At 61.9% G+C, this 55,633-nt stretch carries 56 protein-coding genes (2 of these 56 only partly in view); 27 read left to right on the top strand and 29 right to left on the bottom strand.

The genetic code is table 11. The annotated features are described in order from the left end of the window. The 5 genes from gcl to ACJJVH_RS28255 all read left to right on the top strand — a co-directional run. Positions 1 to 1,504, top strand: partial view of a glyoxylate carboligase gene (gene gcl, locus ACJJVH_RS28275; protein ID WP_412066760.1) — the 3' portion only. Its footprint begins 281 nt before the window's first position; 1,504 of the gene's 1,785 nt are visible here — the last part of the coding sequence; its start codon lies off the left edge, out of view; the stop codon is at positions 1,502 to 1,504. 12 nt (positions 1,505 to 1,516) lie between these two features. Next, complete coding sequence (gene hyi, locus ACJJVH_RS28270) at positions 1,517 to 2,332, top strand: hydroxypyruvate isomerase (protein ID WP_412066759.1); 816 nt, start codon at positions 1,517 to 1,519, stop codon at positions 2,330 to 2,332. 5 nt (positions 2,333 to 2,337) lie between these two features. Further along, entirely contained in the window at positions 2,338 to 3,222 is an 885-nt protein-coding gene (locus tag ACJJVH_RS28265; protein ID WP_112795170.1) for a 2-hydroxy-3-oxopropionate reductase, read from the top strand. Between the two features lie 33 nt (positions 3,223 to 3,255). After that, the gene (locus tag ACJJVH_RS28260; RefSeq protein WP_412066758.1) at positions 3,256 to 4,524 is read left to right on the top strand and encodes a glycerate kinase; all 1,269 of its coding nucleotides are present in this window, start codon (positions 3,256 to 3,258) and stop codon (positions 4,522 to 4,524) included. A 341-nt stretch (positions 4,525 to 4,865) separates the two neighbouring features. Beyond that, a complete protein-coding gene (locus ACJJVH_RS28255; RefSeq protein ID WP_113358520.1) occupies positions 4,866 to 6,494 on the top strand; it encodes an MFS transporter in 1,629 nt (542 codons plus the stop codon). Positions 6,495 to 6,555: 61 nt separating this feature from the next. Here ACJJVH_RS28255 and ACJJVH_RS28250 read toward each other — a convergent pair whose 3' ends face one another. Beyond that, positions 6,556 to 7,365, bottom strand: a complete 810-nt coding sequence (locus ACJJVH_RS28250) for an AraC family transcriptional regulator (RefSeq protein ID WP_412066757.1) — start codon at positions 7,363 to 7,365, stop codon at positions 6,556 to 6,558. Between the two features lie 94 nt (positions 7,366 to 7,459). Between ACJJVH_RS28250 and ACJJVH_RS28245 the strand changes: the two genes are divergently transcribed. Beyond that, positions 7,460 to 8,656 carry an MFS transporter gene (locus tag ACJJVH_RS28245; protein ID WP_112795166.1) on the top strand — a complete coding sequence of 399 codons (1,197 nt, stop codon included), beginning with the start codon at positions 7,460 to 7,462 and terminating at the stop codon, positions 8,654 to 8,656. Positions 8,657 to 8,876: 220 nt separating this feature from the next. Here the strand turns inward: ACJJVH_RS28245 and ACJJVH_RS28240 are convergent, their stop codons facing one another. After that, positions 8,877 to 9,437: a thioredoxin domain-containing protein gene (locus tag ACJJVH_RS28240; RefSeq protein WP_112795317.1), complete on the bottom strand. Its 561-nt coding sequence runs from the start codon at positions 9,435 to 9,437 to the stop codon at positions 8,877 to 8,879. Between the two features lie 429 nt (positions 9,438 to 9,866). Here ACJJVH_RS28240 and ACJJVH_RS28235 point away from each other — a divergent pair, with 429 nt between their 5' ends. Next, complete coding sequence (locus ACJJVH_RS28235) at positions 9,867 to 10,922, top strand: hypothetical protein (RefSeq protein ID WP_412066756.1); 1,056 nt, start codon at positions 9,867 to 9,869, stop codon at positions 10,920 to 10,922. A gap of 96 nt (positions 10,923 to 11,018) precedes the next feature. On the opposite strand, the gene ACJJVH_RS28230 is transcribed toward ACJJVH_RS28235, so the two are convergent. After that, positions 11,019 to 11,939 carry a DMT family transporter gene (locus tag ACJJVH_RS28230; protein WP_412066755.1) on the bottom strand — a complete coding sequence of 307 codons (921 nt, stop codon included), beginning with the start codon at positions 11,937 to 11,939 and terminating at the stop codon, positions 11,019 to 11,021. Between the two features lie 95 nt (positions 11,940 to 12,034). On the opposite strand from ACJJVH_RS28230, the gene ACJJVH_RS28225 reads away from it, so the two are divergent. From ACJJVH_RS28225 to ACJJVH_RS28215, 3 genes are all read left to right on the top strand, one after another. Continuing rightward, complete coding sequence (locus ACJJVH_RS28225) at positions 12,035 to 12,808, top strand: AraC family transcriptional regulator (RefSeq protein ID WP_412066754.1); 774 nt, start codon at positions 12,035 to 12,037, stop codon at positions 12,806 to 12,808. Between the two features lie 250 nt (positions 12,809 to 13,058). Next, positions 13,059 to 13,328, top strand: a complete 270-nt coding sequence (locus tag ACJJVH_RS28220; RefSeq protein ID WP_112795163.1) for a ribbon-helix-helix domain-containing protein — start codon at positions 13,059 to 13,061, stop codon at positions 13,326 to 13,328. Then, the gene (locus ACJJVH_RS28215; protein WP_412066753.1) at positions 13,328 to 13,603 is read left to right on the top strand and encodes a type II toxin-antitoxin system RelE/ParE family toxin; all 276 of its coding nucleotides are present in this window, start codon (positions 13,328 to 13,330) and stop codon (positions 13,601 to 13,603) included. Before ACJJVH_RS28220 ends, ACJJVH_RS28215 begins: the two co-directional genes overlap by 1 nt. 82 nt (positions 13,604 to 13,685) lie before the next feature. On the opposite strand, the gene ACJJVH_RS28210 is transcribed toward ACJJVH_RS28215, so the two are convergent. From ACJJVH_RS28210 to ACJJVH_RS28160, 11 genes are all read right to left on the bottom strand, one after another. Further along, a complete protein-coding gene (locus ACJJVH_RS28210) occupies positions 13,686 to 15,143 on the bottom strand; it encodes an APC family permease (RefSeq protein WP_412066752.1) in 1,458 nt (485 codons plus the stop codon). Positions 15,144 to 15,230: 87 nt separating this feature from the next. Beyond that, positions 15,231 to 16,382: a LysR substrate-binding domain-containing protein gene (locus ACJJVH_RS28205; protein WP_113503738.1), complete on the bottom strand. Its 1,152-nt coding sequence runs from the start codon at positions 16,380 to 16,382 to the stop codon at positions 15,231 to 15,233. Between the two features lie 6 nt (positions 16,383 to 16,388). Then, positions 16,389 to 17,729, bottom strand: coding sequence for a glutamine synthetase family protein (locus tag ACJJVH_RS28200; protein WP_412066751.1), 1,341 nt, complete (start codon positions 17,727 to 17,729; stop codon positions 16,389 to 16,391). Further along, a complete protein-coding gene (locus tag ACJJVH_RS28195; protein WP_113405371.1) occupies positions 17,719 to 18,408 on the bottom strand; it encodes a TetR/AcrR family transcriptional regulator in 690 nt (229 codons plus the stop codon). Before ACJJVH_RS28195 ends, ACJJVH_RS28200 begins: the two co-directional genes overlap by 11 nt. Further along, positions 18,405 to 19,700: an alpha/beta fold hydrolase gene (locus tag ACJJVH_RS28190; RefSeq protein WP_412066750.1), complete on the bottom strand. Its 1,296-nt coding sequence runs from the start codon at positions 19,698 to 19,700 to the stop codon at positions 18,405 to 18,407. The genes ACJJVH_RS28195 and ACJJVH_RS28190 overlap by 4 nt, the downstream gene beginning before the upstream one ends. 5 nt (positions 19,701 to 19,705) lie before the next feature. Further along, complete coding sequence (locus ACJJVH_RS28185) at positions 19,706 to 21,016, bottom strand: acyl-CoA dehydrogenase family protein (RefSeq protein ID WP_112795157.1); 1,311 nt, start codon at positions 21,014 to 21,016, stop codon at positions 19,706 to 19,708. A 22-nt stretch (positions 21,017 to 21,038) separates the two neighbouring features. Then, on the bottom strand, positions 21,039 to 22,091 hold the full coding sequence (locus ACJJVH_RS28180; RefSeq protein WP_112795156.1) for a peptidase M29: 1,053 nt from the start codon (positions 22,089 to 22,091) through the stop codon (positions 21,039 to 21,041). A 219-nt stretch (positions 22,092 to 22,310) separates the two neighbouring features. Then, positions 22,311 to 22,946, bottom strand: coding sequence for a flavin reductase family protein (locus ACJJVH_RS28175; RefSeq protein WP_412066749.1), 636 nt, complete (start codon positions 22,944 to 22,946; stop codon positions 22,311 to 22,313). After that, positions 22,946 to 23,875 carry a carbon-nitrogen hydrolase family protein gene (locus ACJJVH_RS28170; protein WP_412066748.1) on the bottom strand — a complete coding sequence of 310 codons (930 nt, stop codon included), beginning with the start codon at positions 23,873 to 23,875 and terminating at the stop codon, positions 22,946 to 22,948. Before ACJJVH_RS28170 ends, ACJJVH_RS28175 begins: the two co-directional genes overlap by 1 nt. A 2-nt stretch (positions 23,876 to 23,877) precedes the next feature. Next, positions 23,878 to 24,798, bottom strand: coding sequence for a fumarylacetoacetate hydrolase family protein (locus ACJJVH_RS28165; RefSeq protein WP_412066747.1), 921 nt, complete (start codon positions 24,796 to 24,798; stop codon positions 23,878 to 23,880). Between the two features lie 10 nt (positions 24,799 to 24,808). Then, positions 24,809 to 25,930, bottom strand: coding sequence for a cupin domain-containing protein (locus tag ACJJVH_RS28160; protein ID WP_113435780.1), 1,122 nt, complete (start codon positions 25,928 to 25,930; stop codon positions 24,809 to 24,811). 141 nt (positions 25,931 to 26,071) lie between these two features. Here ACJJVH_RS28160 and ACJJVH_RS28155 point away from each other — a divergent pair, with 141 nt between their 5' ends. The 3 genes from ACJJVH_RS28155 (at position 26,072) to ligD (ending at position 30,354) form a co-directional block, all read left to right on the top strand. After that, positions 26,072 to 26,752 (top strand): GntR family transcriptional regulator, encoded by a 681-nt coding sequence (locus ACJJVH_RS28155; RefSeq protein ID WP_412066746.1) that lies wholly within the window; start codon positions 26,072 to 26,074, stop codon positions 26,750 to 26,752. A 135-nt stretch (positions 26,753 to 26,887) separates the two neighbouring features. Next, complete coding sequence (locus ACJJVH_RS28150; RefSeq protein ID WP_412066745.1) at positions 26,888 to 27,775, top strand: Ku protein; 888 nt, start codon at positions 26,888 to 26,890, stop codon at positions 27,773 to 27,775. A 2-nt stretch (positions 27,776 to 27,777) separates the two neighbouring features. Beyond that, complete coding sequence (gene ligD / locus ACJJVH_RS28145; RefSeq protein ID WP_412066744.1) at positions 27,778 to 30,354, top strand: DNA ligase D; 2,577 nt, start codon at positions 27,778 to 27,780, stop codon at positions 30,352 to 30,354. Positions 30,355 to 30,393: 39 nt separating this feature from the next. Here the strand turns inward: ligD and ACJJVH_RS28140 are convergent, their stop codons facing one another. The 4 genes from ACJJVH_RS28140 to ACJJVH_RS28125 form a co-directional block, all read right to left on the bottom strand. Further along, positions 30,394 to 31,200, bottom strand: a complete 807-nt coding sequence (locus ACJJVH_RS28140; RefSeq protein WP_112795150.1) for a Ku protein — start codon at positions 31,198 to 31,200, stop codon at positions 30,394 to 30,396. Positions 31,201 to 31,397: 197 nt separating this feature from the next. Further along, positions 31,398 to 33,008 carry a DHA2 family efflux MFS transporter permease subunit gene (locus tag ACJJVH_RS28135; protein WP_412066743.1) on the bottom strand — a complete coding sequence of 537 codons (1,611 nt, stop codon included), beginning with the start codon at positions 33,006 to 33,008 and terminating at the stop codon, positions 31,398 to 31,400. Between the two features lies 1 nt (position 33,009). Further along, a complete protein-coding gene (locus ACJJVH_RS28130) occupies positions 33,010 to 34,155 on the bottom strand; it encodes an HlyD family secretion protein (protein ID WP_113405361.1) in 1,146 nt (381 codons plus the stop codon). An 81-nt stretch (positions 34,156 to 34,236) separates the two neighbouring features. After that, entirely contained in the window at positions 34,237 to 34,887 is a 651-nt protein-coding gene (locus tag ACJJVH_RS28125) for a UdgX family uracil-DNA binding protein (protein ID WP_412066742.1), read from the bottom strand. Between the two features lie 148 nt (positions 34,888 to 35,035). On the opposite strand from ACJJVH_RS28125, the gene ACJJVH_RS28120 reads away from it, so the two are divergent. Then, complete coding sequence (locus ACJJVH_RS28120; RefSeq protein ID WP_113358538.1) at positions 35,036 to 35,383, top strand: hypothetical protein; 348 nt, start codon at positions 35,036 to 35,038, stop codon at positions 35,381 to 35,383. Positions 35,384 to 35,532: 149 nt separating this feature from the next. Here ACJJVH_RS28120 and ACJJVH_RS28115 read toward each other — a convergent pair whose 3' ends face one another. Further along, on the bottom strand, positions 35,533 to 35,727 hold the full coding sequence (locus ACJJVH_RS28115) for a hypothetical protein (protein ID WP_112795145.1): 195 nt from the start codon (positions 35,725 to 35,727) through the stop codon (positions 35,533 to 35,535). Continuing rightward, a complete protein-coding gene (locus ACJJVH_RS28110) occupies positions 35,724 to 36,002 on the bottom strand; it encodes a DUF982 domain-containing protein (RefSeq protein ID WP_112795144.1) in 279 nt (92 codons plus the stop codon). Before ACJJVH_RS28110 ends, ACJJVH_RS28115 begins: the two co-directional genes overlap by 4 nt. 287 nt (positions 36,003 to 36,289) lie before the next feature. Between ACJJVH_RS28110 and ACJJVH_RS28105 the strand changes: the two genes are divergently transcribed. Beyond that, positions 36,290 to 36,682 carry a response regulator gene (locus ACJJVH_RS28105; protein WP_412066741.1) on the top strand — a complete coding sequence of 131 codons (393 nt, stop codon included), beginning with the start codon at positions 36,290 to 36,292 and terminating at the stop codon, positions 36,680 to 36,682. 25 nt (positions 36,683 to 36,707) lie between these two features. Here ACJJVH_RS28105 and ACJJVH_RS28100 read toward each other — a convergent pair whose 3' ends face one another. Then, the gene (locus tag ACJJVH_RS28100) at positions 36,708 to 37,211 is read right to left on the bottom strand and encodes a sigma-70 family RNA polymerase sigma factor (RefSeq protein WP_112795142.1); all 504 of its coding nucleotides are present in this window, start codon (positions 37,209 to 37,211) and stop codon (positions 36,708 to 36,710) included. Positions 37,212 to 37,615: 404 nt separating this feature from the next. Here ACJJVH_RS28100 and ACJJVH_RS28095 point away from each other — a divergent pair, with 404 nt between their 5' ends. From ACJJVH_RS28095 to ACJJVH_RS28085, 3 genes are all read left to right on the top strand, one after another. Next, entirely contained in the window at positions 37,616 to 37,942 is a 327-nt protein-coding gene (locus tag ACJJVH_RS28095; protein ID WP_412066740.1) for a hypothetical protein, read from the top strand. Between the two features lie 141 nt (positions 37,943 to 38,083). Then, positions 38,084 to 38,293 carry a hypothetical protein gene (locus ACJJVH_RS28090; RefSeq protein ID WP_112795312.1) on the top strand — a complete coding sequence of 70 codons (210 nt, stop codon included), beginning with the start codon at positions 38,084 to 38,086 and terminating at the stop codon, positions 38,291 to 38,293. Positions 38,294 to 38,364: 71 nt separating this feature from the next. Beyond that, positions 38,365 to 39,330 carry a DUF72 domain-containing protein gene (locus tag ACJJVH_RS28085; protein ID WP_412066739.1) on the top strand — a complete coding sequence of 322 codons (966 nt, stop codon included), beginning with the start codon at positions 38,365 to 38,367 and terminating at the stop codon, positions 39,328 to 39,330. 102 nt (positions 39,331 to 39,432) lie between these two features. Here ACJJVH_RS28085 and ACJJVH_RS28080 read toward each other — a convergent pair whose 3' ends face one another. Next, positions 39,433 to 39,702 (bottom strand): hypothetical protein, encoded by a 270-nt coding sequence (locus tag ACJJVH_RS28080; RefSeq protein WP_412066738.1) that lies wholly within the window; start codon positions 39,700 to 39,702, stop codon positions 39,433 to 39,435. A gap of 306 nt (positions 39,703 to 40,008) precedes the next feature. Here ACJJVH_RS28080 and ACJJVH_RS28075 point away from each other — a divergent pair, with 306 nt between their 5' ends. The 3 genes from ACJJVH_RS28075 to ACJJVH_RS28065 all read left to right on the top strand — a co-directional run bounded on the left by ACJJVH_RS28075 (position 40,009) and on the right by ACJJVH_RS28065 (position 43,844). Then, positions 40,009 to 41,181 carry an acetate/propionate family kinase gene (locus tag ACJJVH_RS28075; protein WP_112795137.1) on the top strand — a complete coding sequence of 391 codons (1,173 nt, stop codon included), beginning with the start codon at positions 40,009 to 40,011 and terminating at the stop codon, positions 41,179 to 41,181. A 19-nt stretch (positions 41,182 to 41,200) separates the two neighbouring features. Further along, positions 41,201 to 43,576, top strand: a complete 2,376-nt coding sequence (locus tag ACJJVH_RS28070) for a phosphoketolase (RefSeq protein WP_412066737.1) — start codon at positions 41,201 to 41,203, stop codon at positions 43,574 to 43,576. A gap of 97 nt (positions 43,577 to 43,673) precedes the next feature. Then, positions 43,674 to 43,844 (top strand): hypothetical protein, encoded by a 171-nt coding sequence (locus tag ACJJVH_RS28065; RefSeq protein WP_412066736.1) that lies wholly within the window; start codon positions 43,674 to 43,676, stop codon positions 43,842 to 43,844. A 98-nt stretch (positions 43,845 to 43,942) separates the two neighbouring features. Here ACJJVH_RS28065 and ACJJVH_RS28060 read toward each other — a convergent pair whose 3' ends face one another. After that, complete coding sequence (locus ACJJVH_RS28060; protein WP_113435658.1) at positions 43,943 to 44,404, bottom strand: YbhB/YbcL family Raf kinase inhibitor-like protein; 462 nt, start codon at positions 44,402 to 44,404, stop codon at positions 43,943 to 43,945. Between the two features lie 141 nt (positions 44,405 to 44,545). On the opposite strand from ACJJVH_RS28060, the gene ACJJVH_RS28055 reads away from it, so the two are divergent. Then, entirely contained in the window at positions 44,546 to 44,803 is a 258-nt protein-coding gene (locus ACJJVH_RS28055) for a DUF2934 domain-containing protein (protein WP_112795134.1), read from the top strand. A 102-nt stretch (positions 44,804 to 44,905) separates the two neighbouring features. Here ACJJVH_RS28055 and ACJJVH_RS28050 read toward each other — a convergent pair whose 3' ends face one another. After that, complete coding sequence (locus ACJJVH_RS28050; RefSeq protein ID WP_412066735.1) at positions 44,906 to 45,244, bottom strand: hypothetical protein; 339 nt, start codon at positions 45,242 to 45,244, stop codon at positions 44,906 to 44,908. A gap of 270 nt (positions 45,245 to 45,514) precedes the next feature. Between ACJJVH_RS28050 and ACJJVH_RS28045 the strand changes: the two genes are divergently transcribed. Beyond that, positions 45,515 to 45,838, top strand: coding sequence for a hypothetical protein (locus tag ACJJVH_RS28045; RefSeq protein ID WP_112795133.1), 324 nt, complete (start codon positions 45,515 to 45,517; stop codon positions 45,836 to 45,838). A 28-nt stretch (positions 45,839 to 45,866) separates the two neighbouring features. Continuing rightward, positions 45,867 to 46,199, top strand: a complete 333-nt coding sequence (locus ACJJVH_RS28040) for a hypothetical protein (RefSeq protein WP_412066734.1) — start codon at positions 45,867 to 45,869, stop codon at positions 46,197 to 46,199. A gap of 10 nt (positions 46,200 to 46,209) precedes the next feature. Here ACJJVH_RS28040 and ACJJVH_RS28035 read toward each other — a convergent pair whose 3' ends face one another. The 3 genes from ACJJVH_RS28035 to ACJJVH_RS28025 form a co-directional block, all read right to left on the bottom strand. After that, positions 46,210 to 46,356, bottom strand: a complete 147-nt coding sequence (locus ACJJVH_RS28035) for a hypothetical protein (protein ID WP_412066733.1) — start codon at positions 46,354 to 46,356, stop codon at positions 46,210 to 46,212. A gap of 14 nt (positions 46,357 to 46,370) precedes the next feature. Continuing rightward, positions 46,371 to 46,910, bottom strand: a complete 540-nt coding sequence (locus ACJJVH_RS28030) for a BON domain-containing protein (protein ID WP_412066732.1) — start codon at positions 46,908 to 46,910, stop codon at positions 46,371 to 46,373. Positions 46,911 to 46,978: 68 nt separating this feature from the next. Continuing rightward, on the bottom strand, positions 46,979 to 47,710 hold the full coding sequence (locus ACJJVH_RS28025; RefSeq protein ID WP_412066731.1) for an MgtC/SapB family protein: 732 nt from the start codon (positions 47,708 to 47,710) through the stop codon (positions 46,979 to 46,981). 291 nt (positions 47,711 to 48,001) lie between these two features. Here ACJJVH_RS28025 and ACJJVH_RS28020 point away from each other — a divergent pair, with 291 nt between their 5' ends. Together ACJJVH_RS28020 and ACJJVH_RS28015 are read left to right on the top strand one after the other, a co-directional pair. Further along, positions 48,002 to 48,586, top strand: coding sequence for a protein-tyrosine-phosphatase (locus ACJJVH_RS28020; protein WP_113358549.1), 585 nt, complete (start codon positions 48,002 to 48,004; stop codon positions 48,584 to 48,586). 219 nt (positions 48,587 to 48,805) lie between these two features. Beyond that, the gene (locus ACJJVH_RS28015; RefSeq protein WP_113405351.1) at positions 48,806 to 49,957 is read left to right on the top strand and encodes an MFS transporter; all 1,152 of its coding nucleotides are present in this window, start codon (positions 48,806 to 48,808) and stop codon (positions 49,955 to 49,957) included. A 155-nt stretch (positions 49,958 to 50,112) separates the two neighbouring features. On the opposite strand, the gene ACJJVH_RS28010 is transcribed toward ACJJVH_RS28015, so the two are convergent. Both ACJJVH_RS28010 and ACJJVH_RS28005 read right to left on the bottom strand, forming a co-directional pair. Further along, positions 50,113 to 51,402, bottom strand: coding sequence for an epoxide hydrolase (locus tag ACJJVH_RS28010; protein ID WP_162749168.1), 1,290 nt, complete (start codon positions 51,400 to 51,402; stop codon positions 50,113 to 50,115). Between the two features lie 395 nt (positions 51,403 to 51,797). Then, entirely contained in the window at positions 51,798 to 52,307 is a 510-nt protein-coding gene (locus ACJJVH_RS28005) for a cytochrome P460 family protein (RefSeq protein ID WP_112795129.1), read from the bottom strand. A 342-nt stretch (positions 52,308 to 52,649) separates the two neighbouring features. Between ACJJVH_RS28005 and ACJJVH_RS28000 the strand changes: the two genes are divergently transcribed. Further along, a protein-coding gene (locus tag ACJJVH_RS28000) for an autotransporter domain-containing protein (protein ID WP_412066730.1) crosses the window boundary here: on the top strand, positions 52,650 to 55,633 show its 5' portion. The gene runs 718 nt beyond the window's last position; only the first 2,984 of its 3,702 coding nucleotides appear in the window; it begins with the start codon at positions 52,650 to 52,652; the stop codon falls past the right edge of the window.

The raw sequence follows: 55,633 nt of genomic DNA, 5'->3' as shown, positions 1-55,633 counted from the left end.
GATCCCGATCCTCTGCATTACCGGGCAGGCGCCGCGGGCGCGGCTCGACAAGGAGGATTTCCAGGCGGTCGATATTGCAAAGATCGCTGCGCCCGTCACCAAATGGGCCGTGACCGTCATGGAGCCGGCGTTGGTCCCTTACGTCTTCCAGAAGGCGTTCCATACGATGCGCTCCGGCCGTCCCGGCCCGGTGCTGGTCGATCTGCCTGTCGACGTCCAGCTCGCCGAAATAGAGTTCGACATCGAGACTTACGCCTCGCTCGAACCCTATAAGCCGTCGGCAACGAGGGCGCAGGCCGAAAGGGCGCTCGCCATGCTGAACGCGGCCGAGCGGCCGCTCATCGTCGCAGGCGGCGGCATCGTCAACGCCGACGCTTCCGACCTGCTGGTCGAATTCGCCGAGATCACCGGCGTTCCGGTCATTCCGACGCTGATGGGCTGGGGCACGATCCCGGACGATCACCCGCTGATGGCCGGCATGTGCGGCCTGCAGACTTCGCATCGCTACGGCAACGCGACGCTGCTCGCTTCCGACTTCGTCTTTGGCATCGGCAACCGCTGGGCCAATCGCCACACCGGAAATGTCTCCACCTATACCGAGGGCCGGACCTTCGTGCATGTCGATATCGAGCCGACCCAGATCGGCCGGGTCTTCGCACCGGATTTCGGCATCGTTTCGGACGCCGGCGCCGCACTGAAGCTCTTCCTCGATGTTGCAACGGAATGGAAGACCGCCGGTAAGCTGCGCGACTGGTCGGCCTGGGCGGAGGAAAGCCGCGAGCGCAAGCGCACCATGCTGCGCAAGACGCATTTCGACCAGACGCCGCTGAAGCCCCAGCGCGTCTACGAGGAAATGAACAAGGCCTTCGACCGCGACACCTGCTACGTCTCCACCATCGGCCTCAGCCAGATCGCCGGCGCGCAGTTCCTGCATGTCTACAAGCCGCGCAACTGGATCAATTGCGGTCAGGCGGGCCCCCTCGGTTGGACGCTGCCGGCAGCACTCGGCGTGCGTGCCGCCGATCCCGACCGTCCGATCGTTGCGCTGTCCGGCGACTACGACTTCCAGTTCCTCATCGAGGAGCTTGCGGTCGGCGCACAGCACAAGCTGCCTTACCTGCATGTGGTCGTGAACAATTCCTATCTCGGCCTCATTCGCCAGGCGCAGCGCGGCTTCAACATGGATTTCGAGGTCAGCCTCGCCTTCGACAACATCAACGCATCAGGCGACGCGGAACCGGGCTACGGCGTGGACCATGTCGCGGTTGCCGAGGGTCTCGGCTGCAAGGCGATCCGCGTTCGCAGCCCGAACGAATTCCAGGAGGCATTCGCCACGGCCCAGAAGCTGATGAAGGAACATCAGGTTCCCGTCGTCATCGAGTTCATTCTCGAACGCGTCACCAACATCGCCATGGGCGCCGACATCAATGCCGTGGTCGAGTTCGAGGACCTTGCCGAGCGCGGCGAGGATGCCCCGACCGCGATCCTCGCCCTGCTGGATTGAAGGAGAGATATCATGCCGAGATTTGCGGCCAATCTGACCATGCTTTTCAACGAAGCGCCCTTTCCGGAGCGCTTCGCACTCGCCGCCAAGGCGGGCTTCGAGGGCGTCGAGTATCTTTTTCCCTATGACTTCGACAAGGATGCACTTCGTACCGAGCTCGATCGTCACGGCCTGACCCAGGTGCTTCACAATCTGCCGGCCGGCGACTGGGCCGGCGGCGAACGCGGCATCGCGATCCTGCCCGATCGCATCGACGAATTCCGTCGCGGCGTCGCCTCCGCGATCGATTACGCAACGACGCTTGGCTGCAGCCAAGTCAACTGCCTCGCCGGCATCGCGCCATCGGGCATGTCCGACGAGACATTGCGGACCACCTTCGTCGTCAATCTCAGATATGCCGCAGCCGAACTCGGCAAGCACGGCATCCGCCTGCTGATCGAACCGATCAATCGCTTCGACATTCCGGGCTTCTACCTCAATACCCCTGACCAGGCAGCCTCGATCATCGCCGAAGTCGGCGGCGACAACCTGTTCATTCAATACGATCTCTACCACCAGCAGCGTACCGAGGGCGAACTGATCGGCACGTTCAAGAAGCATCAGGCGCAGATCGCCCATGTGCAGCTTGCCGACAATCCGGGCCGCAACGAACCGGGCACCGGCGAAATCGCCTATCCCTTTATCTTCAATGCGCTCGATGCGCTCGGCTACGAGGGCTGGATCGGTTGCGAATACAAGCCGCGAACCACGACGGAAGCGGGGCTCGGCTGGTTTGCCGCAGCCGGCCGCCACGGCGAAAGCGCAGCCATTCTCAATATCAGGAGCTAAGAACCATGGCACATATCGGATTTATCGGCCTCGGCATCATGGGGACACCCATGGCGCGTCACCTGCAGGATGCCGGCCACACCGTCATTACATCCAGGTTTTCCATTTCGCCACGCCAGGAACTGCTCGACAACGGACTCCAGTTCGCCGAGACGCCGAAGGCGCTCGCCGAAACGGTCGATACGATCATCCTGATGCTGCCGGACACGCCGGAGGTCAAGGATGTGCTCTTCGGCGAAAACGGAGTTGCCTATGGCCTGTCGAAAGGCAAGCTCGTCATCGACATGAGCTCGATTTCGCCGATCGAGACCAAGGAATTCGCCAGGAAGATTCGCGAGACCGGCGCCGAGTATATCGACGCGCCCGTCTCCGGCGGAGAGGTCGGCGCCAAAGGCGCCTCGCTCTCCATCATGGCCGGCGGTTCGGAGGCAAGCTTCGAGCGGGCGCTGCCGCTCTTCCAGCTGATGGGCAAGAACATCACGCTCGTCGGCGATTGCGGCGACGGCCAGGTGACAAAGGTCGCCAACCAGATCATCGTCGCACTGACGATCGAGGCCGTGTCCGAGGCGCTCGTCTTTGCCTCCAAGGCCGGAGCCGATCCGGCCCGCGTGCGCTCGGCGCTGATGGGCGGCTTCGCCTCCTCCCGCATCCTCGAAGTCCATGGCGAGCGCATGATCAAGCGCACGTTCGAGCCCGGTTTCCGCATCTCCCTGCATCAGAAGGATTTGAACCTTGCCTTGCAGGGTGCCAGGGCGCTCGGCGTCTCGCTGCCCAACACGGCAGCGACGCAGGAGCTTTTCAATCAATGCGCCGCCAATGGCGACAGCGGGCTCGATCACTCCGGCCTCGTCAAGGCGCTGGAGCGCATGGCGAACCATCCTGTCGCCTGAAGCATTTCCAAATCCTGAAATGTGAGAAACCCGATGCCGAGCATTGCCGATCCCCGCGCCTTTCTGGAAAAGCTCTTCTATGCAGCCGTCGCTGCCGCCGATCCGGACAAGGCGCTCGCCGCCCATCTGCCGGAGAAGCCGAAGGGCCGGACGGTGGTGGTCGGCGCCGGCAAGGGCGCGGCACAGATGGCGCGTGCCTTCGAGCGTCTGTGGGACGCGCCGCTTTCCGGCGTCGTCGTTACACGCTACGGCTATGCCGTGCCATGCGAGCGCATCGAAATCCTGGAGGCGGCCCATCCCGTGCCGGATGAAAGCGGTCTGCGCGCGTCCGACCGGCTGATGGCGGCCGTCAGAGGGCTGACGAAAGACGATCTGGTCGTAGCGCTGATTTGCGGCGGCGGATCGGCATTGCTACCGGCCCCCGCTGGCGATCTCACGCTTGCCGACGAGATTGCCGTCAACCGGGCGCTGCTTGCCTCCGGTGCGCCGATCAGCGCCATGAATGCGGTACGAAAGCAGGTCTCGCGCATCAAGGGCGGACAGTTGGCCGAACTGGCCTATCCGGCCCGTGTCGTCTCTCTCGTCGTTTCCGACATTCCGGGAGACAATCCCGCCCTCGTCGCCTCCGGGCCGACCATTGCCGACGCGGCGACACGCGTCGATGCGCTCGAGATCATCGATCGCTATCGGCTCGACCTGCCGGAAGCCGTCATGTGCCATCTCAAGAATGGCGAAGACGAACCGCCGCTGCCGTCAGACCCCCGTTTCGTCCGCAACGAGGTGAAACTCGTCGCCTCGGCCGCCATTGCGCTGGAGGCGGCGGCCGATGTTGCGCGCCACGCCGGCGTCGAGCCCATGATTCTTTCCGACGCAATCGAAGGCGAAGCATCCGCGGTCGGCCGGGAGCATGCGTCGATCGCGGCAAAGATCGCACATCGCGGCCTCGCATCGAAGAACCCCGTGCTTGTGCTGTCAGGCGGCGAGACGACCGTGACGATCAACGGCAAAGGCAAGGGCGGTCGCAACAGCGAGTTCCTGCTGTCCTTCGCCTGCGCCATATCCGGCCGTGAGGGCATTTTCGCGCTTGCCGCCGATACGGACGGCATCGACGGCTCCGAGGACAATGCCGGCGCCTTTGCCGACGGCACCACCGTGTCGCGCCTTGCCCACCAGAGGAAAAATGCGGCGGAATTCCTTGAGCGTAACGATAGCTGGTCGGCCTTCGCCGCTCTTGGCGACCTCTTCGTGAGCGGCCCGACCGGCACGAACGTCAACGACTTTCGCGCGATTCTCATCGGCTAGAATTTTCCAAATACATGCGGCGGCGACCTGTCGGAAAGGAGGCGCCGTCCGCCGCATGGCCGCTCCCGCAACGAGGATCCCTTCCATCCGGCCATATCGATCGCGTCGTTCACGGCGCGAAACCGGGACCGCCTTCGCAGTTGCCGGCACCGATAAGGATTCCAACAGTCGGCTGTGAAATGGAACGGATGATTTCGCGGTCATTACCGAGAATATTATTCCAAGATCGTTTCGGAAATTAGCAAATCACTATAGGCTTGTCATCGACTCGGCTGCGCATGGGCTTCGAGCGAGTTCGTTGCGCCCGTCGAGCAAGATATTTGCTGTGAAGAAAAGCCGACATGCCCAAAAGAACCTCTCCGCTCGTCGCGTTTCAGTCCAAAACCTTCCGCTCCCTCTGGTCGGCCACGCTCGTCTCCAATCTCGGCGGGCTGGTAGAAGGCGTCGGCGCGGCCTGGCTCATGACCAGCCTTGCCACATCCCACGGCATGGTGGCGCTGGTGCAGTCTTCCACCACCCTGCCTGTCATGATCTTCTCGCTCGCGGCCGGAGCGCTGGCGGACAACTACGATCGCAGGCGGATCATGCTGATCGCGCAGATGCTGATGCTGTGCGTCTCGGCAACGCTCGCGGTATTGTCCTACAGCAATGCCCTGACGCCCTGGCTGCTGCTGAGCCTTACATTCCTGATCGGCTGCGGCGGCGCCTTGCACAATCCGTCATGGCAAGCCTCGATGGGCGATGTCGTGCCGCGCGACCACCTGCCGGGCGCCGTCGCTCTCAACAGCATGAGCTACAATCTGATGCGCAGCATCGGCCCGGCGATCGGCGGCGTCATCGTCGCGGCAGCGGGCGCGGCCTTTGCGTTTCTCTTCAATGTCTTCTGCTATTTCGCACTCATTATCACATTGCTGCGGTGGAAAAAGGCGCCTGCCAGCAACATGCTGCCGCGCGAGCCTTTCGGCAGCGCCATGTCTGCCGGATTCCGCTATGTCCTGATGTCGCCCAACCTGCTCAAGGTCATGTGCCGCGGCTTCGTCTTCGGCCTGACCGCGATCGTCATCCTGGCCCTGCTGCCGCTGGTCGCGCGCGATCATGTGCATGGCACCGCAATTACCTACGGCATCATGCTCGGCTTCTTCGGGTTCGGCGCGATCTGCGGCGCGCTGCTGATCGGGCGCATCCGCGATCTCCTGAGCAACGAATGGGTCATTCGCGGCGCATTCTTCACGCTCGCGGTCAGCTGCTTCTTCCTGGCATTGAGCCATCAGGTATGGCTGAGCTGTCTTCTCCTCATGCCCGCCGGCGTCGCCTGGGTGCAAGCTTTCTCGCTATTCAATGTGACCGTACAGCTTTCCACGCCACGCTGGGTCGTCGGCCGCGCCCTGTCGCTCTATCAGACCGCCACTTTCGGAGGCATGGCGGCCGGAAGCTGGCTCTGGGGCGAACTGGCCGATGCCCATGGCGTGACCGGTGCCCTGTTCATCGCAAGCGCAACCCTGGTGATAGGCGGCCTGCTTGGGGTGCTGCTGCGCCAGCCGGACTTCGAATCCCTCAACCTCGACCCGACGAACACGTTCAGCGAACCGCAGCTGCAGCTTGACCTGCGTTCCAGAAGCGGTCCGATCCTGGTCATGGTGGATTACAACATCGATCAGGAAGACGTGCCCGAATTCCTGGCGGTCATGGCCCAGCGGCGCAGGATGCGAATCCGGGATGGCGCGAAACAATGGTCGTTGTTGCGCGATCTGGAAAAGCCGAACACCTGGACGGAAAGCTACCATCTGCCGACATGGATAGACTATGTTCGCCACAGCCAGCGCCAGACGCATGCGGACGTCGAGGTGGCCGAGCACCTCGATGCGCTTCACCGCGGCGGTCAGGCGCCGGTCATCCACCACATGATCGAACGGCAGACGGTCCCCAGGCACGACGACATGCCACTGAAGCCCTATCTCGACGCGACATGACGGCGCCGCCCGATACCCTCTCGTGTTGGGCTACGCTCGGTTCGACGGCCCCGGCCGATCTTCATGGCTGAAGAACCGCGCCCGCTGAATCATTTCGCGCATGCTGGCGCGCCATTTCCCGCGGCGAACAGCCAAAAACCCGTTTGAACATGGTGGTAAAGGCCGCCGGGTTCTTGTAGCCGAGGTCGATTGCGATCGTCGTCACCGGCGCTCCCGCGACCAGCCTCGGAAGCGCGGCATGCAGGCACGCCAGCTCGCGCCACTTGACGAAGCTGAGGCCCGTCTCGAGGCGAAACATCCGGGTAAATGCGCGCCGGCTCATGCTCATATGGCTGGCCCACACGTCGATCGTATCATGCGTTGTCGGCTGACGCAGGAAATCCTGGCACTTCCGGGCGAGCATGCTGTTGCGCGGGATCGGCAGGGATAACGGCAGCGGCTTAAGCCTTGCCAGCTCGTGCAGAAGCAGCGTCATCAAGGCGCCGGCGCGATCGTTGACGTCATAGTCGACGGGAATATCCACCGCCTCGGCAATCAAAGTTCGCAGCAGCGGCGATATTTCGACGACCTGACAGCGATCCGGCATCGTTTCGATGGCCTGAGGCTGAATATAGACGCTGCGCATGCTGACATTGCCGAGCATCCGCACACTATGGATGACGCCGGGAGGAATCCACATGCCACGCTCCGGCGGCATGACCAGCGTGCCGTCCGGCGTGGTCACGACCACGACACCTGAAAACCCATACAGGAGCTGGGCGCGGCGATGCTGGTGCGGATCGACACGGTGTCCGTCTCTGTATTCGTTGCCGAGCGCGACAAGAGGCCGGTCGACATCGATGAATGGATCTATGCGGCTGTTCCTGACCATTCTGGCCCAGTCTCGTAGTAATTGCGCCTTATCGCGGTAGCGGGCGATTGCGTTTTCTAATATCAGCGCGGCGAATGATTTGAAAGTGAGAGCCATGAGCCAGGCCATGAACGCGCCACGCGCGGCCACAACAATCTACCCGGTCCTTCTGGTGGCCAGTCTCGGTCACTTCATCAACGACGTCACCCAGTCCCTGCTGCCGGCGAGCTATCCGGTGCTCAAGACGGGTTTCGATCTCAGCTTCGCGCAGCTCGGCGTGCTGACCTTCGTCTACCAGATCACGGCCTCGATCCTGCAGCCCTTCGTCGGCTGGTATACGGACGGACGGCCGCAGCCCTATTCGTTGCCGTTCGGCATGGCATGCAGCTGCACCGGCATGATCACGCTCGGAATGGCCTCGAATTATCCGACCCTGCTGATGGGTGCGATGCTGCTCGGCCTCGGTTCTTCCATCTTCCATCCAGAGGCATCCCGCATCGCGCGCCTGGCGTCCGGCGGAAAGCACGGATTTGCCCAGTCGCTGTTCCAGGTCGGCGGCAATTTCGGCACGTCGCTCGGGCCGCTGCTGGCCGCCTTTTTCATTCTTCCGCATGGTCAGCATGGAATGGCCGCGCTTGCGAGCCTGGCCTTCATCGGCATCCTCGTTCTCGGCGGGCTGGGCCGCTGGTATCAAGTAAACGGCGGGCATCTGCGCGCTCCGGCCAAGTCCGGCAAGCCGCACAAGGCGCTGAGCCTGTCGCGCGCCCGCGTCGGCCTTGCCATTGCCGTCCTGATCGCCTTGATTTTCTCCAAATATTTCTATCTGGCGAGCTTCACCAGCTACTACAATTTCTACCTGATGGCGCGGTTCGGCGTCAACGAACGGACGGCGCAGCTTTGCCAGTTCGTGTTCTTCGCCGCCGTCGCCGTCGGTACGATGGTCGGCGGTCCGGTTGGAGACCGCATCGGCCGAAAGAAGGTCATCTGGGGCTCCATCCTCGGCATCCTACCCTTCACCATCGTCCTGCCCCATGCCAATCTCGAAACGACGATCGTCCTCAGCGCGATCATCGGCACGGTCATCGCATCGGCCTTTTCGGCAATCGTCGTCTATGCGCAGGAGCTGCTGCCCGGCCGCGTGGGCATGGTCTCGGGCCTGTTCTTCGGCTTCGCCTTCGGCATGGGCGGCATCGGAGCGGCAGCGCTCGGCGTGCTTGCCGACCATACGAGCATCGAATTTGTCTTCGAGCTGTGCGCCTTCCTGCCGCTGATCGGGCTTTTGACCATCCTGCTGCCGAACGTGGAAAACTGAAGAACTAAAGACGCCCAAGGCATCGATACGGAAACGGCGACGCCTTGGGCCTGCTCGAATCGAGGCTTCGAGCCTCGATGCCGGACGTCAAGCGCCAGCTGGAGCTGGTTCCGTATTTCACGGAACCGCTCTCTCCTTTTGTTTGCACGCGTTTCCGAACGGAAAGCGCTACGCACTTTCAGGCGGTGGCCGCAAGCAGGCCTGCGGATATGCCGGCTCCTTACGTCGCCGATATCTTCCTGACCCAGGTTTCTATTTCGTCGCCGCTGCTCATGTCAGCCTGCACAAGACCGTCGATCATGAAGGTCGGGGATACGTGGATGCCGTTCTGCCGGGCATATTTGCAGTGCCACTTGATCGCGCGGTCGAGATCCGGAATTGCAAAGGCCTCCTTCAGCCTGACGCCGCTGTAATTTTCCAGCCGCTCGATCAGTTCGTTCGGCGTTACGTCCATGTTCGGGCCGCCCGCATGATGGGCGAACTCGAACTCCTCGCGATGGGCGGCGATCGCGGCCATCACCTTCCTCGCCGTCTCCCTGCCTCCGGGAAGCGTGGAGGCAGCAAGAATGCAGCGCACCAGGACCCCTGAATACAGATGCCACGGCTGCGATTGCAGGCGGATCTTGACGGTGATCTTGTCCTCGCCCGCCTGCTTCAGGAGATCGTCGAGCTTGTTGAAAGCCCTGACCGAGAAGGGGCAGGTCGGCTCCAGAAATACTTCGAAAATGCGCGGCCCGTGACCCCAGGTCAGAGAATCCGCGTGCCAGGCGACGTTGGTCATGCTGGTTCCTTCATTCATCTCGAATTCCGTAATGGAACGAAAACTAGAGCAATTCCAGGAAAAGTGCATATCGGTTTTTGTCCGGAATTGCGTGAAGACAAAAGGAGAGAGCGTTTTCGCGATTCGAAGAAAGCGGAAAGCCTCCAGACGCGCCCAGCTCGTGCGATCAACGCTGGCGGTCGAAAAGGTTAACCTGCAGGCATCTGGCGGCCTCGTCGTTGCGAAGTCGGTGGATGGTCCACAACCAGGTATTGAGCCCGAGGGTAAAATGTCTATTTTTCCGCGCTGCAAATGTAGGTGCAAAGCCAACCCCCGGGATTTCGCGAAGCTCGTGCTTCGCCCCCCTGCTTTGCAGATGCCTACGCAGTTACTCGGAGTTCCAGGCAGATAATGACATTCCCGACGATACAGCTTCCCCAGAGAGCGCTCATGCTTGCACGCGGCGTAATTTCCACGCCGAAAGCCAGCTATTTCTCCTTGCCGATCCTGATCGCCCTCACCGTTTTCATGGCGGTTTCCGAAACACCGGGCATCTTGCGGGATTGGACGATCAATCAAAATCCCGTCAGGCTCGACGATGGCGATATCAGCAACGGAAAATGCTCGACGCGAAAGGGCTTCTTCACCAACTGCTCGGCTCACCTGAACTATGTCTATAAGGGCCAGAGCTACGAGAAGGATATCGAGATCATGTTCGTCGATGCGCATGCCGGCGACTATGAGACGGATCTCGTCATCTCCGGCGACCATCCGGAGTTGGCGACGCTCAGCCTCGGCATCGAGAAGCTCTGGAACCGGATCATAACGCTCGCCGCGTTCGTGGCCCTTCTTGGCGGCGCCTACATCGCGATGGTTTTCCAGATCCTGCGTATCTGGCGCGCCCGCGCGCAGCTTCGCCATCCCGCTCAACTCGTGCCGGTTCCGGTCGAGATCACGGCATTCGACCGCCGGCGCAAGCGATTGACGGTCACTTACGCGGACAAAATTGCCGGCAGGAAGACCGGACGGGTGGCGCATACCCGCTTCGAACCGGGGCAGGAGCCGCTGCTCGTCGGCGAAAAGGACGGCAAGACCGTGGCGCTCGCCGTCTGGCACGGAAGCACGGCGCTGCCTGTGCTTCTCGATGAACGGCTGGAGCGGATCGACATGACGGCAGGAGAACGCGCAACCATTCTCGCCCCACTGGGCGCCGAACTGGCCGCACACCCGCCGGAACTCGTCGCCCAGAGGAAGAAAGGCCCATCCATCAAAGCGCGGCTCGCCAGATTCGTCCTGGTGATTCTGCTGATCATCGGCGGCGTCATCGGCTACTGGCTCTGGTATGTGACCAGCGCGGCCTCGCAGTTCACCTCTCCCGGCATGGACATCAACAACATGATGCCGGCTCCCCTCAACCGCTGGGGCTGCGATCAGTTGAAGAAGCGTTTCGGCGATCAACGCGCGCCCTTCGGATGCGCCGCGTCGGATTTCACCAGCTGGAAATGACGCCGAAGGTCACGGATTGAATACTGTCTGACGCGGGCTTCCTCGAAACCCGCGTCAACCTCGACACCGATGCCATTCGCGGCACGCTCCGCCCGTTCATTCGACAATCTCGGGCATGGCGGGCGGCGCACTGCGCAATGGTCTGCGAAAAACTTCGGCGCAGGCCACCCCCACCAACGCGGCCCCGCCGCCGATGACGTGATAGGCGCGTACCGGTTCGCCAAGCACTACAATGGCGCCCGCCGCGGTAAAAACCGGCAACAGGTTCATGAAGGCCGCGCACCGATTGGGGCCGAGGATATGAACGCCGCGCACCCATAGAAACGGAAGAACGACGGAGGCCAGCCCTCCGGCGTAGGCGATGAGCGGCAAGGTCTCTGCGTTCAGCGCACGCATGGATGCAGGCGTGGCAAGGAATGCCGGAAACATGATCACCAGAGCGCAGATCGCCTGCATATAGGTCGACTGCCAGCCGGCGACCGGCAGGTTCCAGCGCTTGAGCAGCACGCCGTAAATGGCATAGCTCAGCGCTGCAATGAACATCAGCGGATCGCCAAGGTGCACGCCGTTGCGTGCGAGCGCGGCCGGGTCGCCGGCGCTGACCAGATAGACAAGCCCGGCAAGCGAGAGCACGCCGCCACCGACCATTCCGACGGTCGGCGTATCCTTCAGCAAAAAAGCGCTCAAGGCCACGGTGAGCAGCGGCGTCAGCGCCGTGAACACCGCCATGTTCGTGGCCGTCGTCGTTTCCGCCGCCAGATAGGACAGGCTCTGGAAAAAGCACATGGCGAGGAAGCCGAGAATGGCGAACTGCCCCAGATGCGGCCAGATGACGAAGCGATTTCGCCAGGCCGGGACAGCGACGAAGGTGCTCATCAGCAGGACCGCGAGCAGCAGGCGATAGAAGGTGATCGCCTCCGGCCCGATCGTATGCGCGGACATTCGGGAAACGATCACGTTGCCGGACCAGAGGATGATGGCGACGAGAGGATAGAGAAATGCGAGCTTGTTCTTCATATGCGATACCCATGGATCCATTTCGAGACCCTGGCTTACTGCTTCGATATCGGTCCGTATCGCTTTATGATGACCAAGACTGTAGAGATTGGGACATGCAGACCGACCCGACGCGGAAACATCTCGATTTTCACGATACCCATCGCGCCATGGCGGCGATGGACGTCAACTATCCGGACGGGGCCTCCACCGGCTGGCACTCGCATCCACGCGGCCAACTGCTCTACGCGATCGAGGGTGTGATGATCGTGCGGTCGGCGGAGGGGTCCTGGGTGGTGCCGCCGAGCCGGGCGCTATGGCTGGCGGCCGGACTGGAGCATGATGTGAAGATGGCCGGCGAGGTGAAGATCCGCACGGTCTTCATCGACGCGACGGCGATCCGCCATATGCCGGTAAAAAGCTGCGTCATCGAGGTTTCGCCGCTGCTGCGCGAGCTCATCGTCGCCGCCGTTCGCGTGCCCCTCGATTATGCGGAAGGCAGCCGCGACGATCGCCTCATGCAGCTGCTCGTGGACGAAGTACGCGTCTCCGATGTACTGCCCCTGCATCTTCCCATGCCGGAAGACGAGCGACTCAAGCTGATCTGCGAAGCGATCACCGAACATCCTTCCGATACGTCGACCGCTAGCCAATGGGCCGAACGCCTTCGCGTGACGGCCAAGACGGTGCATCGCCTCTTCGTCAAGGAAACCGGCATGAGCTTCGCGCAATGGCGAGAACAGGCGCGACTTTTGTTTGCGCTGCGCAAACTGGCGAGCGGCGAACGCATCATCGACGTCGCCTTCGATTGCGGCTACGCCAGCCAGAGCGCCTTTACCGCGATGTTCCGCCGCCATTTCGGCAAGCCGCCGTCGGAGTTCTACCGCTAGGGGTTCTCCGCCGGATATTTTTTGTCGCTAGAGCAATTCCAGGAAAAGTGCGCAGCGGTTTTCCGTCCGGAATCGCGTAAAAACAAAGGGATAGAGCGGTTCATCGATTCCGTGAAACGAGGAACCGCTCTAGATGTCTCGTCAGAAAGACAAAGCCGCCAGCTCGTTCAAATCGACAGGCTTCATTGATCGATTCAAAATTAATCATTATGATTAGGATTAAATCGAACCTCATGAAAAGGATGATCGCATGTCAGGTTCCGGCACCAAAGTCTTGACCGCGCATGTCCCACTCTCCTTGGCCGAAAAAGTCGATTTGATGGCTGAAAGGCTTGAGCGTTCTCGCGGCTGGATCATGAAGCAGGCTCTTACCGCTTGGCTCGACCAGGAAGAAGAGCGCGAGAGACTCACCCGGGAAGCGCTTCTGGACGTAGACGCGGACCGTGTGATCGACCATCAGGCAGTGCAGGCATGGGCCGATAGCCTCGGCAGCGACGAACCTTTGCCGGTTCCTCGCTGATGCAAGCAAAATGGACCAGCAAGGCGCTATCCGAGCTCGGTCGTCTGTATGAATTTCTGGCGGCTGTAAACAAGCCTGCAGCCGTTCGCACGGTGCAGTCCCTGACCAAAGCGCCGACTATTCTGCTGGCCAATCCAAGAATTGGCGAACGACTCTTTGAATTCGACCCACGCGAGGTCAGGCGGCTGCTCGTTGGCCACTACGAGATACGCTACGAAATTCAGCAGTCAACGATCTGTATCCTGAGACTATGGCATACGAGGGAAGATCGTTAGGCGGCCGAGTTTCTCGTAAGCCCCCGAACCGGATCCAGGACGGGATGCCGGCCAAACCGGCATCCCGCAAGCATAAGCGGCTTCAGCCCTGATTGTGCCCCATGCGGGCGAAGCGGGCCGGATCGACGCGCTGCAAACGCATGGCGGCGAGATAGCCCACGATTGCCGCAAGCGGGATCAGCGAGGGTAGGACGATGCCGAGCACGCCGCCGGTCGTGCCGGTCAGATCGCCGAAATGCAGGAAGATGTAGACGAACAGCGCCGCCATCACCAGACCGGAAACCAGCGGCAGCACCAGCGTCGTCAGCACGGATGCGGAGTGACCCGCACGGCGGAAGAAGGCGATGACTGCGACCGACGTGACCGTCATCATGCCGAGAACACCCAGCGTGCCGATCTGGCTGATCCAGGTGAACATGTTCAGGACCGGATCGAGTTGCAGCCCGGCGAACAATGCCAGGACGATCAGCGCCCCCGCCGTCTGCGTTACCGAGCCGACATGCGGGCTTTGATGGATATCATGCGTGCGGCCGAAGATATCGGGCAGCAATCCCTCACGGCCGGCGACATAGCTGTAGCGCGCGATGTAGTTATGAAAAGCCGAAAGTGCGGCAAACAGGCTGGAGACCAGCAGGATGCCCGCGATATTGGCGATCGTGCCGCCGGCATACTGACCGGCCAGATCGAAGAAGAACGTCGAAGGATCGGGCAGGCCCTGGATGGTCGGAACCAGCTTGTCAGCACCGATGCCGACGATCATCAGCCAGGTGGTGAAGATGAAGAAGATTCCGATCATCAGCACCGAGAGATAGGTGGCCCGGGGGATCGTCCTTTCCGGATCGCGCGCCTCCTCGGCATAGATGGTCGTCGCCTCGAAACCGATGAAGCAGCCCAGGCAGAAAAGGACCGCCGCGGTGAGCGAACCCGAGAAGACGGCGTTTGCGTCGAAGAAATTCAGCGCAAGCCCGTTCGCTCCGCCCTTGCCCAGAATGGCGAAATCGACGACCAGCACCACCAGATATTCCAGGGCCACGACGAAGACGAGCACCTTGGCGGACAGGTCGACCTGGCGATAGCCAAGGAAACCTACCAGCAGGATGGCGAGCAGGCTCCAGACCCACCAGGGCAGAACCAGCCCGAACGAGCCGAAAATGCCGGCTGCGATGCCGCCGAACAGGCCGATGAGCCCGAACTGCATGGCGTTATAGGCGACCAATGCGGTGACTGCGACCGCTCCGGCGACACGGCCACCAAGGCCGCGCGCCGCATAGGCGTAGAAAGCGCCGGCATTGGTAACGTAGCGCGACATGGTGACGTAGCCGGCAGCAAAGGCCAGCATCACCAGCGTCACGAAGACGAAGGTCGCCGGAATGCCCGCACCGTTCCCCAGCATGAATGCCAGTGGCATCGCGCCGGCAACGCCCGTCAGGGGGGCCGCCGCCGAGATCACCATGAAAGTGACGGCGATCAGTCCGAGCGAATTTTTACGAAGTTGGTTACTCCCTGCACCGGTCATGCCGATAGCTTCTTCCTGAGCCATATTCCCCTCTCCATTCTGCCGCTCCTGGCGGCGTCTATTGCGGTATTCTCCCGTTAATTCTCACGTCGGCAGCGCCCTCCCTCCCCGTCAGGCGCGCTTGAACGACATCCTGCATTTTTCAATGAAGTCCCTGGCCAGCCGGCTTTGGTCATCCGGCTTCTGCATAACGGCAATGACAGCACCCTCCGGAAATTCCTCGTCCAGCGGCACGGCTCGAATTTCACGTCCGTCCGGCCCCGTTCTGTTTTGCGGTTTCTGTGGAACGATCGAATAGCCGAGACCCTGGGCCACCAGTCCCCGCACCATGGCAAAGGATGGCGACTGCAGACGGACGACCGGCTTCATCTCATTGCGCTTGAAGAGAGCGGCGATCGCGGCGCGAACGGAGGGATAATCGAGCAGGATCATCGGCAAATCGGCGATATCGGCAAGGCGAAGGCTGGATTTCGCGGCAAGCGGATGATCCGCACTCAGCAGCACATGCGGCGCCGGAGCGCACAGGAGTTCGCTATCGAGTTCCGGCTCTTCCACCGATCCGAAGGTGACGGCGGCCTCGATCTTGCCGGCACGCATCTGCTCGATGAGATCGTCGTGGTCCGCCTCCAACAGCCGGATGTCGACCCCCGGCGTCTTGCCGGCAAACTCGGCGACCAGCGGCGGCACGAACTCCGGGCCGAGCGTGATGAAGAAACCGACACGCAACTGGCTTTCCGGACTATGCGGCTGATCGTCGTCCGGCGCGATCGGAATGGCGCGGCGATAGCCCCGATTGGCATAGACGAGCGGCGAGCGTTGCCGCGACAGTTCGATCCGCTCGACCTCGCCGATCAGAATGAAATGCGTGCCCCAAAGCAGGGCCGTCTTAAGCTCGCAGTCGAGGGAGGCGATGGCGCCGTCGATGACGGGCGACCCCGTCTCGCTGCTGTGCCAGCCGATCGCCGAGAACCTGTCGTCGGCGAGATGCTTGAGGCGACCGGAGAAAAGGTCCGAAACGAAGCTCTGGTTGCCGCTGAGCACATTGGCGCAAAACCGCTTGTTCTTCCGGATCGCTTCACCGGCAGGACTGAGGTGATGAATGCTGACCAGTAAGGAAGGCCGGCTCGTATCGGCCGAAACCGACGTCATGGACGAGACGGTGACGCCGAAGCGGCCCGCATCGCCATCCGTCGTCACGACCGTAACGGCAGAGGCGACCCGGCTCATGCTTTCCAGGAAAAGACCACGAAGATCTGCGTCCATATGCGTTCACCCCAAATCGAAGAAGCGTTCCAATTCCACATCGGGAATCTTGCGGCGGAACTCGTTGTGCTGCGTTTCACGCGTCGAGGTGAAAGCCTCGACAAACCGGGCGCCCAGCCAATCCTTGGCAAAGGCCGAGTCACGCAGCCGCTCGATCGCCTCCGGCATCGAACGTGCGAAATCGCGCTCCGGCTCCTGCGCGTAGCCGTTGCCGACCGTCTCCGGCTCCGGTTCTATCTGCTCCAATATGCCGGCGATGCCGGCGGCGATCGTGGCCGCCACGGTCAGATAGGGATTGGTGTCGGCGCCGGGCAGGCGATTTTCGACCCTGAGCGAACCGGCGTCGTGGCCGACGATGCGGAAACAGGTCGTGCGGTTTTCATAACCCCAGCTGAGGCCGGGCGGCGCGAATGTACCCGGTGCGAAGCGGCGGTAGGAATTGACGGTCGGCTGGAAGAGCAGCGTCATGTCGCCGATATAGGTCTGCAGCCCGCCGAGAAAGTGGCGGAAGGTCTGCGACACGCCGTTCTTCTGCGCGGGATCGTGAAAGATCGGCCGGCCGTCGCGGTCCTTGAGCGAGATGTGCACATGGATCGACTGGCTGTCGGCGGCCTCCGTCCAGCGCGGCATGAAGGTGACGCACCTTCCCTGCCTCTGCGCCAGCGAACGCAGGAAATTCTTCAGCAGCACGAGCTGATCGGCAGGCTCCAGCCCCTCGCCGGCCGCGATACAGGCCTCCAGAAAGCCCCCGCCGATTTCCTCGTGCATCTTGGCGAGATCGATCCGCAGAGGCTCGCACATCGCCGCGACGGCTTCGTACCATTCGGTCTGCTGGACCTGATAGAGCACCAGATCGTGGCTGTTGTGCTGCGTTGCGGTCTTGAGATTGCGATAGCCTTTGGCGCGGGCGCTTTCCGGCGTTTCATCGAAGAGGGTATATTCAAGCTCCATGCCGTAGCGGGGGGCATATCCGGCATTGCCCACACGCTCGAGCACGCGCTTCAGGATGGAGCGGGGGCACAATTCGGAAGTACCGCCGGAATAATTGGAGAGAACCAGCAGATCATGGCCGGGCTTCGACCATGGCAGCCGGCGAGCGGTGGCCGGATCGATGATCAGCGGATCGTCGTGAAAGTCCGACGTGCCGTCGGAGACGCCGGGGATGGTCAGCACCACGTCGGTCGGATCGAGCGCCAGCGTCACCGGCGACATGCCCATGCCGTTTTTCGCGATCCCCTTGAGGCTGCCGACGGACACCATCTGCCCGCGCAGAAGCCCGTTCGTATCGGTCATCGCGACCGTGGCAAATCGACTGGCCGGGTCGGCCAGATAGTTTTCAATCGTCATGTTCCACCTGTTGAAGGGAATGGGCGTTTATCAGCGCCTCTAATTTGGCCAGATCCTCCTCTGGCCGGGTCGAATAGGCCTTCAGGAATACCTTGAGGCCGTTGTTCAGATATCGTGCGATTTCGGTCCGCCCCGGCGGGTGGTCCGGCATGTAGAGAGCCTGGGTTCGAGGCGCCGACAGGATCAGGCCCCAGAGGTCCTGTGCCGCCAGCTCCGCATCCTCGAAGGCAAGCCGTCCGGCGGTTCGTTGCGCCTCCAGATAATCCATGATCCCGCGCAACAGCCGGTCGGGGCCGGACTCCTGATAGGCACGGCCGATCTCGGGAAAGCGCTGCACCTCGCCGATGATCAGACGCGCCAGCGACAGCAGGTCGGGGCGCATCACCGTGTCGGCGTAGTCCCAGGCAAAGCCATGCAGGTCGGCCACCATCCCCTTGCCGGAAGGATGCTGAAAGAACTCCAGCATCAGGTCGCGCTCGCCGAGCATCATCGCCGAGAAGAGCGCCTCCTTCGACGCGAAATACTGGTAGAGCGTAGGCTTCGACAGGCCCGCCTCGATGGCGACCGCGTCCATGGTCGCTCCCGAATAGCCGGTCTCGGCAAACACCTTCAGAGCGGCATCGAGGATACGCCGCTCGCGCATGATCCTGTTCTGCTGGCGGCGGGGAAGACCATTCATTGCGGAAGCTTTCCAAGGAAGTCGAGAAGTATGCGATTATAGGCTTCGGGCTGCTCCACATTGCAGACATGGCCCGCATCCCGGATCGTTTCATAGCGAAGGTCGGGCAAGGCGGCATCGGCATGGATACGCGTCGCCACGCCACGGATCTCGTCCGGCGCGGCCAGCCGGTCATACTCGCCTGTCATCATCAGCACCGGCATGGTCAGGCGGGAGAAATCGAATCGTTCCGGCGGATCGGTGAAGCACATCAATGCGTCACGATAGGTTGCGGCCGGGATCGCCGCCATGGAGCGCAGCAGTTGCTCCTTCACCTCAACCGAGGCGTTCGGACCGGCCAGCACTTTTACCACATCGGGCGCAAAATCCGCCGGCGCCAAACCGGCATCGAGCGGCACCCGGCGGCTGACGCGGAACGCCTCGCGCTCTTCGTGAGACGCTTCCGACATGCCGGTGCAGCCGCCGGAGAGAACCAGTCCGGCCAGCAGGTCGGGATGGCGCATGGCGAAGGACGTGGCGATCCACGAACCATAGGACAGGCCGACCAGAACCAGCCTTTCCGCACCCAGCGCCTCGCGGATACGCAATATGTCGGCGCAATAATCATCGACCACCGAGGGCTCCGCCCCGAGCGTGCTGTCGCCATAGCCGCGCAAGTCCAGAGCCGCCGCGCGCATGACGGTCCCGGCGGCGGCAAGCTGCGGCAGCCAATTGGCCCGCCCGCCACCGATACCGTGCAGGAAGAGGCAGAGCGGCCCATCCTTCCGCGGCGTTGCCGTCAACGCCAGCCGCGGCTGGCTGCCGAGCGATATGTCCTCGAAAGTGACCGGCGCCGGGGATCGCTGCCGGGACGGAACCGCCTCATGACGCCGGGCTCGATCCGAAAGGGCGGCGATGCCAGCCTCGAAAATAACCTTCGTACCCTGGCATATCCCGGCCAGACGCGTCGCGTCCGGAGCATCGACATCGGCGGTCCATTCGACAAGGCTGCCGCCGGCACCATCGCCGGAGACGGTCACGCGGCCGTCGTAGCGATCGACGCCGGAAATGCCTTCCAGATGGGTGTAGCCAAGCGAGCGGTCGCTATCGCTGAACCAGGTAAGCTGCTCGCGGTAGAGCGTATCCTCGCCGTGCACGGTGAAGGCGCGGATAAGACTGCCGCGCGCATCGTGCTCGGCTCGGATGCCGGCAATGGCGGGATGCCATTTTCCGCAGAAATCGCCGGCGATGGCCCAGACCGCCTCGGGAGAGGCTGGGCGTTGCCCGATGATCTGCACCCGGTCGCGCGGCATGGGGACTACCTCACTCCGCCCGCGCCGCCGGCATCGCCGCGCCAGAGCGACGTACGGGCGCCGCCTTCGTCGCCGGGAGCATGATCGAGTTCGTCCATCTCGTAGAGCGCGAGCACGCCGAGATAATCCTCCATGATCTCGGAGGTGAAGGGCAGCATCAGCGCGCCGCAGCGGCTGTCGCGATACATGCGCTCCAGCGGCAGCGACTTCAGCATCGACTGGCCGCCGCAGGTGCGGATCGCCATCGACGTCATTTCGGCGGCACCCTCCATGACGTTGTATTGCGCGGCATACATGCGCAGCACCTCCGCCTTGCTCGGGAACCCCTTGGCCTCGCTGAAAGCCTGCCACCACAAAGCGCGTATATTGGCAAGGCGGGCATACATCTTGCCGACAGCAATGCGCTTGGTGGCATACATGCGCCGATCGATCGGCGGCTGGCCGGGAATCTTGCCCTTGAGATAGTCCACCATGAAATCATAGGCGCCTTGCGCCACGCCCATATAGGTCGGCGACAGCGTGATCATCATATGCGGCCAGTTGGGCAGGGTCTTGTTGAAAATGCCGCGCGGCATCAGCAGATCGTCGGCCTTGACGAAGACATCCTTCAGGATGAGGTCGCGGCTGTTGGTGCCGCGCATGCCGAGCGGGTCCCATTCGCCCTTGACGGTCAGGCCGGGGGTGTCCTTGTGGACGACGAACAGCATCGTGTCCTCATGGCGCGGCTCCTGACCCTCGAACGTCTCGGTGCAGACGATGGTGTAATAGTCGCAATAGCCGGCAAGCGAGGCGAACTTCTTGAAGCCGTTGATCTTCCAGCCACCTTCCACCTTGCGGCATTGGGTCTGGTTCGGCTTGGAGGTCCAGTTCTGCCCGCCTTCGGAAATCGGCTGCGAGAAAATGGCTCTTTCCGCGATGGCGCGGCGGAACTGGCGCTCGCGCAAGGGGGCGAAAGTCGCCTTCTCCTCGAGCGTCAGGTTCGGCATTTCGAACATGAAGCGCGACCAGGCCATGGAGGAATTGTGCATGTTGAAGGTGAGCGCCGTGGCGCCGCAATATTTGCCGATCTCGGCCCCGACCATGGCGTATTCGAACATCGAAAAGCCCCAGCCGCCGAACTCCTGCGGAATGCAGAGCCCGAGGAAGCCCTCCTCGGCCAGATCCCTGTAGTTCTCGACCGGAAAGGAAGCGTCGTCATCGACAGCCTTGGCACGAAGGGCGAAGCGTTCGCGGCCAAGCTCGTTCACGCGGTTGAGGACTTTCTGGACTTCCGGCCGGATGCGGGAGAGGTCGTAGTAATCGGCAATTTCGCTCATGCTTCTTCTCTCTTCGAAGGCGTCAAAGCGCCAGTTCACCCTGCAGGACGCCGTTCCTAACGACGACCTTTCCGTCGAGCTCGATCGTGCAATTGCGCATCGGCAGATCGAAATGGCCGAGCGTGTAGCGGCCCGCATACTGGTTCGCGCCCGTGGACCACAGGAAGGAACCGGCAAGCGCCCGGAATTCGACCGCCTGCATGTCACGCTTGTCGTACATGGCCGCCGACACCCAGCGGGCGCGCGGGTGCATGCCCCAGCCGACATGGCTCATGCCGTAGGCGTTCCTGTCGTTCCAGGCTTCCATGTATTCGCGGAAATGGATGGCATCGATGCCGTCGCCCTCGATGGCGGTGACGAAATCATTTTCGACGGTGAAATCGATGCGGCTTGTCAGCGCCGTCTTGAAGGTCAGGTTCATGTCGCCGACATCCATGACGATGCGGCCGTTGACGGAATTCTGCCCCGGAAAGGCAAGGCAAAGGCCGCCCGGCCAGTGCGCCACGTCGCCCGGCCTGGTGCCGAAGCCCGGCGTGCCGCCGCAGGGAGCGCCGCGCAGGTCGATCAGAAGATCGGTGCCGACAGCCGAGGTGACGCGCATTTCGCTCGCCTGGCGCAGCATTTCAACGCCGAGCGCGACCTTGGGGCCGAGTTCGGCTGTCGGCTCGGTGCGCTCCAGAATTTCGGGATGCTCGTTGCAGACGACGAGAAGCCGCGTATTGCCCGATGCCTCGATCTCCGGCCATTCCGGCGCGTGAATCAGGCCCTCCACCGTGCAATCGACGATGACCTCGACCCGCTTCAGAGCTTCGATGACGGCGCGGTTCTGCTGGATCGCCCAGGAGGTGCCGGTCGATTTTACCGGAACCGGCGCCGTCTGGCGCGGCGTGGGCATCTGGATCATGCAGTATTCCGCCCCCAGGTCGTGCAGCGCCAGATCCGAAAGATGGACGAGAACCGGCCGCGACTGGGTTTCGGACAGAATGGCAACCTGCGTGCCCTGGCCAATGCCGTTCAACTTGAAGACGCGGCGGAACGAATCCAGCCAGCGACCTTCGACGCGCTCCTGCATCATCGCGGCATTTCCTCCCTTGACGAACCACCAATTCGATGAATTTCTTAACTCCGGAGTTAAGTTTCTTTCACTTCCCGCCAACTGTCAACGGAGATTTTCGAAAATATTGAATTATTCGATGATTTCTCCGGAGGGCCATTGAAACCAAACGAAAAGACGCCAAGACCGGTGACGACGCAGGTACGCCGTCACCGATCGGCAAGACGATTTTGGAGGAGGCTATTCCGGTTTCGGGCCCTGCCGGTCGCTCCATTTCGGGCGAACGAGGCTGAAGGTATCGTGGCTGCGCACGTAGTCGCTGCCGTAGGAGCGGGCGACGAGATCGAGCCTTGGCGTATCGATATGGGCGCGCTCGACATCCAGCACGCAATCGTCGGCGACATGAACGGCCAGCACACGGCCGATTACCACGACCTGAGAGGGACCGGTGACGACCGACGACAGCGATACGCATTCGAAAGCGACGGGACTTTCGGCGATCCTCGGCGGACGAACATGAGCCGACGGCGCGGTCGCAAGTCCGGCCAGCGTCAGTTCATCGATGCCGCGCGGCGCATCGATGGCAGTGATATTCATCGCCTCGACCAGACGCTCGGGCACGAGATTGACGACGAATTCGCCAGTGTCGAGGATGTTGCGCGCCGTGTCCTTGAAGCCTCTTTCCGGGTCGGCCATGATGCCGATCGCCACGGTCGGCGGCGATGGTCCCATGACGTTGAAGAAGCTGTAGGGCGCCGCATTCAGCCGGCCCTGCTCATCGAGCGTCACCACCCAGGCGATCGGTCTGGGCATGACGGTGGCAGCCAGCAGCTTATAGGTATTCTGGCTGCCGGCATCGTCGAGATCGAAGCGCATCAGATTTCACGCACGGCCGGCTTGGCGCGTGTATCGACCGACAGGCTGAACACATCGGGCCGCGCATAGTGACCGGTGACGTCGAAATCGAACTTTGCCCGCATGACGTCGCCGGGATCGATCTGCGCATATAGAATGGTTTCGCCGGAAAAATCCGGACCGGCCAGGACCTGTCCGAGCGGATCGACGATAGCGGAACCGCCGCGCATCATAACCCGGTCCGGCTCGTCGCCGAGGGCGCTTTCATGGTCCGGCCCGAAGGCCGCGCGGGTAATGTACTGGCAGGCGGTCAGCACAAAGGTACGCCCTTCGAGCGCGATATGCCGCATGGTCGGCAGCCAGCCGTCGCGGTCGTCCGCCGTCGGCGCGCAGTAAAGCGTAACGCCCTGATGGTACATGTGCATCCGCAGCGCCGGCATGTAGTTTTCCCAGCAGATCACCGCACCGATCACACCAAGCTCCGTGCGAAAGGCCGGCATGGTCGAACCATCGCCGAAGCCCCAGATCAGCCGTTCGCCGGCCGTCGGCATGAGCTTTCTATGCTTGCCGACCAGCCCCTTGGCACCGTCGAAATAGAGTGCCGTGCAATAAAGCGTCGCGCCGTCACGCTCGATCACGCCGACAACGGCAAACGCGCCCGTTTCCGCCGCAGCCTCGGCAAGGATTGCAACTTCCTCTCCATCGAGATCGATCGCGGCGGCATGATAGCGTGCGAAGGCCTCACGCCCCTCAGCTTTCCGCATGCCGATCGGAGCACCGAAACTCGCCCCCTTGGGGTAGCCGCCGATCAACGCCTCGGGAAAGACCACGAGCCTTGCCCCGTTCGCAGCGGCCTCGCGCAGTCGCCCAGCCGCCGCAGCGGCGGTGGCTGGCGCGTCGCCCGGCATGGACGCCATCTGGACGACGGCCACCTTGAATGGTTGCATCATGGTTACTCCGGCGTTGCGTCGACGACGGGATGACGCAGAGAACCTATCCCTTCGACACAGGCGACGACAACATCCCCCGGCCACATCCATTCCTGCGGATCGCGGCCCGCTCCCACGCCTTCCGGCGTGCCCGACGCGATGATGTCCCCCGGCTCGAGCGTGATGCCGGCCGATATATCCGCGATCAGTTCATCGACCTTGAACAGCATATGGCGGGTATTCGAGCGTTGCTTCTCGACGCCATTGACCGTCAGCCACAGATCGAGACCTTGCGGATCGGGAATCTCGTCCGCCGTGACGATGCAGGGGCCGAACGGCGCGTAGGTGTCCTGCCCCTTGGAAAAGATCCACTGGCCTGCGCGCCTGTTGTCGCGAGCCGATACGTCGATCATCACGGAGTAGCCGAAGACATGCCGCAGGGCTTCGGACTTGGCCACACGCCTGGCCGTGGTGCCGATGATGACGGCGAGCTCGACCTCCCAATCCAGCTGCTGCGTGATCCTGCCATTGTGCTCGATGCCCTCGCCCGGCCCGATGACGGTGGTCGGCGGCTTGGAGAAGATGACCGGCTGTTTGGGCAAATCCCGCGCGGTATCGAGCGACTTGGCGCTTTCGGCGACATGCTCGACGTAGTTCAGTCCGATGCCGAAGATGTTCTTGCGCGGCCGCGGGATCGGAGCGAGCAGCTTCACATTGGCAAGCGCCGTGGCGGCGCCGGCCGGAAACTGCCCGTTGGCTTCGCTCAGACAGGCGCGCAATGTTTCGACACCGGGCCGGCCCGCATCGATCAGGCCGAGCATGGTATCGGGCAGGTCTTCGCCCTGCGATGCAGCCAATGCCTCGACGTCCACCACCAGATCGTCGACGATTACGCCAAGCCGGGCCGCGGCCTCGACGGAGGCTCGGTAAGTCACAAGTTTCATATCTTTTTCCCTAAAGAAGCGGCTGGAAGCCGCCATTGTCGCCGAACGCCTGCTCCCGATAGAGACCCAGCGCCCGCATCACGGGCAGGTCCGAAAGGCAGAACAGGCACGCGTCCTCCCGCTCAGAGCCATTGACATGCTCGTGCCACGCCCAGGAAGGCACGCAGAAGATATCGTGCTCCTGCCAGTCGTAGCGCTTGCCGTTGATGATGGAGTGACCGCCGCCCTTGGCGACGTGATAGAGGCCGCTGCCGGTGTGACGGTGCGCCTTGGTATGTTCACCCGGACGCAGCATCTGCATGCTGGCGCCCATGGTCTGCATGACAGGCCCGTTGGTGACGGGATTGACATAGTCCATCAGTACGCCGTCAAACGGCGAGCCATCCGTGCAACCCGCATATTTCACCAGGGATTCGTAAGTTGGCGCCCATTCGTACTTGAACATCGGGCTGTAGCCCTTGTTCCAGGCCTGTCCGGCCGGCGTCAATCCGGGGTTCCCCCAGGTCTTGGTCATGTCGTCGACGGCAAAGCCGACCGCTTGCGAGAGATCGGGATGGACTTCGTAGAAGTTCGCTTCCATCGCATTGACGAACGGAATGTCGAGGCCGTCCTGCCAGATGCAGGGCGAGCCGCTCGCCTCGACGCCATGCTCGTGCCAGGTGCCATTGGGAGTCAGCACGAAATCGTTTGCGCCGAGCGTCATCTTGTGGCCATCGACGACCGTATAGGCGCCGGCTCCTTCCATGATGAAGCGGATCGCGGACGCGGAATGGCGATGCGCGCTGGCAACCTCGCCCGGATTCATCACCTGCAACCCCGCATACAGCCAGCCCACGGCCGCAGCAACATCGCTCCTGCCGGGATTGTTGAGGTAGATGACGCGGCGGCCGGCCTTTTCCGGCGTCACCAGCTGGACAGAGCGCAGCACATGGTCGCGAAGATCCTTGTAGCGCCAGACGACAGGCACGGACCGCGACTTCGGCTCCCACGGCTCGATCTTGTTCGCCACGGTCCACAGCGCGCCGGCGCTGTACCGTTCGAGATCGCCGTAATAGGCCAAAAGCTCGGGCGTATCTTCGACATTGGCACGCCCGACGACATCCTCACGATGATTCTCACGGGGCTTCGTCATCGAACCCTCCTCTCCGTCATTTTGGATAGCGCCAACATGAGCGATCATATTTGCGAAAGCAATACATATTTTCGAAAATTTTTGGAATTGCCGACAAACAGCCCGATAGACTACTGTTCCCGAAGCAAAGGACTCATCATCATGACTCTCGCCGAAAAGGCATATGACGCCCTGCGTCACGACATTATCCGCGGAGAGCTTCCGCCAGGACGCCCCTTGCGTCTTTCCGACTTGAGCGAGCGCTACGAGATGGGCTTCTCGCCCCTGCGGGAGGCGCTGAACCGGTTACAGGCGGAGCGCCTGGTGACGGCCGAATCCCTGCGCGGGTTCCGCGTCGCGCCCTTGTCGCTCGACGAATTGCTTGACGCCGTGAACGTGCGCATCCGCATCGAAAGCGATGCGCTGCGCGCTTCGATCCGGTCCGGCGACGACGGGTGGGCTGCCGGGATCGTATCGGCTCTCTACGCGCTCAATCTTCAGGTCGACAGAACGGGCCCGGACGCCGATATATGGACGCTCGAGGCGCGCCACTACGCGTTCCATCGCGCCCTGCTGGCAGCCTGCAACTCGCCCTGGACCCTGGAATTCTTCGAGCGCCTCTATGCGGCAACGGAACGATACCGCATTCCGGTGCTTCTCGCCGCCGCGCACCCGGCAGGAAGGGATGTCCAGGGGGAACACGGCGCGCTCGCCGAAGCGACCCTCGCTCGCGACGCCGACAAGGCGACGACGCTTCTGGAGGAGCATTATCGCAGGACGGCAAACCATCTGGCCAATGTTTTTGGCATGAAACGGCCGGATGAACTGATCGCGGCAGGTTGATGCAGCCATCCTGTTTGGCCTGCGGCGCCAAAGGCCGTGCGTCTCCCCCACGATATGCAGCCAGCTTTGCGCGCGCATAGGGAACAATGACCCTCGGTTGCCGTTTCACACCCATTGTCGGTCTGGAGCTGGAACATGAGCCCGCGCGCCCAATGGAAAGGATATCTGAAATTCGGAGAAGTGAGCTGCGCTGTCGCGCTCTATACGGCCGTCTCCACCTCGGAGAGGATTTCCTTTCATACGCTGAACCGGGAAACGGGCAATCGCGTCAGGCGCGAATTCATCGATAGCGGGACCGGAAAGCCGGTTCCGCGCGAAGATCAGGTCAAGGGCTATGAACTCAACAAGGACGAGTACGTCACGCTGAAGCCGGAGGAAATCGCCGCCGCAGTGCCGGAAAGCGACAAGGTTTTGCAGATAACGGCCTTCCTGGCATGTTCGGATGTCGATGACGTCTATTTCGACCGACCCTATTACCTTACCCCCTCCGCCCCGGCCGGCGAGGAAGCGTTCGCCTTGATCCGCGAAGGCATGCGCAGGAAAAAGGTAGCCGCGATTGCGCAGACCGTCCTGTTTCGCCGCCTGCGGACGCTCATGATCCGTCCCCATGACAAGGGACTGATCGCAACCACCCTGAACTTCGACTACGAGGTTCGGCCGGCCAGGGACGCTTTCGAGGGCGTACCCGACATAAGGATCAAAGGCGAGATGCTCGATCTCGCCAGGCACATCATCGACACGAAAAAAGGCATCTTCGACGCCGGCGAATTCGACGACCGTTATGAAGCGGCCCTAGCAGACCTTGTCAAAGCCAAGATCGAAGGCAGGGCCATCCCGCACCGCAAACCCGCCAAGGTTGCCAAAGTCGCCGATCTCATGGAGGCTCTGCGGCAGAGCGCGGGTGTTGGCGGCAGCGGCAAGGCAAGTTCGAAGCCCTCGGCGAAAAAAGCCGGCTCGGCACCTCGCAAGGCAGCGAAATCAAGGGCATCGTCTACGTCGCGGCCGCAACGCAAGGCAGGCTGACAATGGGACTCGAGACCTACAATCGTAAACGCGATTTCACCAGGACGTCCGAGCCGAAGGGTCGCGCGGGCAGGAAGAAAGCGGCTTCCGCCGGCAACAGCTACGTCATCCAGAAGCATGATGCGCGCCGGCTCCACTATGATTTCCGCCTCGAACTGGATGGCGTTTTGAAGAGCTGGGCCGTGACCAAGGGGCCAAGCCTCGTGCCCGGCGAAAAGCGGCTCGCGGTTCAAACCGAGGATCATCCCCTGGAATACGGCGATTTCGAAGGCACGATCCCGAAGGGTGAATATGGCGGCGGAACCGTCATCGTCTGGGACAGGGGGTCGTGGACTCCGATCGGCGACCCTCACAAGGGACTGGCAAAAGGGCATCTCGAATTCGAGCTTCACGGAAAGAAGCTGGGCGGACGCTGGCACCTGATCCGCATGGCGGGAAAACCGCGCGAGAAACGGGAAAACTGGCTTCTGATCAAAGGAGAAGACGATGCCGCCCGCCCGCAAGGCGCGGCCGACATTCTCGAAGAGCGGCCGGAGTCGGCAAAGACGGGCCGCATCATCGGCGAGGTCGAGAACGAAGCGCCGGGCTGGTCCTCAAGGACGGGCAGGATCGATCGCCGAAAGGCCGGGACGAAGAACGGCGCCGCCGAGGAAAAGGCCGGCAAGACCGCGCCGGAACCCGATCCGCCTTCCATCGACCCATCGTCCCTGAAGGGTGCCCGAAAGGCCGCCCTGCCGGCGTTCGTCGAGCCCACCCTGGCGACATTGGTGTCCAAGCCGCCCACGGGCACGCGCTGGCTGCACGAAATCAAGTTCGACGGCTATCGGCTCGAGGTTCGCATCGAGGCCGGCCGCATCAGGCTGCTGACCCGCAGCGGCCTCGACTGGACCGGGAAATTTGGCAAGGAGATTCTTGCCGCCTTCAGGGACCTGCCTGTCGGCACGGCCCTGATCGACGGAGAACTGGTTGTCGAGCCCGCCGCCGGCGCCTCGGACTTCTCCGCGCTTCAGGCCGACCTCAGCGAGGGCCGCACCGACCGCTTCGTCTTCTACGCGTTCGATCTCCTCTATCTCGATGGTTACGATCTCACGGCATGTCCGTTGATCCGCCGCAAGGAATTGCTGCAGACGATCATCTCTTCGGAAACCGGGAAGCTCCGCTTCAGCAGCCACTTCGATGCCAATGGCGACCTGCTCTTGACGCATGCCTGCCGCCTGAGCCTGGAAGGAATCGTCTCCAAGATCGCCAACGATCCCTATCGCTCCGGTCGCGGAAAGACCTGGGTCAAGTCGAAATGCTCGTCGCGGCAGGAATTCGTTATCGGCGGCTGGGTTCCCTCCACCACATCGCGAAAGGCGATCGGTTCGCTGGTTCTCGGTGTTTACGAAGACGGCAAGCTCGAACATGTCGGCCGCGTCGGCACCGGCTACACGCACATGGTTGCCGAACAGCTGTTCAAGACGCTTGGCCGCCTGAAAGCGGAGCAGAGTCCCTTTGCAACGAAGCTGACGGCGGAGGAAAATCGCGGCGTGCGCTTCGTACGGCCTGAACTGGTCGCGGAAGTCGAATTCCGCGCCTGGACGGCCGACGGCCACCTGCGTCATGCCTCCTTCCGCGGCCTGCGAGAGGACAAGAGCCCGCTCGATATCGTTCGCGAAGCGCCGAAAGGCGGTATGAAACCCCCGGCCGGGAAGCCTGCCCGAAGCAGCGTGACCTTGACCCATGGCGATCGTCTCTACTGGCCTGACGAAGGCGTCACGAAGGCGGGGCTGGCGGATTACTACACGGAAGTATGGCGCTACATGGGACCCTTTGTCGTCGGCCGGCCACTCGCGCTGGTGCGCTGCCCCAACGGCATTCATGGACAGCACTTCTTTCAAAAGCATGCCTGGAACGGCATGAACCGGAACATCGCATTGGCGAAGGATCCGCAGGACGAAGAACCGTATGTGAGCATTCAAGACCTGAACGGGCTGATCGGCCTCGTGCAGGCGGCGGTCCTCGAAATTCACCCCTGGGGATCGATGGTCGGCAACTGGGAAAAGCCGGATATGATCATCATGGACCTGGATCCGGGGCCGGGCGTTGCCTGGACCAACGTTATCGCCGCCGCCGAAGAGACCGGAGAGCGCTTGAAACAGGCCGGTCTGGTCCCCTTCGTCAAGACATCCGGCGGCAAGGGGTTGCACATCGTCTGCCCCCTCGTCGCCGAGGCCGAGTGGCCTGCCGTCAAAGCGTTCACCAAAGGCATCGCCGACGCCATGGCTGCCGACAGTCCGGACCGCTATGTCTCGACCATCACGAAATCGAAACGTCACGGCAGGATTCTCGTCGATTACCTCAGAAACCAACGCGGATCGACGGCGGTCGCACCCTATTCCACCCGTGCGCGACCGGGAGCGGCCGTCTCCATGCCGCTTTCATGGGAGGAATTGAGCCCTGCGATCGGCCCGGACTATTTTACCGTGCTCAATGCAGCGACACGCCTTGCCGCGCTTCGCTCCGACCCCTGGAGCGAGTTCAAGGCCGCCTCAGAACCGCTGCGCCAATCGCAGGGAAGGCGCAAGCGCGGCTCCTAACGGGGAGGCTGGCTCGGAACGGAAAGACCCTGAGACACGCTATCGTTTCTTCGCGCCCTTTTCCTGCGAAAGGCTCTTTCGAAGCGCATCCATGATGCTGATGACATTGCCCGGCGCAGCGTCTTCCTCCGCCTTCGCCTTTGCGGGGCGCTTGCGTCCCTTTTTCTTGGAGGCGATGATATCGAGCAGCTTTTCCTGAACCGGGTCCGAGACCATGCCGGGCTCCCACGGCTTCGTTCGCTCCTCTATCAGCGCTTCGACCAGTCTCATCAGCTTGGTGTCCACCGGTTTCGAGCCGATATCCTCGAAATAGTCCTGTTCGTCGCGGACCTCATCGCCAAAACGCAATGTCCAAAGCACGATACCCTTGTCGCGAGGTTCCAGCATGACGGCGCGTTCGCGGCGATACATCACCAGCCGCGCGATGCCGACCATGCGGCTTGCCGCCATCGCGTCGCGGATGACGCAATAAGCCTCCTCTCCAACGGGGTCGTCCGGCGTCAGGTAATGCGGCGTATCGAACCATATCCACTCGATGCTGTCGCGCGGCACAAACATCTCGATATCGATCGTCCGCGTGCTTTCCAGGGCGACCGCATCGAGCTCCTCGTCCTCAAGCATGACATAGTCATCCTCGCCGCGCGCGTATCCCTTGACCTCGTCGTCCTCGTCCACCGCTTTGCCGGTGATCGAATCCACATACTGGCTGACGACGCGATTGCCGGTCCTGCCATTGAGCGTATGGAAACGAACCTTTTCGTTATCGCTCGTCGCAGGCGCCATGGCGACCGGGCAAGTGACGAGCGAGAGCTTGAGGTAGCCTTTCCAGAATGAGCGCGGCGCCATGAGATTTCCCTCCGATACCCGAAAGGAAACGGCCTGCGCCTCGCTTGGTTCCGCCGGGCGAGCCGCGGCACCCGCCTCGCCCGCAAGGCAACTCGACCGGATGGATGCGGAAAGCGAGGCAGGCGAGGTTCGCCATGACAAGCCCGAGGTGGCGGACGCGCTGCGGCTGCCGAACGCACGAGGCCGGCCTTCCGCTCTCAATGCGCTCCGCCACCGCCGCTCTCCTTGAGATCCACATTGCTGAGGATCAGTGCCAGCGGAATGGCGCAGAGCACGATCAGCATCAGCACATGGAACACATCGATATAGGCCAGATAGCTCGCCTGGGTCTGCACCTGCTGACCGATCCAGGCTGTTGCCTGCGCCTGCGCATCCGGCGTCGTCGCTCCCCTCTCGGCAAAATAGCGCGTCATGGTCTGCAGCGTCTCGTGATAGGCGGGTGAGGACGGCGTCACATGCTCCACCAGCCGGCTCTGGTGCCATTGCTCCCGATGGGCCAGGACATTGGAGGCGATGCACACGCCGATCGAACCGCCAATGTTGCGGGCGGCATTGATCATTGCGGAAGCCTGATTGGTCTGCTCCGGCTTCAGGCCGTAATAGGAAGCGGACGTGATCGGGATGAAGATCAGCGGCAGGCCCAGCCCGATATAGAGGCGCGACCAGACGAAAAAGCCGAAATTCAGCCCGGGATAGAGCTCCGTCAATTGCCACATCGACATGGCGATGACCGCGGAACCGATAGCGATCAGATATTTCGGCTGAACCAGGGAGCTGATGCGCCCTGCGACGAACATCATGACCATTGTTACCAGACCACCCGGCGATAGCGCCAGACCGGCCCATGTCGCGGTATATCCGTAATTCTGCTGCACCACCTGCGGAATGAACTGCGTGGTTGCGATCAGAATCGCGCCGATTGCCATCATGACGATGAAACAGGAGCCGAATTGCCGGGTGCCCAGCAGCCGGCCATCGATGACCGGATTGGCTTTTGTCAGCACCCAGGGAATGGCCAGCAGAAACGAAAGCACGCAGATGGCCGTTATCATGATGATGAAGCTGGAGCCGAACCAGTCGTCGGTCTGGCCGCGATCGAGCGTCAGCTCCAGCGAGCCGAGAAAGGTTGCAATCAGCAGGAAGCCGACAATGTCGAAGCGCACGCCCTTGCGGCGGAATTCCTCGCGCATCTGCTTCGTCTTCGGCGTTTCCTTCAGCAACGCATAGACGAGCGCGAAGGCGAAGACACCGACCGGCCCGTTGATGAGAAAGCACCAGTGCCAGGAAAGATTGTCGGAGAGATAGCCGCCCAATGTCGGCCCGATGACCGGCGCAACCACGACGGCCACGCCGAAGAGCGCAAAGGCCTGGCCCCGCTTTGCCGGCGGAAACGCATCCGCCAGGATCGCCTGTGACGTCGGCACCATTCCGCCGCCGGCAAAACCCTGGATCATGCGGAAAACCAGCAATGCCTCGAGATTCCAGGATAGGCCGCACAGAATGGAGGCGATGGTGAACGTCGCCAGGCAGAGGAGATAGAACCGCCGCCGCCCGAACCGCTCCGCGAAATAGCTGCTGGCAACTAAGACGATCGCGTTGGAGACGAGATAGGTCGTAACCACCCAGGAGGCCTGGTCGGAGCTGACGGCAAGGCCCCCGGAAATATAGCGCAGCGCCACATTGGCGATCGTGGTGTCGAGCACCTCCATGAAGGTCGCCAGCGACACAACGATGGCGATCAGCCAGGGATTGGTGGCTTGCGTGGAAGGCGGCGCCGTTCCACCTGCCGTTGCCTCTGCGTCGCTCATGTCAGGTCCTCGGCCGCACCGTCACCGTCGGCACGACGGACATGCCGGGGCCGATGGCGACATCCGCGGGCCACTTGTCGACGATGATCTTGACCGGCACCCGCTGTGTCACCTTCACGTAATTGCCTGTCGCATTCTCGGCCGGAAGAAGGGAGAAGGCCGTGCCGGAGCCGGGCTGAACCGACGCCACCTTGCCGTGAAGCGTATGATCCGGATAGGCGTCGATCGTGACGTCCACCGGCTGATCCGGCCGCATATCGGTGAGCTGCGTCTCCTTGAAGTTCGCGGTGATCCAGACCTCGTCGGGAACGAAGGTCGCGATCGCCTGCCCCGCATCGAGGAATTGGCCCCTGGCGCCGGTCAGGTGAACGATACGACCGGGCTGGACAGCGATGATCGTCGTATAATTCAGGTTTTGCTGCGCCTCTTCGGCTTGCGCCTGCGCCTGCTTGAGGCTTGCCAGCGCGCTGGATTTCTGCGCCTCGGCCACGGCCTTGTTCTTCAATGCCGAAGTCACGTTCGCCTGCATTTGCGCGAGGCCGGCCTGATCCTGCTGGAGGGTCGCCGTTGCCTGCTGCACCGATTGCACGCTGCCGGATCCGGATTTGACCAGCTGCTGCTGCCGATTGGCTTCCTGCTGGGCATATTGAAGCGCGGCGCTGGCGGAATTCTGCTGGGCTCTTGCGACGTCGACGGAAGCATTGGCCGCTTCGATCTGCGCATCGGCACTCTCTATGGAGGCCTTGGCGACCTCCACCTGTCCGTTCGCCTGATCGAGCGCGATCTGATAATCGCGAGGGTCGATGCGCAGGATGACATCGCCAGGCTTGACGTGCTGATTGTCCGTCACCGGCACCTCGGCCACATAGCCGGAGACCTTGGCGGCCACAGAGAAGCTGCGCGCATCGACAAAGGCATCGTCCGTCGATTCATAGGGATAGAAGTAGATCTTCCACACGAACCATGCGGCAACGGCGAGAACCGCCAGCGCCACCACGCCGAAAAGCACCCAGAACGGGTGACGGCGGATGAAGGACGGTCGCTTCGGTTCCGGCGGCGCCTCGATGCGGCTGGAAGCGCCGTCCTTGGGCTGCCGTCTGGGCCGATCCGGTTTCGTTTCCATGATATCGGGTTGATTGTCAGCCATGACAGGACCTTTGTTTATTGTCGGGCGGAGTTCGTTTCCCGACCGGCAGGTAAAACGCCCGACCGGCGGGTAAAACGATTGTCAGCGCCGCAGAAAATGCCGGATCTTTTTCAGATCCCGGATGAAGGCGAGCGTGCTCTTTTCCCTCTCGTCCGCCTCCCTGATCCGCAAAAGCGCCGAGGGATGAATAGTCACCAGAACATCGGGTTTTCCCGAGGGATGCAGGATCCGGCCGCGATCGCGCATGACCTTGATTTTCGATCCGAGCAGCGACGACACCGCTGTCGCGCCGAGCGCGACGACCAGCTTCGGTTTCAGAAGGTCGAGCTCCGCACCCAGCCACCAGGCGCAACGCTGCACCTCTCCCGCATTGGGCCTTGCGTGAAGGCGCTTCTTGCCGCGCAGCTGGTATTTGAAATGCTTGACGGCGTTGGTGACGTAGCACCGCTGCCGATCTACGCCCGCCTCGTCCAGACATTGATCGAGCAGCCGGCCCGCCGGCCCGACGAACGGACGACCGGCGAGATCTTCGCGGTCTCCGGGCTGCTCGCCCACAAGCATGACATCGGCTGCGCCCGGCCCCTCGCCGAACACGAGATGAGTGGCGTTGCGATAAAGGTCGCAGCGCGTGCACGAGCAAGCGTCATCGCGCAGCTCGCCGAGTGTTTCCGCGTCCGCATGTTCATACGCCAGCGAAGGGCCTGTGCCGGCCAGGGGAAATCTTTCGAGCATTGGGGGCTCGCAATGGTTCCAGACATTCCCACGATCAACTAATCGCCGTTCTCTTTGTTCCATATAGGGGCAAAAGCGTGACCCTGCGGGAACCCGCTCCCGCGGCGCTCGTTAAGTCAATAGGACCACGCCAACGGAGGAATCGGCCATGAGCAGCGAAAGCAAGATCGGCTCACTTGCGCTCAGCGCATTTTTCAATGACGAATATGACGCGGAGGCAACGGTCCAGGCATTGATCGATGCCGGCATACCCAGGGATGTCATCACCATGACGCCCGGCAATCGCCCCGATACGTCGCCGATCGATCACATGGGGTTTCTGGACGCCCTGACCGGAATCTTCTTTCACGAAGAGCAGCGTGCCGCCTATGCCGCAGCCCTGGAACGGGGCGGAACGCTTGTGACGGTGCAGGAAATGAACGAGGCTCAGCATAATATCGCTCTGCCGATCCTGGCCGAGAAAGGCCAGATCGATATCGACGAACGGGAGCGCTAGAGCGCGGAGGCGGGCTTGCCATCTGACGGCGTCGCGCGGTTGTTTCCAATGCTGCATGCGGGCGCAACCCGTCCGGGATAGCGCTAAGACGCGCCCCGAGAGAGCGGAGCGCTATTATCGTTGAAAGACCATGTATCGCGGACGGCCCCTCAATTCGGCGGATGGCCGGGCAGATGCTGATCGCTGCGTATCTTTTGCGCGTCGAGAAATCCCTGCGCCCACTTGTCCCGGCACCTGTCGCCTTCCTCAAACGGATTGTTGTCGCCGCTTGCTCCCTTCGCGAAGGCTTTTCCACCAAGCTCGTAGGCTTCCTCTTCCGTAACCGTGTTCGATGGGCGTGTCATGACTGGCGCTCGTCCATCGACATCAGCCGCGCATCCACACAGGCAGCCACGAATGCGTCTCTGGAAGTCTCGATCGGGATTCTATGCGAGACGGCCGCGACGCATTTCTCCCTGGCATGAGCGTATGACCTTCCTCGTTCGCAGGGCCATCGCCGCGACAGGAAGAAGATCGCGTCTTCCGGCCCGCGAACCGCGTAGCCGGCTCGATCAGCCGTTGCAAGCCGGACCGGCGCCTTCCAGAGAATTTTGAATTCAACATCAATGACTTCAGACATTTTATGCTCCCAAACCGCAGACGTGTTCCCACAGCAATCTAACGTCGTGCAAACTCCGTTGTTCCCGATTTCGACCCAGGTGTCGGGTGGGATTTTTCTCCGATGCGGCGAGCGAGATGCGGAAACTTCCGCGCGCGCCGAGGGTTCGTGACGCTGTGCGGCGCCATGTTCCGGACGGCATGGGCCGAGAGCTGAAGGACCGACGGGCAGGCGGCAAAGGCATCTTTGCAGTTCACGTCCGGTTCACACGCCGTCGCGTATAAAACAGGCATAACCTGGATCGATGGATGGTCAATTCAACGACTCCCCATAGCTCGATGTTGTCGGGCAAGCGGCTTTTGATCGTGGAGGACGGATATTTCCTCACCGATGAAGTGCGTAAGAAGCTGCATATGCTCGGCGCCATCGTCGTCGGTCCCGTCAGCGATGTCGAACATGCCGCGGAACTGGCCGAAGCGGACGAGGCGGATGCCGCTATCCTGGATCTGCATCTCGCCACGGAGTGCGCATTTCCGCTCGTCGAGCGGCTTGAGACACTGAAACTCCCCTACCTCTTCGCGATCGGCCGGGAGCCGCGCGGCGTCACCACCGGATTTGCCGGCTTTGTGTTATGCGAGAAACCGGCCGCGATCGAGCATATCGCCGAGGCGCTGTTCGGCGTACGAAAGCGGGATATCTAGACGCGCGTCCACGCGATGAGCGCCCTCAATGCATGTCTTCGTCGAGCCGAGCGGCCAATTGCTGGCGGGCTCGATTGATCCGGCTTTTCACGGTGCCGATCGCGCAGCCGAACTTTTCGGCGGCATCGTCATAGGAACGGCCCTCGATGACGACATATTCGAGCACCACCCTGTAATGCTCGGGCAGAAGATTGCAGGCCGCCGCCAGCTCCTTTGCCCGGACGGTCCATTCCTGCGACGGCGGGGCGACGCCATCGCCGGAGACGCATTTCTTGTTGCCGGGCGCCTCCCGCTTCGCAATCCGGAACTTCGTGCAGAACGTATTGCGCATGATCGTGAACAGCCAGGATTTCAGTCGGGTGCCGCGATCGAACTGGTTGAGATTGGCCAGCGCTTTCGCCAGCGTTTCCTGGACAAGGTCATCGGCATCGTTGGCGTTTCTGTGGAAGGTCCGCGCAAAAGCGCGAAGGGCTGGAATGAGGTCCACTATTTCGGACTGCAGACCGGCTGATCGAAGCATATCGGTCACAACTTTCCTCCTTGGGAGCCAGTGAAGGGTGCGACTTCCTACCGGCGCTGGCCCGCAGTGGATGATCCCGGCTATCGCCGGACGAAGCCGCCATTGATTTTGGTTCGAGCAGGCAATGCCACTCTCTTTGCGCCGCGACCCTCGCGATGCCTGGCATTGGCTTTCAGGTTTCAGATGTTCCTTGCATCCTTCCGGGGAACGGCTGCATACCGAGCTTGTTCCCCACCTTTTCAAAAAATCACAAGGCCCCGCAGCCATTCGGCTGAGACGGAGCATGACGCCCATTGCTCGATCCCCTCAGGCGCCGTGGATAGAGGACATCGGGATGACAAAAATCCGAAAGCCTGGAAACAACAACCGCCTTGTCGAGTTTGAAGGCGGCAAACGAAAGAGAGGAAATACCCATGTTGACCAAGATGATCGCAGTCTGCGCCCTGTCGATTGGCATGGCGACGACCGCCATGGCCCAGCAATCGGGTTCCGGCGGCACGGGTTCGGGAGGTTCCGGCAGCAGCAACGGCGCGGCGACGGGCAGCCAAAACGGCGACACATCCGGCGGAAGCGGAGGCGCGGCCGGCAATACCACGTCCGGCACCAGCGGCACACCCAACTCCAACGGCCAGTCGCAGGACTGCAATGCGGTGAAGACCGGCAAGAACACGACGCAGACCAACGATACGCAAGGCACGCAGTCGAACGACGGCACGGCGACCGCGAATTGTCCACAATGACGGCAAGCTCGGGAAAGCTTGACCGCTTTCCCAAGCCAACGGCAGCCTCTTGGGCGAATACGAACGCCACACTGAGAGACGGACGGCGACAGGCGGCCAACAAAGCGAAGCACGCCGGCACATTATTCGAGGAGCATGGTGATGATGAACAGCGCTCAAGACCTCGCGGAGGAATATCTCCGGCTCGGAGGACGCAGGCTTCTGGTTATGGACGACAATATTCTCTCGACCAAGAGCTGGGAGGCCGATCCACCCGAAGCCGAGACTTTCTGGAACCGGGAAATCGAGATTCTGGCACCGAGGCGACGCAGCGAGGTGATGTCCTTCCTGCCTTCGATCAATGTCACCTGACCAGCCGGGCATAGGCACCGAACGGGACTTCTCCGAAGAGCAAGACATCAATCCAGCTCGGGTTTGACGGCATGGCAAAGACAGGCACGATCCGCATCGGCATATCCGGCTGGACCTATGCGCCCTGGCGCGGGGTTTTCTATCCAAAGGATCTGACGCAGAAATGCGAACTGGCCTATGCGTCCAGCCAATTCCCATCCATCGAAATCAATGGAACATTCTACGGCCTGCAACGGCCCGAGACTTTCGCGAGATGGCGCGAGGAGACACCGGATGGGTTCGTGTTCGCAGTCAAAGGCTCGCGCTACATAACGCATCTGCGCAGGCTGCGCGATGTCGAGACGCCGCTTGCCAATTTCATCGCCTCGGGTCTGCTGCGGCTGGGTCCGAAACTGGGGCCGATCCTCTGGCAGTTCCCTCCGCGGCTGCGTTTCGATCCGCAACGCTTTTCCGCCTTCATGAATATGCTGCCCAAGGACACCCATGCCGCGGCGAAGCTTGCCGAGCAGCGGGATGCGCGGCTGAAAGGGCAGGAGTGGCTTGAAAGCGACGAGACGCGGCCGATCCGTCATGCCTTCGAAATTCGCCACGAGAGCTTTGAGGATGCCGAATTCATCGAGATGCTGAGGGAACATCGCATCGGGCTTGTCTGCGCCGATACCGTCGAATGGCCGTTGCTCATGGATGTCACGTCGGATTTTGTCTATTGCCGGCTGCACGGTTCGGAGGAACTCTATGTCAGCGGCTACGACGACGAAGCCCTCGATAGATGGGCGAGCCGTATCGATGACTGGGCGCACGGTCGGGAGCCCGCCGATGCCAATCGCGTACTGGAACCATTGAAATGGTCGCGGAAAGGCCGCGATGTCTACGTCTATTTCGACAATGACGTAAAGGTGCGGGCACCGGAGGATGCGCGGCAATTGAGCCTGAAGCTTGGATTGGACACACCGGCAGACGCCCGGTCCCCGCAAGCGCGCAAGCGGCTGCGCAGGCGCGAGATTTCCGAAGAGGCCCGCCGGCACGGGTCCGTCTAGAGCGGTTCCTCGGCTCGCGGAATCGCGAACGCGCTCACGCAACTCCGGGCGGAAGACCGGTATGCACTTTTCCTGGAATTGCTCCAGAAAGCCGGCATCAGGCTACTCCAGCCGGCCCCAGGCAGGGTTCCATTGCACGCCTTCCGACAACTCGACATAGATCGGGCGCATCTGCTTGCCGGTCATCTTGTTCCGGGCGGATCGAAAGGCGTCGTCCGGCTCCATTTCCTCACCGGGAAAGACCGCATCGTCCTCTCCCGGCGGCGTGACCTTGCGCAGGAACCCTCTGATCTGGTCTCCGGAGTGATAGAACTTGACGACGATGGAGCCCGGTGAAGCCTCATTCTTGCGATATCGGTGATAGATTTCCATTTCTCACCTCCTGGTAGCGGCAGCCGCGAGGCATGGGACGCACCTCATGAAGCCGGCGCGCGAGCCCTGTCCGGCCCTATCCATATCGAACCTGCCTGCCCCGATCTGGTTCCGCCGGCAGGTCAAAAATGCCGGTTCGCGCCAGATTCGCCGATTGCCGCCTTGGCCCGCATGGGAGGCTTCAGCCGGCGCCCGGCGGCAAAGCCTGCCGTAGCGATAAAGAGTCACACTCGACAGCGTGGGCGGTTGCTTCCGCCTGCGAATGCACTAACTTGCGGTGGTCGACACCCCTAGTCCGAGGCTGACATGACCGACGATGTCTTGCTGACATTCAATGCCGGATCCTCGACCTTGAAAATCGGGATCTTCGAGCTGAAGCCCGGCCTGGCAAGAAATGTCGGCCGAGGGAAGATCGATTTCGATCAAGATCCGCTGACGCTTCGCTATTCCGTGGGTCCGGATCGGTACGAGAAGGCGATCGGGGGCGACAACGACGCGCATTTCGTTTCCGTCGTGTCGGAAACCCTGGAGCATATGCTGGCGCATCTTCCCGGCAGGTTGCGCGCCGTAGCCCATCGCGTCGTTCATGGCGGCATGACGTTTCGGGATGCGACGCTGCTGAATGGAGCCGAAATCGGACGGATCGAAGAGCTCGTTCCCCTTGCCCCCCTCCATCAGCCGCAGGCCCTGCGCGTCATCCGGTCGATCGAAACGCTTCGACCGGACGTCCGGCAAATAGCCTCTTTCGACACGGCCTTCCATTCATCGCAAGCCGACCTCGTGCGGCGGCTGGCAATTCCGCGCCGGCTGCACGACGATGGCGTGCGCCGCTACGGCTTTCACGGCCTGTCCTACAAATATATCGCCTCACGGCTTCGGCAGATCGATCCGGCCGCCGCCAAAGGCAGGGTCATCGCCTGCCACCTCGGCAGCGGCGCCAGCCTGTGCGCCATGGAAAACGGCATCAGCAGGGATACCAGCATGGGGTTTTCGGCGCTGGACGGTATTCCGATGGCGACACGCCCCGGCTGGCTGGACCCCGGCGCCCTGCTCTATCTCCTGCGGGCCGGAAGGCTCCAGCCCGAACGGATCGAGGACTTTCTCTACCACGAGTGCGGCCTGCTCGGCGTGTCAGGCATCAGCGGGGACACGCGGGTTCTGCTTGACGACAGGCGACCGGAAGCGGCTGAAGCCATAGACCTGTTCTGCCTGCGTATCGCCGGCGAGATCGGCCGGCTGTCCATGACGGTCGGCGGTCTCGACGCTCTCGTCTTCACCGCGGGCATTGGTGAAAACCAGCCGCAGATCAGAGCGCGCGTCGCACGGAGGTTGCAATGGCTGGGTATCGAAATCGATGACGACGCGAACGAGCGCAATTTGACCTCGATCAACGCAGCGTCCAGCAATGCCAAGCTATTCGTAATTCCAACCGATGAGGAACAGGTGATCGCCGACGAGGCCATGGCTCTCATCATGTGACGAAAACGAGGAACCGGAAATGAATGCTGTTACCACACCGCTTTCGCCCGAAGAACTCTCTCTGATCGACCGCTACTGGAGGGCAGCCAACTATCTGTCCGTCGGCCAGATCTACCTGATGGACAACCCGCTGCTGCGCGAGCCGCTGAAACCGGAGCACATCAAGCCGAGACTGCTGGGACACTGGGGAACGACACCGGGACTGAACTTCATCTATGCTCATCTGAATCGCGTCATCAAGGCGCGCGATCTCGATATCATCTATATGTGCGGTCCCGGCCATGGCGGTCCCGGCATGGTCGCCAACACCTATCTCGAAGGCACGTACAGCGAAGTCTATCCGGACATACCCGAGACGACGAGCGGATTGCAGAAGCTGTTCAAGCAGTTTTCCTTCCCCGGCGGCATTCCGAGCCATGCCGCTCCGGAAACGCCCGGTTCCATTCACGAGGGCGGCGAACTCGGCTATGCGCTCGTGCACGCCTATGGCGCCGCTTTCGACAATCCGGATCTCGTCGTTGCCTGCGTCGTCGGCGACGGCGAAGCCGAAACCGGCCCCCTGGCGGCAAGCTGGCATTCCAACAAGTTCCTCAATCCGACGCGCGACGGCGCCGTGCTGCCGATCCTCCACCTCAACGGCTACAAGATCGCCAACCCGACAATCCTCGGCCGGGCAAGCGACGACGACCTGCGCGACCTGTTCTCGGGCTACGGCTACGAGCCCTTCTTTGTCGAGGGACACGAGCCGGCCGCGATGCATCAGGCGATGGCCGACACGTTCGACCGGGTATTCGACCGCATTCGCGACATACAAAGAAAGGCACGAGAAAAGGGGACCTCCGACGGGATGCCGCGTTGGCCCATGATCGTTCTGCGCAGCCCGAAAGGCTGGACCGGCCCCAAGGAGGTCGACGGCAAGAAGGTCGAAGGCTTCTGGCGGGCGCATCAGGTGCCGGTCGCCAATTGCCGCGGCGACGAGGGCCATCGCAAGATCCTGGAAGACTGGATGCGCAGCTACAACCCGGACGATCTCTTCGACGGTGACGGCCGGCTCAAGGCTGAATTGAGCGCGCTTGCGCCGCAAGGCGAAAGGCGCATGGGCGCCAATCCGCACGCCAATGGCGGCCTGCTGCGCAAGGAGCTACTGGTCCCCTCCATTCGTGACTATGCCGTCGAGATCGGCGAGCGCGGCAGCAAGCAGGTGCAATCGACCGAGATCCTCGGCCATTACCTGCGGGACACGCTGAAACTCAACGACGCCGCGCAAAATTTCCGCATATTCGGCCCGGACGAGACGGAATCGAACCGGCTCGGCAGCGTCTTCGAAGCCACCGACCGGGTGTGGATGGAAGAGATCGAGGACTATGACGTCCATCTGGCCCGCGATGGACGCGTGATGGAGGTTCTGAGCGAACACCTGTGCCAGGGCTGGCTGGAGGGCTATCTTCTGACCGGCCGTCACGGCCTCTTTTCATGCTACGAGGCCTTCATCCATATCGTCGATTCCATGTTCAACCAGCATGCCAAGTGGCTGAAAGTCTCGCGGGAACTGGAGTGGCGCAAGCCGATCTCGTCGCTGAACTACCTGCTGACGTCCCATGTCTGGCGGCAGGATCACAACGGCTTTTCCCATCAGGACCCGGGTTTCGTCGATCTCGTCGCCAACAAGAAGGCCGACGTGGTGCGCATCTACCTGCCGCCGGACGCCAATACGCTGCTGTGGGTGGGCGATCATTGCCTGCGGACCTACGACCGGATCAACGTCATCGTTGCCGGCAAACAGCCGGAATCGCAGTGGCTCGGCATGGATGAGGCGATCGCCCATTGCAAGGCCGGCGCCGGCATCTGGGACTGGGCAAGCTACGAGGACAACACGATTGCCCCCGATGTCGTCATGGCCTGCGCGGGCGACGTTCCGACCATGGAAACGCTGGCCGCCGTCATGCTGCTGCATGAGGCGATCCCGGACCTGAAGATCCGCACGGTCAACGTGGTCGACCTCCTGGCCCTGCAGGATCCCGAGCAACATCCGCACGGCCTCGATCACCAGGCGTTCGACCAGATCTTCACCACGGACAAGCCGGTGATCTTCGCCTATCACGGCTATCCCTATCTGATCCACCGCCTGACCTACCGGCGGACCAATCACGACAACATCCATGTGCGGGGGTTCATCGAGGAAGGCACCACGACCACGCCGTTCGACATGACCGTCCTGAACGAGCTCGATCGATATCATCTTGCGCTGGAGGCGATCGATCGCGTGCCGGGACTGGCGGAGAAAGTTCCCGATGTCATAGATGCCCTGAAGGGAAAGCTCATCAAGCATCATGACTATGTCCGGCGCTACGGGGAGGACATGCCGGAGATCAGCGATTGGCGATGGAAACGATAGGACAATCCTGAGCCGGCGATAGAGGGGAACAGCCGCCAAAACGCCAGAATTGGCAGTCGTTTTGCGGCTTTCCCTTTTGCCTTGGCGACGCCATGTCGTGAAGCGCTTTCCGGAAAATGCCCTATCCGGCAAAGTGCACCAGCAGTATCACGAGCACCCCGGCGGCAAGGCCGAAAATGAATATCAGGCGCTGCCACCGCCGCTTCAGAATGATTTCGCCCTGGCGGACATCTTCCGACGCGAACGTGCGGGGTTCATTTCTGCCTGAATCGTCTTGTCCTTTTCTCATTGCCGTCATCCTGCTCAAGCGGAATCCGGCACGCGCCGATGCGACCGGCGCAAGCCCGGCGGCCGGCGGATCGCAGTCTATGACTGATAGATGCCGGTCAAACTCGCCTCTGCCAGCATGTGTTTCCTCACTGTCCGCCACATCGCCTCGGCTCCTGCGGCCTCGGGGAGCGTAACCCGCGGTACGTCGAGGGCCGCAAGCCGGAAAATATAGCGATGCGGAGGGTCGCCGCTTGGCGGCTGCGGACCGTCATAGCGGGCGTTTCCGAAATCGTTCTTGTAAAAGCGGAGCGCCTGCTCCTGGAGGGTATCCACGCTTTCGGCCAAGCCATCCCATCGCGCGGGGATATTGGCGATGCCGCAATGGCGGAATGTGCCGCTCGGCGCATCCGGATCCTCGACAATCAGCGCAAAGCTGCGAGTCTCGTCGGGAGCACCGTTCCAGGCAAGAGGCGGAAACACGTTCTCGCCGGTCAGCGCGTACTTGGTCGGTATCGGTTCGTCTTCAGCAAAAGCCTTGCTGATCAACGTCAAAGCCATCGGATTCTTCCTCTCCGTGTTGCGGATTCATACGCCTGTGACGTTCTGGATTTAAGGTGCAACCCGTCAGCATGATTATTGTTCCCGACACGGAACATTCCCCCTCGACCGCGGTTCGAAACATCCACAAAGGAGAAGAAAATGACGGATGAACGGTTCGAGTGGATCAGCAAGCGGGCTTACGCCATCTGGGAAGCGGCCGGGCGGCCTTGGGGATGCAATCAGCATCATTGGGAGCAGGCCGTCAGGGAGCGCGAGATGATGGAGCGGACGCGGGCCTCCGCCGATGGCGCAGAGGTGCTGGTGAAGCTTCGGAAGAAAGCTGCAACGCATCGCCCGGATAACGATACACGCGAAACCGGCGAAGATAAGCATCCTGAAGGCCGTCATGTCGGCTAGCGTCTGCTCATAATCGGTTCCCGAAAATCCCCTCCCCCGGCCGGCCCAGGTCCGGCCACCATGGGCCAATCATCGATCGTTCGATTTGCGAAAGACCGTCGCCTAATTTTGGGTGCCGTCGCGGCTTGGCTGTGCCGGGGTGCTGTTTATGCCCTGCTGGTTGTTTTCCGTGCGGTCGCCGGCAGCCGGCTGGGCCGATTGTCCGGCGGGCGGCGTATTGTCGATCGTACCCCCCTGCGGTTGACCGCTGGAGGAGCTTATGGTCGGCTGCGGATTTTGAGAGCCGGTCGGTTCGATATAGCGGCCCCAGACTTCAACCCCGGCCCACACGATCGCGACCAGCACCAGCGCGGTGACCAGCACGGTAAAGAGATGTACGCCGCGTACGCCCTGCCGGGCCTCGGTCGCGGACAATGGCTTCTTGGGCTCCTGCGATACCATCACAAGCCTCCATTTGTTGCAAATGCCGTACTGGACTAACCAGCATGGGTGGAGATGGTTCCATTGCGGCGCGGCGGCGTTCGACCGGCGCGAACCGGAACAATGCTTGCCGCCCGGCGTTAGGTTCATGAGGTTGCAGATCGTGCCAAGCGGACATGATGGTGCTGAAGAATATGGAGATTTTTCCGCTTTCTCTCCATAGCCGACGAAACGGCAGTCGAGCTTCCTATCCATCCGCTCTGCGACCTCTCCGATGTAAGGAGATTGGAGATGGATGAAACTCTCAAGCTTTACCGACTTGTTCCGGTCGCGGCCGACGACGATCCCAATTGGCTGGATGCGAAATCGCACGGCGAGGTTCTCGTGGCCGCCCGAACCGCAGGCGACGCCCGTATCGTCGCATCCGAAAGGGAGCTGGATTTCATGGACATCGATGCCGCGCCCGCGGAAGACAAGACGACGACAATGGCGAGCGTCTTTCGCAATGAGAAACTCTACACCGTCATCGAGGTGAACAATGGTCAGGAATATCATCAACGCGGCGTCATCGACGGCTCCATCGGCGTCGATACGATCATTTCGACCCAGGTTTGAATGGGGGAGCAACCCGAATGGCCGGGCCTTGTCCGGATGCGGTCGCATCCTTTTCGGAACGGCGCTTGCGATTGTCCTGTCGTCATCCTTCGCACACGCCCAGCAGCCGGACGACGACCGGTGCAAGGCGACGGAGACCGATCGGCAAACGGAGGGCAGCCAGGCCGGGAACGGTCAGGCAGCGCCGGCACCCGATAGCAATCCGAGCGCAAAACTATCGGATTGCGGCGGCGTGCTGAAACCGCCGACGGTTGGAGACGGTGCAATGGAAAAGCCGGCGCCGAAGGTCGGCAGGACACCCGTCATCAAGCCGGACGACACGCAGAAGAAACAGCAGAACGATCAGTCTCCGGGCAAATGAGCGGCCATCGTCAGGGCTTCGGCTCGGGCTGCTCTATGGGACCGTGCGGTACGGCGCCGGAGTCCCGGCCGTCATTCGAGCTGAACGGCTTGATCACCAGAATGGCCAGAACGGAAGCAATCATCAGAAAGAAGATGATAAGTAAAAGCGGTCGCATATCGGCGTTCCGGTCTATGGCGCTTTGCGGATGGCAAGATTGCTGTCGTGCCCGACAATGCCGGTTGCCTGGCGGGATATCGTCTCGGCTCGCTGCTTGGCTTCGTGATTGTCGACAGAGCCTTCGATCAGAACACGCCCGCGGCTGACGGTCACGAAAATGCTGGTCTCATCCAGCAACCGGTCTTCTTTCAGCCTGCCTTCAATTTCGCTGCGAATTTCCGCATCCGTTCTTTTCTGATCCGGCGCGGGAACGTCCGATGCGGCTTCTTCATGCGCGTCATCAAAACGAGAAGCTGCCTTTGGATGCGATATCCCGAAAGACACCTCATCGACCGTCTGCTTGCGCCATCGGTCCCGCTCGACCGAATCCTCGCAGCGCGCATCGTCGGTGCCGCGTTCCGGCCCGGTCGACGGCGCCGAAGACGGCCTCGCCTGCTGTTCCGGCACTATATCTCCCGAACCGCCGGCAGCCTGATCCAGGGCCGGCAGGGTGCGGATGTCACCACGATCGGGAGAACTCTCTGCCTTTTTCGTATTCTTGAGCTCGTTCATCGTTTTCTCCCATGGTTTGCAGGAAAAACCTTTGCCGATGGCGAATGTTCCGATGCCGCCATCCACCGTCACGTTCCTATGGTCAGCATTTCGAAGGAGATGATTTTGTGATGTTTCTGGAGAATGGCCAGGAGCCTCGCGCCGCCGTCATCCGTTCCTGCCTGCTTCCACCGGACCTCGTAGGAAACATGAGCCGTGGCCTCGGTCGGCCCGGCCGTCTTGCCCAGGAAGAAGAAAGCATAGCCAGGCGGCCCGGACGTTGTTTCCAGACCGGCGACGGCGATATCGGCCTCGCGGGGTTGTTCGATCACGAGGCGGGCCTTCCGGCGGCGCGATATCAGCCTGTCGAGCCGCTTGAAAGGCGACAGCACGATAAAGGCGATGATCGCGCCAGCCGAGCCGACGAGCAATTGTCCGCCGCCGATACAAAGGCCAACGGCGGTCATGATCCACAAGGTAGCCGCCGTCGTAACGCCGGTGACGAGATCCCCGCGCTTGAGAATGGCGCCGCCGCCGATGAAACCCACCCCGGTCAGCACGCCGAGCGGAAAGCGCAGCACATCCATAGAGGCGAACGATTGCGGCGTTTTTCCCAAGGTCGAGAGCAGGAGGTTGGCCTGGATCATCGACAGGCAAGCGGCAAGCCCGACCAGGATGGTCGTACGAAATCCGGCCGCATGCCCGCCTGTCTCGCGGTTGATGCCGATGAGTGCCCCGGCGGCAACAACCAGCACCAGACGCGCGACGATATCCAGCCAGCCCGGATTCATGGGCATGATATCCGTCATCAGTTCAGGCACGACCTCCTCCGGCGGCAGATCCGTTACCGTTCCCTCATCCAACAGCGTTGAGCGCTTTTCGTTCCGCAAAACGTTCGGCTGCCGTGTCTGAAAAGGGGCCGTTCCATCTGCGAAGATACCGGCAGGCGGGTGCCGCTCGCAGCGGCTTCCTCGGGAATAGTGTCGACAATGCCCGGCATCGGCAGCATCCCTGCCCGCCGAGATCGGCAAAAGCACTTTCACTTCAGCGCGATGACGTTATATCGTACCGAGGTACTGCAAAATCTCGGGTTGATTTGAAGGATATAGAAAATGAGCGTGCTTTTTACTCCGGAACTTACGGTTTGTGGAATCGAGGAGCTACCGAACCAGCGCGCTCGAAGCGTTACCCATGTGCTTTCCCTGCTTGATCCAGAACTCCCGGATCTGGACGTCTTTCACTCCTATGGCGAGCATCATCGCACGACATTGCGCTTCCACGACATCATCGATGCCGCCCAAGGACGCGTGATGCCGCAACCGGAACATGTCGAAGCAATTCTGAAATTCGGCTCGGAGTTTCAGGCGCAACGGGACGCACAAGCCTCGAGCCATCTGCTGGTACATTGCCATATGGGCGTATCCCGCTCGACGGCGGCCATGCTTTCGCTGATGGCCCAGGCAAATCCGGGCGAGTCGGCCGAAGACCTGTTCGTCCGCCTGGTTGCCATCCGGCCGCAGGCCTGGCCGAACTCCCAGATGATTGGCTTTGCCGACGAGCAGCTTGGCAGGAAGGGCGATTTGAAAACCGCGCTTGCGCGCCATTACGCCCGGCAGATCAAGGCACGGCCGGAATTCGTCGAATGGATGACGAGTCTCGGCCGTCAGGCGGAGCTTGGCATGGCGAGCCTCGACTAACGCCCGCCATCGAGTTTGACCTCCGGCTGCCCCTTCTTCCAAGATGGACGAGCTTCGGGACAGCGTGAATCTCTGCGGCCAGAAGGCCCAGCTCCGGTACTGCGGGAGCCGGGCGTTTACGTTCGCCGGATCATTTGAGGCCGGTCGTATTGCCAGCGCTGGTTGCTTTCGGATAGACCCTGTCTATCTCACCTGTGTCCAGATTCTCCGGAGCCTCAAATGCGCCTTGAACCGCAGCAGCGGGTTTACGTCTGCTTTTTCCTCTTTGCGGTGTCGATCGGCGCGTTGCTGTCCCGCCTTCCCGACCTCCAGGATGCCCTAGCGATCGACAAGTCCGAGCTTGGCCTGACGCTGATCGGCGCCGCCATCGGCGCCCTGATATCGCTCACCTTCGCGTCGCCGATCGTGGCACGGCTTGGTGCGCGCAGGACGGCATTCATCACCGTGCTCGGGACCTCCGCATCCCTGGCGCTCGTGCCATGGATGGGAGCCGCTCCCCTGGTTTTCGCCGTGCTGTTTTGCGAGGGTCTGCTGGCCGGGGCGCTCGAAATCAACCTCAATGTCGAGATCGATCGCATCGAGGCGCAGCTCGGACGAGGCGTGATGAACCGCGCGCATGGTTTCTGGAGCCTCGGCTTTTTCGTCACCGCCCTCGTATCGTCGGCGGTCCGGCAGGCCGGCATTCCGATGCAACTGCACCTTGCCCTGACATTCGCCTTTGTCCTCGTCGTGGGTTCGCTGACCATAGCCGGCATGCGCAATACGCCGGCCCGCCCCACGCATGATCACGTCGACACCGGCCATATCGCCCTTCCGACGCTTGGATTGCTGCCGCTATGCGTGATCGGCATTGCCGCATTCCTCGTCGAGGGCGCCGGCATCGACTGGTCGGCGATCTACATGCGCGACGTCTTTCACGTCGAGCCGTTCATCGGCGGCCTCGGACTGACGCTGTTTACCTTTTTCATGGCGCTGGCGAGACTGTTTGCGGATCGGTTCGTCGACCGCTTCGGCTCCCGGTCAGTCGCGCTTTTCCTCCTGCTGCTTTCGACCGCCGGGCTTTGCGCCGTCTGGCTCGCGCCTCATCCCCATCTGGCGCTCCTGGGCTTTGCCTGCATGGGCGCCGGATGCAGCGCAGTCTATCCGCTTGCGGTTTCCGCGGCCGCCCAGCGCACCGACCGTCCGGCTCACGTCAACGTTGCCGCCCTTGGGCAAATGTCTTTCGTCGTCTTCTTCCTGGCCCCGCCGCTGCTTGGATTCGTCGCCGAGCATGCGGGTGTCCGCACCGCATATCTCGTGTGCATGCCGGTCATCCTGGCTGCGCTGATGGGCATCGGCTCGCTTTCGGCACGCCGCAACGCGTTTGCATAGGGGCCTTGCGCCCCTGCGGTGGGTAGGAAGCAGATCGGCAGTCCCCGTGCCATCGGGCCTCGCAAATACGGCCCGCCAAGGCGGCTCCTCTCGCAGGCGAACTTGGGGCATTGCTCGCCTGCGAGGTTTTCACCGGATAAGAGGCTGCGTTGCGCTTACCGCAGCGAGCGGAACGCAGCCCGGACTTCGCCGGTGAAAATCGTCGGCTGTTCCCAAGCCGCGAAATGTCCGCCGTTATCGGCCTCGTTGAAGTAGATCAGGTTGCCGTAGCAACGCTCGGTCCAGCTCCTCGGCGCCTGGTAGATCTCCCCCGGAAAGACGCTGACCGCGACGGGCAGGGTTGGAATCCGGATGGCGTTGAAGTTGTTGGAATGATCTTCCCAGTAGATCTGGGCCGCGGAGGTTCCGGTTTGCGTGAACCAGTAAAGCGAGATGTCGTCCAGCATCTCGTCGCGGCTCAGAACTTTTTCCGGGTGCTTGTCGCTGTAGGTCCAGGTCGCAAACTTGTCGTAGATCCATGCTGCGAGGCCGACCGGCGAATCGACAAGCGAGTAGCCGATGGTTTGCGGTCGCGTTACCATCATGTTCGCGTAACCCGAGCTGTCCCGATAGAATGCCGCCAGCTTGTCGAAGCAGGCGCGCTCCTTTTCGGTCAGGTTTGCCGGAGCCGGGTCGCCGGCGGCGAGAATATGGGCAATCTCCGTGGGAACGATGCCAGGCATGTTAAGATGGATGCCGAGCAATCCCGGCACGTTCTGGAGCGCCATGCGCTGGGAAATGACAGAGCCGCAATCTCCGCCCTGCGAAACGAAGCGCTCGTAGCCGAGGCGATGCATGAGCGTGCCCCATGCCCTGCCGATATGGTCCGACCCCCACCCCTTCGTCGTCGGCTTGCCGGAGAAACCGAAGCCGGGGATCGACGGCACCACGAGATGGAATGCATCTTCGGCCTTGCCGCCATGAGCCGTCGGGTTCGTCAGCGGATCGATGACCTTGAGCATTTCGAGGATCGAGCCCGGCCAGCCATGGGTCATGATCAGCGGCATTGCGTTGTCGTGCGGCGAGCGCACATGGATGAAGTGAATATCCAGCCCGTCGATTTCCGTCATGAACATCGGAAGGGAGTTGAGTTTCTGCTCCACCTTCCGCCAATCGTAGCCTTCGGCCCAATATCCAACGAGATCGCGCAGACGCTCCAGCTGCACGCCCTGGGAGTCGTCCGCAACGTTTTCCTTGAGCGGCCATCGGGCCATCGCGAGGCGCTGCTTCAAATCTGCGATCGCGCTGTCCGGGATATGGACCTTGAACGGCTTGATTCCGTCCGGCAAGGCTTCGGAGCCGGCGAGGGACATTGCCGGTTTCAGCATGGCGGCTGCTCCGGCGACGGCGGCTCCGGTCACGAAGGCGCGTCGGTTCAATGGGTATGAAAAAGGCGGCATCTGCATCTCCATAGGTTCGGGAGGTTTGTTGATTGCCGCGAAGTTTTGCGTGCCGTGTGTATCCCGGTTGTGTCTTCAACTGCGTCGAATTGTATCTTGCGGTGTCCGAACCGTCCAAAACTACAATGGAATACAGACCGGACATTTCCCGGTGTCGGCGGCAAACGCGACCAAATGGACAAGGCGCACCTTCACCGTTTTCGGCGGCAGCCCTGTTACCGGCATGGGATGGGATGGAACAATGGTCGCCTCGATACGACCGAGACCGGGATGCGGCGACAATCGCATCCCGGTCTCGGAATGAGCGGCTATCCCGGCGGGAGGGGAAGCCGTGGATAGCCGGCCAGCCCCAATGCGGCGCGCTCGGGCCGGCAATTCCAGTTCAGCGCAGTTGACGGGACTTACGGCGCGTAGCGCGTGAAGACGTAGTCGTGATCCTTCACATTGCCGACATGGCAGCTGAGACAGGTCTCGTGCTGAGCGATATCGACCGGCTTGCCGTTGACGAACCGTCCAAATCCCCAGCCGTGACTGTCGGGATATTTCTTCGAATCCTTCACCATGACCTGCACGGTAGTCGGCGTTCCCGGCACGGTTGCCGGCGCGAACTCCGTCGATTGCTTGCGCTTATAGGCAAGTTTGACAAGGATCGATCCATCCGGAAAAGGCAGGATGCCCTTCTTGTAGGCGTCGACGGCGATGTCATTGCCGAGCACCGCACGCAGCTCGTCGAGCGGCGGAGCCTCCTGCGCCGGCGCAATGAACCGCCAGTCCCGATAACCCTCCGGGATGGTCACGCCATAGATCGGCGAGGCGTTTTCCGGCGGCGCAACGGTCGGGGCGGATTGCGAGGCGGCGATGCCGACGGCAAGGCTTGAAACGGCAAATGCGCCAAGGAGAGCGAGCTTCATGTTTGACTCCGGCCAGATCGATGGTCTGGGTGGAGGATCGCGGCAAATTGTATCCGCCAAATTTCCGGAAACGGCCAAACTGTATCGAAGTGTAGCATCAAGGCACCCGACCTTCGCCGTCGCGACTCTCGGAAGGGCGCGGCTTCCACCTCGCAATCCGGCGAGGCCACTTGCCAGCTGTCATGCCGTGAAATGCCGGCCGGCCTTCATGATGGTCACGGAGGGTTGGAAATCGCGGCGCGTCGGCGCAGGAAACACCGAATTTTGAGCCGGGTTTACAGATCGTTAACCATAAATGCTGTTTCTAACAATGTGCAACAACACGTTGTAGGACGCTTTTCAATGCTGGCTGCTGCGCGCGCCGCCCTGCGCATATCGACCTTTCTCGTACCGATGTCGGCCTGCCTCGCCTCGGCAGCTGCCCTCGCGGCGTCTTTATCGTGGACGGGCGGGGTAGACAGCAACTGGAACAATGCGGGCAACTGGTCGGCCGCATCCGTGCCCGGCTCCACAGATTCCGTCACGATCGACGGCGGCGCCGTTGCCCCCGAAATCATAGCCGGCAGTTCCGCCTCGGCAGGCGATCTCACCGTCGGGCTCGATGGGGACGGTGCGTTGACGGTTCTCGGCTCGCTGCAGACCTCTTCCGCTTCGATCGGTTCGCATGCGGGTGCCGGCGGCGTTTTCGATCTGACCGGTGCCGCCGCGGACTGGCAGAACAGTGGCACGCTCCTGGTCGGCGACCAGGGAACCGCGACGCTCACGATCAGCGCCGGCGGTCAATATGAGGGCGGAGGGCCCGTCTATATCGGTTCCGCGGCCGGAAGCAGCGGCAGCATCGTCGTCAACGGCCAATCCTCGTTCACGCTTTCCGGCAGCCAGCCGCTGTTCGTCGGTTACAACGGGCAAGGCTCGTTCGATCTGGCCGATGGTGCCACGGCGAGCACCGGCGATGCAACGCTCGGATATGCCGCGGGAAGTTCGGGCGACGCGTCGGTTTCAGGCGCGGGAACAAGCTGGCTGATCGACGGGGACCTGATCGTCGGTGGCGACGGCACCGGCACGATCGTCATATCAACCGGTGCGACCGTTTCGAACGACAATGCAACGATCGGCCTTGGAAGCGGTAACGGCGCCAGTTCGGCGACGGTGTCCGGCCTGGGCTCTCAATGGACCACCAGCGGGCTTCTGACGGTCGGCTCCAGCGGAGACGGCGCGCTTTCGATCTATTCCGGTGCAACGGTGTCGAGCGGGTCTGCCATCGTCGGCCGTTTTGCCAGCGGTTCCGTCACCGTCGGCGGTGTCGGTTCGCTGTGGGATACCGGCGCGTTGCTGGTCGGCGGCGATCATGCCGATGCGGACAGCTCGGGTGCCGACGGCAGGCTCGACATCAGCACCGGCGGCGCGGTCACGAGCAGTTCGGCCGTCATTGCCGACGGGAAAAATTCGGCTGGCGCGGTGACGGTCGATGGCACCGGCTCGCACTGGGATATCAATGCCGACCTGACCGTCGGCAACGAGGGATCCGGCTCCGTGACCGTTTCCGGATCGGCAAGCGCCAGTGCGGCAACGGCGACGCTCGGCAAGGAAGCCTCGTCCAGCGGCACGCTCGTCGTCGTCGGCAATGGCAGCCATTTCGACATGAGCGGCGAGCTGCAGGACGGCGCGGCCGGAAGCGGATCGCTACAGGTCCTGGCGGGCGCAACCCTTTCGACGGGCGACGCATCGCTCGGCACCGGCGCGGGCGGCAATGGTCAGGCGCTTGTCAGCGGCGGCGGCAGCCACTGGTCGATCGACGGCGAGCTCGATGTCGGCAGCGCCAGCGGAGGCACGGGAAGCCTTGCGGTGTCGTCGGAAGGTGCGCTGACGAGCCAGAGCGCCAGCATCGGCACGTCTTCCGGCTCCAGCGGCTCGGCCACCGTCACCGGCGACGGCTCGACCTGGAGCAACCAGGGCGACATGATCATCGGCGATGCCGGAAGCGGCACGCTGGACGTCATCCAGGGAGGCACGGTCCACACGGCAAGCGCGACCATCGGCGATGCGGCGGGCAGCAGCGGCGCAGTCACCGTAACCGGAAACGGATCGACGCTTTCGGTCGACAACGGATTGACGGTCGGCAATGCAGGCGATGCCAGCCTCACCCTGAGCGGCGGCTCGACGCTGTCTGCCCCGAGCGTGACGATTGCGGCTCAAGCCGGTTCCACCGCCTCGGTCAATATCGGTTCAGCGCTCGGCCAGACGGCAACAGGCGCGGCGACGCTCGACGTCGATGCCATTCACTTCGGCAGCGGCAATGGCTCTCTCGTCTTCAATTTTGGCGGTACGCCGCAAACCGTGAATGCGGCGATCGACGGCAATGGCTCGCTCTATGTCGCATCCGGAGACGTGACCCTGACCGGCAATTCCAGCGCGTTCAGTGGCGTGACCTCGGTCTCCGGCGGCAGCCTGATCGTCGACGGCACGCTTGGCGGGTCGATCAATCTCAGCGGCTACGGCCTGCTCGGCGGTACGGGCACGGTCGGCTCGACCGTGGTGGGAGCCGGCGCGACCCTGTCTCCGGGCGACAACGGCATCGGCACATTGACGATCGACGGCGATCTGACCACTCAAAGCGGCTCGACCGTTCTCATTGAAAGCAATGACACCGCCGCCGATCGGATCGACGTTACCGGAACGGCCAGCCTGAACGGCGGAACGCTTTCGCTGGCCGGCAGCGGCCTGAAAGCCTTTACGAGCTACACCATTCTCTCCGCCGCCGGCGGAGTTTCCGGCAGCTTCGACACGATTAAGTCGAATTACGCTTTCGTCACCCCTGTTCTCGACTATTCCAGCGGCACGATCGATCTCACCCTGCAACGCAACGACACTTCCTTTGCGACCGCAGGCACGAATGCAAACCAGCGCGCGGCAGCGGGCGGCATCGAAAGCCTTGGAGCCTCGAACAGTCTGTACGATGCCGTCTCGGTATTGAGCATGGATGAAGCATCCGGAGCGCTGAAGCAGCTTGCCGGCGAAATTCATACGTCGCTCGCCGGGGTAGCCTTCGACAATGGCCGTTTTGTCCGCGATGCCGCCATCGATCGCCTTCGCGGCATGCAAGGAGGCATTGCCGTCAGCATCAAGCAGGCACGGGTATCGGGCGATGCCGGCCTTGCCTACACAAATGGCGACCGGCACGAGACGACGGCATCGGAAAAAGCCATCGACGGCATTCTCTCCGATCCCGCCAATGGCCTGGCCGCATTCTGGAGCGCGCCCTATGGAGGATGGACCTCCTCGGACGGCGGCAGCAGCAGCACCGGCGGCGTGCTGTTCGGCTTCGA

The organism is Rhizobium sp. SYY.PMSO (genome assembly GCF_046840415.1).
GTDB lineage: Bacteria > Pseudomonadota > Alphaproteobacteria > Rhizobiales > Rhizobiaceae > Rhizobium.
This window is presented reverse-complemented; position numbering and strand designations above follow the sequence as displayed.

Coding starts and splice junctions, on each gene's coding strand:
- ACJJVH_RS28070 (WP_412066737.1), top strand. CDS start 41,201: ATGAATGCTGTTACCACACCGCTTTCGCCCGAAGAACTCTCTCTGATC.
- ACJJVH_RS28075 (WP_112795137.1), top strand. CDS start 40,009: ATGACCGACGATGTCTTGCTGACATTCAATGCCGGATCCTCGACCTTG.
- hyi (WP_412066759.1), top strand. CDS start 1,517: ATGCCGAGATTTGCGGCCAATCTGACCATGCTTTTCAACGAAGCGCCC.
- ACJJVH_RS28195 (WP_113405371.1), bottom strand. CDS start 18,408: ATGAATGGTCTTCCCCGCCGCCAGCAGAACAGGATCATGCGCGAGCGG.
- ACJJVH_RS28020 (WP_113358549.1), top strand. CDS start 48,002: ATGAGCGTGCTTTTTACTCCGGAACTTACGGTTTGTGGAATCGAGGAG.
- ACJJVH_RS28205 (WP_113503738.1), bottom strand. CDS start 16,382: ATGGACGCAGATCTTCGTGGTCTTTTCCTGGAAAGCATGAGCCGGGTC.
- ACJJVH_RS28135 (WP_412066743.1), bottom strand. CDS start 33,008: ATGAGCGACGCAGAGGCAACGGCAGGTGGAACGGCGCCGCCTTCCACG.
- ACJJVH_RS28215 (WP_412066753.1), top strand. CDS start 13,328: ATGCAAGCAAAATGGACCAGCAAGGCGCTATCCGAGCTCGGTCGTCTG.
- ACJJVH_RS28185 (WP_112795157.1), bottom strand. CDS start 21,016: ATGAGCGAAATTGCCGATTACTACGACCTCTCCCGCATCCGGCCGGAA.
- ACJJVH_RS28225 (WP_412066754.1), top strand. CDS start 12,035: ATGCAGACCGACCCGACGCGGAAACATCTCGATTTTCACGATACCCAT.
- ACJJVH_RS28090 (WP_112795312.1), top strand. CDS start 38,084: ATGATGAACAGCGCTCAAGACCTCGCGGAGGAATATCTCCGGCTCGGA.
- ACJJVH_RS28035 (WP_412066733.1), bottom strand. CDS start 46,356: ATGCGACCGCTTTTACTTATCATCTTCTTTCTGATGATTGCTTCCGTT.
- ACJJVH_RS28125 (WP_412066742.1), bottom strand. CDS start 34,887: ATGCTCGAAAGATTTCCCCTGGCCGGCACAGGCCCTTCGCTGGCGTAT.
- ACJJVH_RS28260 (WP_412066758.1), top strand. CDS start 3,256: ATGCCGAGCATTGCCGATCCCCGCGCCTTTCTGGAAAAGCTCTTCTAT.
- ACJJVH_RS28140 (WP_112795150.1), bottom strand. CDS start 31,200: ATGGCGCCGCGCTCATTCTGGAAAGGCTACCTCAAGCTCTCGCTCGTC.
- ACJJVH_RS28055 (WP_112795134.1), top strand. CDS start 44,546: ATGACGGATGAACGGTTCGAGTGGATCAGCAAGCGGGCTTACGCCATC.
- ACJJVH_RS28080 (WP_412066738.1), bottom strand. CDS start 39,702: ATGGAAATCTATCACCGATATCGCAAGAATGAGGCTTCACCGGGCTCC.
- ACJJVH_RS28010 (WP_162749168.1), bottom strand. CDS start 51,402: ATGCAGATGCCGCCTTTTTCATACCCATTGAACCGACGCGCCTTCGTG.
- ACJJVH_RS28210 (WP_412066752.1), bottom strand. CDS start 15,143: ATGGCTCAGGAAGAAGCTATCGGCATGACCGGTGCAGGGAGTAACCAA.
- ACJJVH_RS28235 (WP_412066756.1), top strand. CDS start 9,867: ATGCTTGCACGCGGCGTAATTTCCACGCCGAAAGCCAGCTATTTCTCC.
- ACJJVH_RS28165 (WP_412066747.1), bottom strand. CDS start 24,798: ATGAAACTTGTGACTTACCGAGCCTCCGTCGAGGCCGCGGCCCGGCTT.
- ACJJVH_RS28060 (WP_113435658.1), bottom strand. CDS start 44,404: ATGGCTTTGACGTTGATCAGCAAGGCTTTTGCTGAAGACGAACCGATA.
- ACJJVH_RS28120 (WP_113358538.1), top strand. CDS start 35,036: ATGAGCAGCGAAAGCAAGATCGGCTCACTTGCGCTCAGCGCATTTTTC.
- ACJJVH_RS28155 (WP_412066746.1), top strand. CDS start 26,072: ATGACTCTCGCCGAAAAGGCATATGACGCCCTGCGTCACGACATTATC.
- ACJJVH_RS28110 (WP_112795144.1), bottom strand. CDS start 36,002: ATGTCTGAAGTCATTGATGTTGAATTCAAAATTCTCTGGAAGGCGCCG.
- ACJJVH_RS28160 (WP_113435780.1), bottom strand. CDS start 25,930: ATGACGAAGCCCCGTGAGAATCATCGTGAGGATGTCGTCGGGCGTGCC.
- ACJJVH_RS28085 (WP_412066739.1), top strand. CDS start 38,365: ATGGCAAAGACAGGCACGATCCGCATCGGCATATCCGGCTGGACCTAT.
- ACJJVH_RS28105 (WP_412066741.1), top strand. CDS start 36,290: ATGGTCAATTCAACGACTCCCCATAGCTCGATGTTGTCGGGCAAGCGG.
- ACJJVH_RS28150 (WP_412066745.1), top strand. CDS start 26,888: ATGAGCCCGCGCGCCCAATGGAAAGGATATCTGAAATTCGGAGAAGTG.
- ACJJVH_RS28050 (WP_412066735.1), bottom strand. CDS start 45,244: ATGGTATCGCAGGAGCCCAAGAAGCCATTGTCCGCGACCGAGGCCCGG.
- ACJJVH_RS28015 (WP_113405351.1), top strand. CDS start 48,806: ATGCGCCTTGAACCGCAGCAGCGGGTTTACGTCTGCTTTTTCCTCTTT.
- ACJJVH_RS28220 (WP_112795163.1), top strand. CDS start 13,059: ATGTCAGGTTCCGGCACCAAAGTCTTGACCGCGCATGTCCCACTCTCC.
- ACJJVH_RS28175 (WP_412066749.1), bottom strand. CDS start 22,946: ATGCGCTTCGATCTCGACGATGCCGGCAGCCAGAATACCTATAAGCTG.
- ACJJVH_RS28130 (WP_113405361.1), bottom strand. CDS start 34,155: ATGGCTGACAATCAACCCGATATCATGGAAACGAAACCGGATCGGCCC.
- ACJJVH_RS28095 (WP_412066740.1), top strand. CDS start 37,616: ATGTTGACCAAGATGATCGCAGTCTGCGCCCTGTCGATTGGCATGGCG.
- ACJJVH_RS28240 (WP_112795317.1), bottom strand. CDS start 9,437: ATGACCAACGTCGCCTGGCACGCGGATTCTCTGACCTGGGGTCACGGG.
- ACJJVH_RS28045 (WP_112795133.1), top strand. CDS start 45,515: ATGGATGAAACTCTCAAGCTTTACCGACTTGTTCCGGTCGCGGCCGAC.
- ACJJVH_RS28030 (WP_412066732.1), bottom strand. CDS start 46,910: ATGAACGAGCTCAAGAATACGAAAAAGGCAGAGAGTTCTCCCGATCGT.
- ACJJVH_RS28170 (WP_412066748.1), bottom strand. CDS start 23,875: ATGATGCAACCATTCAAGGTGGCCGTCGTCCAGATGGCGTCCATGCCG.
- ACJJVH_RS28230 (WP_412066755.1), bottom strand. CDS start 11,939: ATGAAGAACAAGCTCGCATTTCTCTATCCTCTCGTCGCCATCATCCTC.
- ACJJVH_RS28250 (WP_412066757.1), bottom strand. CDS start 7,365: ATGGTCAGGAACAGCCGCATAGATCCATTCATCGATGTCGACCGGCCT.
- ligD (WP_412066744.1), top strand. CDS start 27,778: ATGGGACTCGAGACCTACAATCGTAAACGCGATTTCACCAGGACGTCC.
- ACJJVH_RS28245 (WP_112795166.1), top strand. CDS start 7,460: ATGAGCCAGGCCATGAACGCGCCACGCGCGGCCACAACAATCTACCCG.
- ACJJVH_RS28190 (WP_412066750.1), bottom strand. CDS start 19,700: ATGCCGCGCGACCGGGTGCAGATCATCGGGCAACGCCCAGCCTCTCCC.
- ACJJVH_RS28265 (WP_112795170.1), top strand. CDS start 2,338: ATGGCACATATCGGATTTATCGGCCTCGGCATCATGGGGACACCCATG.
- ACJJVH_RS28115 (WP_112795145.1), bottom strand. CDS start 35,727: ATGACACGCCCATCGAACACGGTTACGGAAGAGGAAGCCTACGAGCTT.
- ACJJVH_RS28255 (WP_113358520.1), top strand. CDS start 4,866: ATGCCCAAAAGAACCTCTCCGCTCGTCGCGTTTCAGTCCAAAACCTTC.
- ACJJVH_RS28200 (WP_412066751.1), bottom strand. CDS start 17,729: ATGACGATTGAAAACTATCTGGCCGACCCGGCCAGTCGATTTGCCACG.
- ACJJVH_RS28005 (WP_112795129.1), bottom strand. CDS start 52,307: ATGAAGCTCGCTCTCCTTGGCGCATTTGCCGTTTCAAGCCTTGCCGTC.
- ACJJVH_RS28180 (WP_112795156.1), bottom strand. CDS start 22,091: ATGATGCAGGAGCGCGTCGAAGGTCGCTGGCTGGATTCGTTCCGCCGC.